Raw genomic sequence first — 56,011 nt, forward strand, 5'->3', positions numbered from 1 at the left:
TCGGAGGAGATATCATTCCGCGTTTAATTGATGAAATCCCTATCATTGCGCTTCTTGCGACTCAGGCGGAAGGAACCACCGTTATTAAGGATGCGGCTGAGCTGAAAGTAAAAGAAACAAACCGCATTGACACCGTGGTTTCTGAGCTTCGTAAGCTAGGTGCTGAGATTGAACCGACAGCAGATGGAATGAAGGTTTATGGCAAGCAAACACTGAAAGGCGGCGCAACAGTGTTCAGTCATGGGGATCATCGGATCGGAATGATGCTTGGTATCGCTTCCTGTATAACGGAGGAGCCAATTAAAATAGAGCAGACAGAGGCTATTCACGTTTCTTATCCGACCTTCTTCGAGCATTTAAATAAGCTATCAAACAAATCCTGAAGTTTTTGCTTCAGGATTTTTTGTGCAGATTGCCCGTGAGAATCATAATCTAAGACAAGAAAACATAGCTTGTCTTATAGAGGGAAAAGAAAAACGAAAAGGGGGGATGCGCTTGGCAGGTCAAAGAGCTGCTTTACTGTACAGAGGGCGATCTTCCTTTTTTTCATTTTCTATCTCAAGAACTTTTGGTAAACTAATAAGACTCAATAATTCCCTGCCGTACAGCAAGCATCTTATTTGCCGGGGGCTTTCGTCTGAATTATGATAAGATTAACCCGAACAAATAAAGCTTTTTTTGTATGGTTGATGTTGTATAGGAAAAGAAAGGACCGGTCCGATTTGAATACATTGATTCAAGAAGCCATAAAATTAGTTGAAGCAGGTGAAACAGAAAAAGGCCTCAACACTCTCTCGAAAGCTGAAAAACAGCTCCATGACGAAGACAAAGCCATTGCAGCCCAGCTTTATTACGAGTGGGGCAATGTAGAAAAAGCGATTTCGCTGATCAGTGATTTACATGATTTATATCCAAATGAAACAGAACTGACGAATTTTTACGCTGAACTTTTAATAGATATTGACGAAGAAGAAAAAGCCCTCGCTGTGCTTGAAACTATTCCGGAAACAGATCCATCCTATCCGGAAAGTTTGCTGCTTATGGCAGATCTTTATCAGATGCAGGGGTTATTCGAAGTCAGTGAACAAAAGCTTTTACAAGCAAAGTCCATTCTGGACAATGAACCCATTATTGATTTTGCACTGGGGGAGCTTTACTTTACACAGGGAGCTTATGCAAAAGCGGTTCAATATTTTAAAGCAACGGCTAAGGAGCAGAGTGAGATCGGAGGGGTTAATGTCCATCAAAGGCTGGCCGAATCGTTAAGTGCCTCAGGTGAATTTGAGGATGCCATTCCGTGGTACGAGAAAGCTGTTGATGAGAATCCTGATCCTAATACGATTTTTGGCTATGGGTTTACAGCCTTACAGGCGGGGCTTGTTAAAACAGCCATTAAGCAGCTGTCTGATTTAAAAGAACTTGATCCATCTTATTCTTCACTTTATATGCCGCTTTCGAAAAGCTATGAAGCTGAAGGGATGTATGAAGAGGCATTAAAAACGGCAAAAGAGGGTATCAGATATGATGAATATAACAAAGAGCTTTTCCTCTATGCTGCAAAAATGGCCTTGAAAATCGGGAAGTCGGAAGATGGGAAAAAGCTGCTTCAGGAGGCGCTTGCACTTGATCCGGGCTTCGTCGAGGCACTTCATACACTTCTTGCCGTGTATCATAAAGAAGAGGATTATGAACAGATCATTGATCTTATTCAAGAGGTGCGCGGCTATGGGGAAGAAGACCCGAAATACAATTGGTATCTTGCGAGCGCATATACCGAATTAGAGCAATACGGGAAAGCAAAACAATCCTTTGAGGCTGCCTTTCTTCACTACCGGGAGGACAGAGATTTCTTATATGAATACGCAAGCTTCCTATTAGAAGAAGGCCTGCAAAAAGAAGCGTTGCCGCTTTTGAAAAAGGTTCTTGAAATTGACGGGGCCAATGAAGAGCTGGAAGAAACGATTTTGCGAATCGAGGATGAATTTTCTAGATAAGCAGGAATGTTTACCATTCATGTGGAACATATAAGTATATAGATTATACGAACGATAGAGGAGGGAATTACATGCAGACCCCTGTTTCTGTCAATGAGAAAAAGGATTTTATCCGTTGGTTTTTAAACCATTATCAGTTAAAGCGCCGAGAGTGCGTTTGGATCCTGAACTACTTAATGAGCCATGATTCTCTCATGGAAAAGGTTCATTTTGTAGAGCAGGCAGAATTTTGCCCGAGAGGCATTATAATGTCAACACATTGTGTTGAAGAAGTTCCGTTTCGGTTCTATAAAGAGAATGTCATGACAACCGACGCGGAAAAATCTTTTCATGATATTAGATTAAATAAACAGCAGGATTTGTTTATCCAGCTTAATTTCCGTTCAGCTTACAGCTCACCTGAGTATGCTGCAGTACTGGAATCCAACCCTCATATTCCGAAGGATCTATATGAGAACAAAAAAGATCAGGGGTTGGCTGAACAAATTTTGGAGCACGCTATTTCCACATTCCAAAGAGAAAAGTTATTAAAAGATATTGACGATGCGTTAGATCGTCATGATAAAGAAGCATTTGAACAATTATCGCGCCAATTGAATCAGCTCACATAATTTGACCAGCCTTGCAGCGTATTGCAAGGCTTGTTGTCGTAAGGGGGAGAACGATGAGGTGGAGAATTACTGATGCCAAGGACTATTTACAAGCTAAGGATTACATTGATACCGCTGTCATCCCATTAATTAACATAAAGGTAGGCGGCCATTTCAAAATGGCGGCGGAGAAAGGCGAATTCACGCAGCTTCTGTCAGAAGAACTGGAAAGGCAGTTAAAGGGACGGGTATATTTACTGCCCCCTTATACATATGTTGATAGAAACGAAATAACCGTTCAAGGACTTAAGGATTTACGGGAAGAGCTTATATCAGAATTTCAGCATGTTGTGCTGCTCACGTCTGACGAAAATTGGAAAAGTGAGGATGCGTTAGGCAAAATCATTGTTACACCGTCTGTTCCGTTAGAGCATTTAAATGACTCTTTAAAAAGAAAAATATTGGATGAACGCACTGCTGAAATTTTGAACGTTTTGTTACAGTTGTGGAGCACTCCATAAAAACACTTACATTTCCTCATAAACAATATTTTGGCTATATTGACCTTGCTGAGAGATTCATATATTATGAGGGTGTCTAGAGTTATTGCAATATTTTCTATATTAGTCAGTTTGCAGGGGTGACCTAGAGGGGGGAGAAGTTATGGGCGGAAAACATGATATATCCAGACGTCAATTTTTGAATTATACGCTCACAGGCGTAGGGGGCTTTATGGCGGCTAGTATGCTCATGCCTATGGTTCGCTTTGCACTCGACCCGGTATTAAAATCGACAGGGAAGCAGGACATGGTTCAGGTTGTCAGCGTAGATGAGCTGACAAAAGAGCCGCAGCGCTTTGATTTCAAAATTAATCAAGTCGATGCCTGGTATGAGTCAGAAGAGTCAAGATCAGCCTGGGTCTTCAAAAGCGGGGATGAAATTGTAGCACTTTCGCCAATTTGTAAGCATTTAGGGTGTACGGTGAACTGGAATAGTGATCCTAAAAATCCGAATAAATTCTTTTGTCCATGCCATTACGGACTCTATGAAAAAGACGGCACCAATGTCCCGGGCACGCCACCGCTTGCGCCTCTTGATCATTATGAGCAAGAAGTAAAAGACGGCTTCCTGTATCTTGGAAAAGCAAAGCCTAAGGGGGAAGGGTGACATGCTGAACAAAATTTATGACTGGGTAGATGAGCGGCTTGATATTACACCGATGTGGAGGGATATTGCCGATCACGAAGTACCGGAACATGTGAATCCCGCCCATCATTTCTCTGCGTTTGTGTATTGCTTTGGGGGACTGACGTTTTTTGTAACCGTTATCCAAGTGTTATCTGGAATGTTTTTAACGATGTACTATGTGCCTGATATCAAAAATGCCTGGGAATCAGTATATTATTTGCAAAATGAAGTGGCATTCGGCCAGATTGTCAGGGGAATGCACCACTGGGGTGCGAGCCTGGTCATTGTGATGATGTTTTTACATACGCTGAGGGTCTTTTTCCAGGGGGCGTATAAAAAGCCGCGCGAGCTGAACTGGATTGTAGGTGTGCTGATCTTTTTTGTCATGCTTGGGCTTGGCTTTACAGGCTACTTGCTTCCATGGGACATGAAGGCTCTGTTTGCAACAAAAGTCGGGCTGCAGATCGCTGAAGCCACGCCTTTGATCGGGACGCAAGTCAAAACACTCCTTGCGGGGCACCCGGATATTGTAGGCGCCCAAACGCTGACTAGGTTTTTTGCGATCCATGTATTCTTTCTTCCTGCCGCATTGTTCGGGCTGATGGCTGCACATTTTATTATGATCCGGAAGCAGGGGATTTCAGGACCGCTTTAAACTCTTGATCTGCGAATAAAAGGGAGGGGATGACATGCACCGGGGCAAAGGGATGAAATTTGTAGGCGACTCAAGGATACCGGCTGAAAAAAAGCCGAATATACCGAAGGATTATTCGGAGTATCCTGGTAAAACAGAGGCTTTCTGGCCGAATTTCTTGTTGAAGGAATGGATGGTTGGGGCTGTCTTTCTGATCGGTTTTCTTGTTTTGACGATTGTGCATCAGCCGCCTTTGGAGCGGATGGCGGACCCGACTGATACAGGTTATATTCCGCTGCCGGATTGGTATTTTCTTTTCTTATACCAGTTGTTGAAGTATGAATACGCCGCTGGAAGTTTTACAGTGGTCGGTGCCATGATTATGCCGGGACTCGCTTTTGGCGCCCTGCTTTTGGCGCCGTTCCTTGACAGAGGAACAGAAAGAAGGCCGTGGAAGCGTCCTGTTGCTGTCGGTATGATGCTTCTTGCCATTTCCGCTGCTGTATTTTTAACATGGCAGTCAGTTGCTACTCACGACTGGGCCAAGGCAGAAGAACAGGGGAAAATCACAAAAGAAGCCGACATTGACACCAATGCAGAAGGATATAAGGTTTTTAAGGAGCAGGGCTGTATTTCTTGCCATGGGGATAACCTCCAAGGGGGAGCGGCCGGGCCTTCATTGGTTGACAGTGGACTGAAGCCGGACGAAATCAAAAAAATAGCTGTTGAAGGGAAAGGCAAAATGCCGGCGGGCGTGTTCAAAGGGAATGATAAGCAGCTTGAAGAACTTGCAAAATTTATTTCTGAAACAACCGCAAAATAACGTGTTGTGAATTGTGAAATGGAAGGATATACTTTTATTATCAAAAGCTGACTCGGCGTCAGCTTTTTTATATGGACACATTATTTTTACAGACTGAGAGTTGATTTGATGTGAAATGGTTTCAATATGTATTAGGACTGCGGCCGATGCTTATTCTTGTCTTAGCCATCAATTTTCTGGGAACAGTTTACGGATACTATTGGTACTTGCCGCAGCTTCTGGAGACACCGGCCCGTTTCCTGATTTTTGTGCCGGACAGTCCGACAGCAACGTTTTTCTTTCTGTTTGTGCTGCTCGCCTTTATCATGAAACGGAATGCTCCGCTCTTTGAGGCCCTTGCGCTAGTCACCCTCGTAAAGTATGGCCTATGGGCGGTCGCTATGAATTTTCTTGTGCTGGCTGTAGAAGGTGACTTGCCGTGGGAGGGCTATATGCTGATTGCCTCGCATTTTGCCATGGCAGTCCAAGGCGTGTTGTACAGTCCGTATTTTCGTTTTTCTTTTTGGCATCTTGCAATTGCTGCAGTCTGGACGCTGCACAACGATGTCATTGATTACTTGTTTGACATGATGCCGCAATACTCTATGCTTTCTGATTATATGACTGATATAGGGTACGGAACATTTTGGCTGAGCATTTTTTCAATTGGGATTGCTTACTTTCTTGTGGTCTCGAAAAAGCAAACAAAGCTTGAGCTGATGTAAAGACAATGTTGGTCTATCCTTGTCCCTTTCTTCATATTCTGTAAGGAGAGAGAGTGGGAGGGACCTGCATGAAACGAAAGCTGACGATCTGTTTGTTGATTGCTCTTATTTTTTATAATGGAAATGCCAAGGCTGCAGAGCGGGGAAGTCTCGAAGAATTGAACGATTTATCCGATACGGTCTTTCAAATGACCCGCCAGTCAAAATATGAAGAGGCGCTGCAAGTCCTTGCTTATTTTGAAAAAACATTAAAATCCGCTGAGAAAAAAAAGCAAGACACCATGCTAACTGGAGCCCAAATCCGCCAAATCACACTGGGCTATAATGATATGGTACGGAGTTTAAAGCAGGCTGATACATCAGATACACAAAAACTCAGAGCAGCCGCGCAGTTCAGAATGCTGATGGACGCAGTTGACAATCGGTCTGATCCGCTTTGGGGCTCACTGGAAAAACCGATTATGGAAGCCTTTGCTGAACTGAAGCAGGATGTCCAAAAGAATGAAAGTACGAGTTTTCATGAAAAATGGAATGAATTTATCAGTCTATATGATTTGATTTACCCCAGTCTCACAATCGATGTATCAGAGGATCAGCTTGAAACAGTCGGAAAACATATAGATGTCATTGAGCAAGAGGAATTTCAGCAAATGACCGAGAGCACGAAGCTTGAACGGCTTTCTCTTCTTCAGCATGATCTGAAAAATGTTTTTGACAGGGTGGAGGAGGATGATGCCGACCCGTCCTTACTCTGGGTGATCATCACAACCGGCAGTATCATCATTGCAGCTCTGACCTATGTCGGCTACAGAAAGTACAAAGCGGAGAAAAACAAGCTGAAAAAACGGGACTACCCTAAGTAAGTTTGAGGGGCGGCGGCAGCCGCCTTTTTTCTATCAAATGTCAGCGCGGAAGCGGATTTTTATTTTCATCAAGCGTAAATCCTTCTCCGAGCACATCGTGGACATCGCTTACCGCCACAAAGGCATGAGGATCAACGGAGTTAATCACACTTTTCAGCATCACCAATTCGTTTTTCGGCACAACACAATAAAGCACATCTATATCTTCTTTTGTATAGGAACCCTGTCCTTTCAAAATGGTGACGCCCCGTTCCATTTCTTCAAGAACCTTTTTCTGAATCAGATCGTTTTTCGAAGAGATAATCGTAGCGCCTTTAGCAGCGTATCCGCCTTCCTGAATAAAATCAATTAATCTTGCAGCTACAAATACAGCCACAAGGGTATACATCGCTTCTTTATAGGAGAGATAAGTAAGCAAAGACAAAATGATGACGCAGGCATCGAAAGAAAACATCGTTCTGCCCATCGGAATCCCAAAATATTTATTGACCAAACGGGCGATGATATCAACTCCGCCTGTCGTACCGCCGAACTTAAAAATAATTCCTAGTCCGGCTCCGATAAACACGCCGGCAAATAAAGCAGCGAGCGCTAAGTCGTGCTGAAGAGGCATATGTATTTCATATCGCTGAAAGATGCTGAGGAACAAAGACAAGGCTACAGTGCCGACAAGGGTGTAAACAAACATTGTTCTGCCAAGCAGACGCCAGCCGATAAAAAAGATCGGAATGTTCAACACCAGGTTCGAGATAGAGGGGCTGATGTGGAAAAGGGCATAAAGCAAAAGTGTAATACCTGTAAAACCGCCCTCAGCCAGATTGTTCTGCATATTGAAATGAACCAAGCCAAAAGAAAAAATTGCCGCTCCGATTAAAATGAAAAATATGTTTTTTAATCTAATTTCTCCAAGCATCACACAAAACCCCTTTTCCTTCCATTAGATAGCGTTTATATTATAGTGGATGAAAAAGAAAACAGCAAACGTGCTTAAACATTTGTCAAACGTATCTGAATTAGCTAACATGTAAGAGGATGATAGGAGGTTTCGTTTAGTGAGTGATAAAACAATGAAAGACATACAGGCTGAAGTAGACCGTTACATCGGCCAATTGAAAGAAGGATATTTCAGCCCGCTTGCCATGATGGCGAGGCTGACCGAAGAACTGGGCGAGCTTGCCAGAGAAGTGAATCACCGCTATGGAGAAAAACCAAAAAAAGCGACTGAAGATGATAAAAGCATGGAAGAGGAAATGGGCGATGTGCTGTTTGTATTGGTTTGCTTAGCCAACTCTCTTGATATCTCTTTAGAGGAAGCCCACGACCGAGTCATGCATAAATTTAATACTAGAGATAAAGATCGCTGGACCAGAAAAGAAGAAGGAAAGTAGAGGAGATCGAGATGTCAAACGAAACAATTAAAGTAGTCATTGCAGGACCGCGTGGAAGAATGGGGCAGGAAGCTGTTAAATTGACGGAACGAACACCTCATTTTAACCTTGTCGGGGCCATAGACCATACATACGACCAGCAAAAATTATCTGATGTGATGTCTGTTGAGTCAGATGCCCTCATTTACACAGATATCCGTGCATGTTTTACCGAAACACAGCCGGATGTATTAATTGATTTAACAACGCCTGAAATCGGGAAAGTACATACAAAAATTGCATTAGAGCACGGAGTTCGCCCGGTTGTCGGAACAACCGGTTTCTCAGAAGCTGATTTAAAAGAGCTCACATCTTTAACAGAAGAGAAGGGAATCGGAGCCATCATTGCTCCAAACTTTGCGCTTGGTGCAGTGCTGATGATGAAATTTTCGAAAATGGCTGCCAACTACTTTGAGGATGTTGAGATTATTGAGCTTCACCATGACCAGAAGCTTGACGCACCAAGCGGAACGGCGCTTAAAACAGCGGAAATGATTTCAGAAGTTCGTAAAGAAAAACAGCAAGGGCATCCGGATGAAAAAGAAATTCTCCCAGGAGCAAGAGGAGCGGAGCAAAACGGTATCCGCCTGCACAGCGTCCGTCTTCCGGGATTGATCGCACATCAGGAAGTCATGTTCGGCATGGATGGGCAAACGCTTCAGATCCGCCACGATTCCTATAATCGCGCTTCTTTCATGTCAGGTGTTAAACTTTCAGTCGAACAAGTCATGAAGATTGATCAGCTTGTGTACGGATTAGAAAATATCATTGATTAGACAGGGGGATAAATGATGAAAATTGCTTTAATCGCGCATGACAAGAAAAAACAGGATATGGTTCAATTTACGACTGCCTATCGTGATATTTTGAGGCATCATGATCTATACGCAACCGGCACAACAGGGCTGAAAATTCAAGAGGCGACAGGTCTTCAAATTGAACGTTTTCAATCCGGCCCTTTAGGGGGAGATCAGCAAATCGGCGCACTGATCGCGGCCAATGCACTTGATCTTGTCATCTTTCTGCGCGACCCGCTGACCGCGCAGCCGCATGAACCGGATGTCTCGGCATTAATCCGGTTATGTGATGTGTATTCCATTCCGCTCGCTACAAATATGGGTACTGCGGAGATTCTTGTCCGCACACTTGATGAAGGTGTTTTCGAATTCCGCGACCTTCTTCGGGGAGAAGAGCCGAATGTATAATGCTGACGTTCTTGCGTTTGGCGCTCACAGTGATGATGTCGAGATCGGAATGGGCGGCACAATCGCGAAGTTTGTCAAACAGGAAAAAAAAGTAATGATATGCGATTTGACTGAAGCGGAACTCTCTTCAAACGGAACGGTCAGTTTACGTAAAGAAGAAGCTGCTGAAGCAGCTCGTATATTAGGTGCAGAAAAAAGAATTCAGCTGGCGCTTCCGGACCGCGGCCTGATGATGAGTGATCAGGCAATTCGGGTGATTGTCAGTGTCATCAGAACGTACCGGCCAAAAGCAGTCTTTATGCCGTATAAAAAGGATCGCCATCCGGATCACGGCAATGCAGCTGCACTGGTGGAAGAGGCAATCTTTTCCGCAGGAATCCACAAATATAAAGACGAAAAAAGCCTTCCCGCGCATAAAGTAAGCAAGGTTTACTACTATATGATAAATGGTTTTCATCAGCCTGATTTTGTCATTGATATCTCGGATACAATAGAGGCCAAAAAACAGAGCCTCAATGCCTACAAAAGCCAGTTTATACCGTCAAAGGATTCAGTTTCAACTCCTCTGACGAATGGCTATATCGAAATCGTTGAAGCGAGAGAAAAGCTTTACGGTAAAGAAGCGGGTGTGAAGTATGCCGAGGGTTTCTTTTCCAAACGGATGCTGATGCTCGATCATGATGTGCTTGGGGGCGAACAATGAAAAAACTAAAAATAGGGATCACATGCTATCCGAGCGTCGGAGGCTCAGGTATCATTGCGACAGAACTGGGGAAGCAGCTTGCTGAAAAGGGACATGAAATCCATTTTATCACGTCAAGCATTCCGTTTAGACTAAATACATATCACCCCAATATTCACTTTCATGAAGTTGAGGTTAATCAATATGCTGTTTTTAAGTATCCTCCGTATGATTTGACATTGGCAAGCAAAATCGCTGAGGTGGCAGAACGGGAGAATTTAGACATTATCCATGCTCACTACGCTCTCCCGCATGCCGTTTGCGCCTATCTTGCAAAGCAGATGCTGAAACGCAATATCGGCATTGTAACAACTTTGCACGGCACGGATATCACGGTGTTAGGCTATGACCCGTCTCTCAAAGACCTTATCCGTTTTGCCATTGAGGCATCAGACAGGGTGACCGCTGTCTCCTCAGCGCTTGCAGCTGAAACGTATGATTTAATTAAACCGGAGAAAAAAATCGAAACGATTTATAACTTTATAGATGAGCGCGTGTATCTGAAGAAAAACACTGCCGCGATTAAAGAGAAACATGGTATTTTACCAGACGAAAAAGTCGTCATCCATGTGTCCAACTTTAGAAAAGTCAAACGCGTGCAGGACGTCATCCGTGTGTTCCGCAATATCGCCGGCAAAACGAAAGCGAAGCTGCTTTTAGTTGGAGACGGTCCAGAGAAATCGACAGCCTGTGAGCTAGTCAGAAAATATGGATTGGAAAACCAAGTTTTAATGCTTGGAAATCAAGATCGTGTTGAGGAACTTTATTCCATTAGCGATTTGAAGCTGCTGCTGTCTGAAAAAGAAAGCTTCGGCCTTGTCCTGCTTGAGGCGATGGCTTGCGGGGTGCCTTGTATCGGAACAAACATTGGCGGTATCCCGGAGGTTATTAAGAACAATGTGAGCGGGTTTTTGGTGGATGTCGGCGATGTTGCAGCCGCAACAGCCCGCGCGATGAGTATTTTAGAAGATGAACAGCTAAGCAAGCGTTTTACAAAGGCGGCAATGGAGATGCTCAAAAATGAATTTTCTTCACAAAAAATTGTCAGCCAGTATGAACAGATTTATGCCGATTTAGCAGAACCGGAGTGATAACATGGAACAAGTTTTTATCAAAGCACTTCCCGTGCTCCGCACCTTAATCGAAGCGGGCCACCAGGCTTATTTTGTCGGAGGCGCAGTTCGTGACAGCTATATGAAACGAACGGTCGGAGATGTCGATATCGCAACTGATGCAGCACCAGAACAAGTAGAACAGCTGTTTCAGCGGACGGTTGATGTAGGCAAAGAGCACGGGACGATTATTGTGCTCTGGGAAGATGAAACCTACGAAGTCACTACATTCCGGACTGAATCAGAGTATGAAGATTATAGAAGGCCGTCAGACGTGCAATTTATCACATCATTAGAAGAGGATTTAAAACGCAGAGATTTGACGATTAATGCGATGGCCATGACAACGGATGGGAAGGTGCTTGATTACTTTGGCGGCAAGAAAGATATTGATCAGAAACTAATTCGAACCGTCGGAAAGCCTGAGGACAGATTTCAAGAGGATGCGCTTCGTATGCTGAGAGCTGTACGCTTTATGAGCCAGCTTGGCTTTACGCTTTCACTAGAAACAGAAGAAGCCATCACGAAAGAAAAATCACTCCTATCCCATGTTTCAGTTGAACGAAAGACAATAGAGTTTGAGAAACTGCTGCAGGGAAGAGCGTCCCGCCAGGCGCTTCAAACGCTTATTCAAACGGGACTGTACGAGGAACTGCCTGGTTTTTATCATAAACGAGAGAACCTGCTTGCAGCGAGTGAGTTTCCGTTTCACTCTTTAACATCCCGTGAAGAGCTTTGGGCTGCGCTTTTAATTGATCTTGAAGTAGATTTGAAAGATGCGCCGCTTTTCCTGAAAGCATGGAAGCTCCCGGGAAAAGTGATGAAGGAAGCCGTTCACATTGCCCATACGTTTGGCCAGAGACTTGACGCTATGTCAATGTACAAAGCAGGGGGGAAATCACTTCTTTCAGCGGCAAAAATATCGCAGCTTCGGCAAAACGAAAAACTGGATGAAGAAAAACTGAAAGACATTCAATACGCTTATCAAAGCCTGCCGATCAAAAGCCTTAAGGATCTTGATATCACGGGTAAGGATTTGCTTGCGCTTCGAAACCGGCCTGCCGGGAAATGGGTGTCGGAAGAATTACAGCGGATCGAGCAGGCTGTTGTGACAGGAAAGCTCTCCAATCAAAAGAAACACATAGAGGAGTGGCTGAAGACATGCGGTCAACATTAAGAAAAGACCTTATTGAATTATTTTCTCAGGCCGGAAATGAATTTATTTCCGGCCAAAAAATCAGCGATGCCCTCGGCTGTTCCCGAACTGCTGTGTGGAAGCATATTGAAGAGCTTCGGAAAGAGGGCTATGAAGTAGAAGCCGTTAGAAGAAAAGGATATCGGCTCATCAAAAAGCCCGGGAAACTCAGTGAAAGTGAAATTCGCTTCGGTTTGAAAACGGAAGTGATGGGCCAGCATCTAATTTATCAAGACGTTATATCAAGCACGCAAAAAAAGGCGCATGAGCTTGCGAATAATAACGCACCGGAAGGAACTCTCGTGGTGGCTGACAAACAAACAGCCGGCAGAGGCCGAATGTCTAGGGTATGGCATTCTCAAGAGGGAAACGGCATTTGGATGAGCCTCATTTTGCGGCCTGACATTCCGCTCCAAAAAACACCGCAGCTCACATTACTGGCTGCAGTAGCTGTTGTGCAGGGAATAGAAGAGGCAGCAGGCATCCAAACGGATATTAAATGGCCTAATGATATTTTGATTAACGGAAAAAAAACAGTCGGCATCTTAACAGAAATGCAGGCCGAGGAAGATCGCGTACGTTCAGTCATTATCGGGATCGGAATTAACGTGAACCAGCAGTCTGATGATTTTCCAGATGAACTGAAGGACATCGCGACAAGCCTCAGCCAAGCTGCCGGAGAAAAAATTGACCGGGCCGGCGTCATCCAGCATATTTTACTTTGCTTTGAAAAACGGTACCGGGATTATATGACACACGGTTTTACACCAATTAAGCTTTTATGGGAAAGCTATGCGTTGGGAATCGGCACTCATATGAGAGCCAGAACGTTAAACGGAACCTTTTACGGGAAGGCGTTAGGTATAGATGATGAAGGCGTTCTTCTTTTAGAAACGCAGGAAGGCATTAAAAAAATCTATTCTGCCGATATTGAATTGGGTTAATGTATTGGTACAAGCCCGTTGATTTTGGTATACTTCCATTGGGCAGTATCGCCTGCGAACTGCACCTATTATAAAAATAGATAGACATTGCAGCAGTCTGCCTTGATCCAAAAAAGGACTGGGACAGAGGGATGAAACTCGCCGAACTTTAGAAAGTGAAGAATCCTTCTCGTTAAACGGAAGGTTTTTTGGCTTGTATAAGAAAACGGCAGCTCATCTCCTCTAAACATGAGGAGGAGAAAACATGAAAACAAAACTCGATTTTCTAAAAATGAAGGAGACTGAAGAACCGATCGTGATGCTGACCGCTTATGATTATCCGTCAGCTAAGCTTGCTGAACAAGCGGGAGTGGACATGATTTTAGTCGGTGATTCACTCGGAATGGTCGTCCTCGGCCTTGATTCAACTGTCGGTGTGACAGTTGCGGACATGATCCATCATACAAAAGCTGTTAAAAGGGGCGCGCCGAATACTTTTATTGTGACAGATATGCCGTTTATGTCTTATCACCTGTCCAAGGAAGATACACTGAAAAATGCTACGGCTATCGTTCAGGAAAGCGGAGCTGACGCCCTTAAGCTTGAGGGCGGAGAAGGTGTGTTTGAATCTATTCGCGCATTGACGCTCGGAGGCATTCCGGTAGTCAGTCACTTAGGCCTGACACCGCAGTCAGTCGGTGTATTGGGTGGATATAAAGTACAAGGAAAAGACGAACAAAGCGCCAAAAAATTAATAGAAGACAGTATAAAATGCGAAGAAGCAGGAGCTATGATGCTTGTCCTGGAATGTGTGCCTGCAGAACTCACAGCCAAAATTGCCGAGATGCTAAGCATACCGGTCATCGGAATCGGGGCTGGTGTGAAAGCAGACGGGCAAGTTCTCGTTTATCATGATATTATCGGCCACGGTGTTGAGAGAACACCTAAATTTGTAAAGCAATATACGCAAATTGACGAAACAATCGAAACAGCAATCAGCGGATATGTTCAGGATGTAAGACATCGTGCTTTCCCTGAACAAAAGCATTCCTTTCAAATGAATCAGACAGTGCTGGACGGCTTGTACGGAGGAAAATAAGATGAGACAGATTACAGATATTTCACAGCTGAAAGAAGCCATAAGACAATATCAGTCAGAGGGGAAGTCAATCGGATTTGTTCCGACGATGGGCTTTCTGCATGAGGGGCATTTAACCTTGGCAGACAAAGCAAGACAAGAAAATGACGCAGTCGTTATGAGTATTTTTGTGAATCCCGCGCAATTCGGTCCTAATGAAGACTTTGAAGCATATCCGCGCGATATTGATCGGGATGCGGCTCTTGCACAAAACGCCGGAGTCGATATTCTTTTTACGCCTGATGCTCATGATATGTATCCCGGTGAAAAGAATGTCGCGATTCACGTCGAAAAACGTACAGGCGTTTTATGCGGACGCTCAAGAGAAGGACATTTTGACGGTGTTGCAATTGTACTGACGAAGCTGTTCAATCTTGTGCAGCCGACCCGCGCCTATTTCGGTTTAAAGGATGCACAGCAGGTAGCAGTTGTTGACGGCTTAATCAGCGATTTCTTCATGGATATTGAATTGGTTGCAGTCGATACGGTCAGAGAGAAAGACGGCTTAGCCAAAAGCTCCCGCAACGTATATTTAACAGCTGACGAAAGAAAAGAAGCGCCTAAACTGTATCGGGCACTTCAAACAAGTGCAGAGCTGATCAGAGCCGGCGAAAGAGACCCTGAAGCGGTGATAAAAGCTGCGAAAGAAATCATTGAAACGACAAGCGGCACCATTGACTATGTGGAGCTTTATTCCTATCCGGAACTCGAGTCTGTGAACAAAATTGAAGGGAAAATCATTTTGGCTGTTGCAGTTGCTTTTTCAAAAGCGCGTTTAATAGATAATATCATTATTGATATTCGAGAAATGGAGAGAATATAATATGTATCGCACGATGATGAGCGGCAAGCTTCACAGGGCAACCGTTACGGAAGCAAACCTGAATTATGTGGGAAGCATTACAATTGATGAAGATCTCATTGATGCTGTGGGAATGCTTCCTAATGAAAAAGTGCAAATTGTGAATAATAATAATGGAGCACGTCTGGAAACGTATATTATTCCTGGTAAACGAGGAAGCGGCGTCATCTGCTTAAACGGTGCAGCCGCACGCCTTGTGCAGGAAGGAGATAAGGTCATTATTATTTCCTACAAAATGATGTCTGATCAAGAAGCGGCAAGTCACGAGCCGAAAGTGGCTGTTCTGAATGATCAAAACAAAATTGAACAAATGCTGGGGAACGAACCAGCTCGTACAATTTTGTAGGAGAAAAGCCCCCTTTATCGGGGGTTTTCTTTTAAGATTTTGAGAGTAAAACGGTTTTGCCGCTCCATTACCGTACAAAACGTGTTACACTTTTGTCGTATGCAAGAATTGAGGTGTCCATTTTAATGAATAAGCAACGGTTCGTTGTTATAGATGTTGAAACAACAGGGAATTCGCCAAAGAAAGGCGATAAGATCATACAAATCGCAGCGGTTGTAATTGAAAATGGACAAATTACTGAGCGGTTTTCAAAATACATTAATCCAAATAAATCCATACCTGCTTTTATTGAGCAGCTTACTGGAATCTCTAATCAAATGGTAGAGCATGAACAGCCGTTTGAGGCTGTCGCTGAAGAAGTGTTCCATTTGCTTGACGGCGCTTATTTTGTCGCCCACAATATCCATTTTGATCTTGGATTTGTCAAGTATGAGTTACATAAGGCGGGCTTTCAGCTTCCGGATTGTGAAGTGCTGGATACTGTCGAGCTCTCCCGTATTGTTTTTCCGGGATTTGAGGGATATAAGCTGACCGAATTAAGCGAGGAGCTTCAGCTGCGGCATGATCAGCCGCATCGGGCTGACAGCGACGCTGAAGTGACAGGGCTTATTTTTTTGGAAATCCTTGAAAAGCTGCGGCAGCTTCCTTATCCGACATTAAAGCAGTTAAGTAGGCTTTCGCAGCATTTCATCAGTGATCTGACACATTTGTTGGATATGTTCATTTATGAAAACAGACATACCGAAATACCGGGCTATGTGCGCTTTTCCTCTTTTTCTGTCAGAGAACCCCAATCAATCGATGAACGTGTCAATGAAGACGGGAACTTCTCATTTGAGATCGAAAATTGGGAGGCGGGAAATGAAAAAGCGCTGTCAGAGTTAATGCCAGGGTATGAAAAAAGAGAAGGCCAAATGATGATGATGAAAGAAGTAGCTGAAGCGTTTGCCAATCGTGAGCATGCGTTGATTGAAGCTCCTCCTGGAATCGGAAAAACGATTGGCTACCTCGTACCGGCTGCGCTTTTTGCCAAGAAATCAAAAAAGCCGGTCATTATCAGTACGTATTCAACGCTTTTACAGCAGCAGATTCTGACAAAGGATTTGCCGATTGTCCAAGATCTGTTTCCATTTCCGGTAACAGCGGCGATTTTAAAAGGGCAATCGCATTATTTATGCCTGTATAAATTCGAGCAGGTGCTTCACGAAGACGATGATAATTATGATGCCGTACTGACAAAGGCACAGCTCCTCGTTTGGCTGACAGAGACTGACACAGGAGATGTAGCTGAACTGAATTTGCCTTCAGGCGGAAAATTGCTGTGGGACAGATTGGCTTATGACGATGACTCATATAAAAAAAGTCGCAATGAGAATGTGACCGGCTTTTATGAGCGGGCCAAACAGATTGCTATGGGTTCCGATTTGGTGATCACCAACCATTCTCTTTTGCTGACCGATGAAGGCAGCCAGAAAAAAAGGCTCCCTGAAAGCGGCACATTTATTATCGATGAAGCACATCATTTTGAACGTGCGGCAAGCGAACATTTAGGAAAAAGAGCCACGTACATAGAATTGCATACTAAATTGAGCAGAATCGGCACTCTGAAAGAACAGGGACTTCTAAAAAAGATGAGACAGCTATTCCAGCGAAACAGCCTGCCGGTTGATTCCTTCTTCGAATTAGAAGAGTGGATTCAGCACATTCAAGCAGAAAGTGATGCTTTCTTCAGCTCGGTACATTCTTTTGTCAAACGAAGAAAACCTAAAGAGGACTTAAACCGTCTAGTTTTTAAGGTGAACAAAGAAAGCCAAGATAAAAGCTGGCCGATTTTAACTGATGGAGCGGAGAGGCTTTGTTCCATGCTGACACATTTGCAGCAGCTTTTTGAGGCACAGTCGGCCCTGATGGAAAAACACCTGACGAGTATGAAGAGCAAAACCGTCTTTTTAGCCGATGAATATCAAAGAAGCATGAAAGGCTTGCAGCATTACTGTCAGACGTTGCAGAAGCTGTTCTTTGAGTCTGAAGATGATGAAGCGGTTTGGGTTGAAATAGACGCAAAGGGAGCGAAAAATGCGGTGGCCATTTACGCACAGCCGCTTGAACCTGGTGAACTTCTGGCTGATCAGTTTTTCGCGCGCAAAAACAGTGTGGTGCTAACATCTGCAACCCTTACAGTCGAAGATTCTTTTCAATTTATGATTGAGCGATTGGGGCTGGGTGACTTTTTCCCGCGGACAATGAGAATTGAGTCGCCTTTTTCTTACGATGAGCGCATGCGGGTGATGATACCAAAAGAAATGAAATCAATCCAAGATACGGGGCAAGCTGAATTTATACAGGATACTGCCCGTTATATCGAACTGATGGCAAAGGAAAAACAGCCTAAAATCCTTGTGCTGTTAACATCCCATGATATGCTGAAAAAGGTTCATCAGGAACTCAAGCACGTGATGAGCGCTTCTGGCATTCAGCTCTTGGCGCAAGGAATTACAGGCGGAAGTCCTGGCAAACTGATGAAGACTTTTAAAACATCCAATCAGGCGATCCTGCTTGGCACGAATCACTTTTGGGAAGGCGTTGATTTTCCTGGTGATGAGCTGACAACAGTAATGATCGTGAGGCTTCCATTCCGGTCCCCTGATCATCCGCTTCATGCTGCGAAATGTGAGCTTGCCCGCAAAAAAGGGCGGAATCCGTTTCAAACAGTATCACTTCCCGAGGCTGTGCTGACCTTCAGACAAGGAATCGGCCGCTTGCTGCGGACGGCGGGAGACAAAGGGACGATTGTCATATTGGACAGACGGATAAAAACGGCTGGTTACGGCCGACTGTTTCTTGATGCCCTGCCGACAACCTCTGTATCTGAAATGACTGACAGCGAGCTTGAGGCTTACGTTACAGGGAAAAATGAATAAAAGCCGCATAAAGCGGCTTTCCGGTGTGGGAGTAGGATGGTGTTTTATTTAAAAGCGGTTTTGCCGCTCTGTGATACTAGTATGCCGTGTCCTGAAATGGAGTATGACTAACAATATTTGTTCAAACTGGAGGATGAAAAAATGGAAAGCAAAATCGAAATTCTTTCAACAATTAATGTAGAGCATTCTGATGACCTGTATAAAATTGTAGACACACTGAATCGGACACTGAAAAGAGACAATCTGATGTTCGGCCTTGCGCTGGATGAAGAAAACAAAAACCAAGCCGTTTTTACCATTTATCGTACGTAGGTGAGAAGATGAGAAAAAAAGCATTAATATTTACCGCCATTTTTGGTATTATTTTTTTAGCAGTACTTCTTGTCTCGGCAAGCATTTATAAATCAGCCATGGCACAAAAGGAAGAGGGGCACGAAGCAGCAGCTGCTGAAGCTAAAAAAGAAACCGATCTCGCCAACGTTGATCAAGTCGAAACATTTGTCGGAAAAGAAAAATATTATGTCGTAAAGGGAACGGACAAAAAAGGCACTACATTATATGTCTGGGTTCCTACGGATAAAAAAGCAAAAATTCTCTCAAAAGAAGCAAAAAAGGGGATCTCGGAAGACAAAGCGGCAAAAATCATACAGGATGAAGGGCTGGTTTCAAAGCAAAAAGAGGTTCACCTGGCAAGAGAAGGAAATGTCCTGCTTTGGGAAGTAACGTACTTAGACAAAGAAGGTCAATACAGTTTAAGTTATGTGGACTTTACAACTGGAAAGATTCTCAAAAATATCACGCCTTAAGACGAATTAGGGGGAGTTCAAGTTGAAACTGGCAAAAAGAGTATCCGCATTAACACCATCTACCACACTGGCAATCACAGCGAAAGCGAAAGAACTGAAAGCGGCAGGCCATGATGTCATCGGCTTAGGAGCAGGCGAACCTGACTTCAATACACCTCAGCACATTATTGATGCCGCTGTACGTTCAATGAACGAAGGTCATACGAAATACACGCCTTCAGGTGGTCTGGCTGAACTGAAAAACAGCATTGCAGAGAAATTTAAACGTGACCAGAATATTGAATACAAACCATCTCAAATTATTGTCTGCACTGGTGCCAAACATGCTCTGTACACCCTTTTCCAAGTGATTTTGGATGAAGGAGAAGAAGTCATTATTCCAACGCCTTACTGGGTAAGCTATCCGGAGCAGGTGAAACTCGCTGGCGGAAAGCCTGTTTATGTAGAAGGGCTTGAGGAAAATCATTTCAAGATTACTCCTGAGCAGCTGAAAAATGCGATCACGGATAAAACAAAAGCGATCGTCATTAATTCTCCAAGCAACCCAACTGGTGTTATGTATACGGAAGAAGAACTGTCAGCGCTTGGTGAAGTTTGCCTTGAACATGACATCCTGATTGTGTCTGATGAAATTTATGAAAAACTTACATATGGCGGAAAGAAACACGTTTCCATTGCACAGCTGTCTGACAGTCTGAAAGAGCAAACGGTTATTATTAACGGCGTGTCGAAGTCACACAGCATGACGGGCTGGAGAATTGGTTATGCCGCAGGGTCTGAGGACATTATTAAAGCGATGACGAACCTTGCAAGCCACAGTACGTCAAATCCAACATCAATCGCACAGTACGGAGCAATTGCTGCCTATAACGGGCCTTCTGAGCCATTGGAAGAAATGAGAGAAGCATTTGAACATAGATTAAACACAATCTATGCAAAGCTCGTAGAAATCCCTGGGTTCAGCTGTGTGAAGCCGGAAGGTGCTTTTTACTTGTTTCCGAATGCAAAAGAAGCAGCTCAATCCTGCGGTTTCAAAGATGTAGATGAATTTGTTAAAGCGCTTCTTGAGGAGGAAAAAGTTGCGATTGTTCCTGGGTCAGGATTCGGCTCTCCTGATAATGTCCGTCTGTCTTACGCAACATCGTTAGATCTTCTTGAAAAAGCGGTTGAAAGAATCAAGCGTTTTGTAGAAAAACATAGCTAACAGATTAAAAAGCGGCTGACAGAAAAGCCGCTTTTTATCTGCATTGACCCGGTTAGTTAAGTGCGGGTATAATAAAGTGATGATAATAGAGTTCGGGCCAATGGGCTTCCGAATGTCTTTCTTGTTTTGGAGGGAAATATGTTGAAAACAACAATCAACCAAGTGTACAAGCACGTAGGTGAGGAAGTAACGATCGGAGCTTGGGTCGCTAATAAGCGCTCAAGCGGGAAAATCGCGTTTTTACAGCTGCGGGACGGTACCGGATTTATTCAAGGTGTCGTAGTAAAAGCGGAGGTGGAAGAAAGCATTTTCCAAACAGCTAAATCTGTGACGCAGGAAACGTCACTCTATATAAAAGGGATAGTCAAAGAGGACGAGCGTTCTCCTCTTGGGTATGAATTAGCTGTGACAGGTATTGAAGTGATTCACGAAGCGACTGACTATCCAATTACGCCAAAAGAACACGGCACAGAATTCTTGATGGATCACAGACATTTATGGCTGCGTTCAAAACGCCAGCATGCGATCATGAAAATCCGTAATGAAATCATTCGCGCGACTTACGAATTCTTTAATAACGAAGGCTTCGTAAAAGTGGATCCGCCGATTCTGACTGGAAGCGCACCTGAAGGAACAACAGAGCTCTTCGCGACAAAATACTTTGATGAAGATGCTTACTTGTCTCAAAGCGGTCAGCTTTACATGGAAGCTGCGGCAATGGCTTTAGGAAAAGTTTTCTCCTTTGGGCCGACATTCAGAGCGGAAAAGTCTAAAACAAAGCGCCACTTGATCGAATTCTGGATGATCGAACCTGAAATGGCGTTTGTAGAATTTGAAGAAAACCTTCAGGTACAGGAAAATTACGTTTCTTTCATCGTGCAATCAGTTCTTAAGAATTGCAAGATTGAATTAAACACATTAGGAAGAGACACGTCAAAACTTGAACAAATCAAAGCTCCGTTCCCAAGAATCACGTATGACGAAGCGATTGATTTTCTGAAAGAAAAAGGCTTTGATGATATCGAGTGGGGAGATGACTTCGGAGCACCTCATGAAACAGCAATTGCCGAACACTATGACAAACCGGTGTTCATCACTCGCTACCCGACGTCCTTAAAACCGTTCTACATGCAGCCTGCTTCTGACCGTGATGATGTCGTGCTTTGTGCTGACCTGATTGCGCCGGAAGGCTATGGAGAAATTATCGGCGGATCTGAACGGATTCACGATATGGAACTTTTGGAAGCGCGTCTTAAAGAACATGGACTGGATTCTGACGCATATAAATGGTATGCTGAACTTAGAAAATATGGATCAGTCCCTCATTCCGGCTTTGGCCTTGGACTAGAGCGGACAGTAGCTTGGATCAGCGGAGCGCCTCACGTTCGTGAAACCATTCCGTTCCCAAGACTGTTAAACCGTCTGTATCCGTAATACATTCAAATGAAACAAGAAAAAGAGTCTCCTGCAAGGGAGACTTTTTACAGTAAAGGGGAAATCATGATCCTTTACAGTAAGAGGTGTGACGATGAAAAAACATCAATTTATTGACATGCAGGAGCAGGGAACATCAACAATCCCCAATCTTCTGCTCACGCATTATAAACAGCTCGGGCTTAATGAAACAGAACTTATCCTGCTGTTAAAAATCAAAATGCATTTAGAAAAAGGCTCTTATTTTCCTACACCGAATCAGCTGCAGGAAGGTATGTCAATTTCTGTTGAGGAATGCACAAACAGATTGCGGATGTTCATTCAAAAAGGTTTTCTGTTTATAGAAGAATGCGAAGACCAAAACGGCATCAAATTTGAGAAATATTCTCTTCAGCCTTTATGGGGTAAGCTGTACGAGTATATGCAGCTTGCACAGAATCAAACTCAGGAAAGAAAAGCAGAAGGGGAACAAAAAAGCCTTTATACCATTTTTGAGGAAGAGTTTGCAAGGCCGTTATCACCTTTGGAGTGTGAAACACTGGCTATTTGGCAGGATCAAGACCAGCATGACGCACAGCTGATCAAACACGCATTAAAAGAGGCTGTACTATCAGGAAAACTCAGTTTCCGCTACATTGACCGGATTTTGTTTGAATGGAAGAAAAACGGACTGAAAACTGTGGAACAGGCAAAAGTCCACAGCCAAAAATTCCGGCGGGTGCAAACAAAGCAGACTGAACCGCAAAAAGAGTATAAAAGGCAGGTTCCTTTTTACAATTGGCTTGAACAATAAAGTGAAAAGGTGACAATCGTGTTAAATCTAAAACAAATTGAATTCTGTTTAGACAAGATAGGCGACATGTTTCCCCACGCGGAGTGTGAACTGGTTCATTCCAATCCTTTTGAATTAGTGGTGGCAGTTGCTTTATCGGCGCAATGTACAGATGCACTAGTAAACAGAGTGACCAAAACATTATTTCAAAAATATAAGCGGCCTGAAGACTATTTGGCTGTTTCGCTGGAAGAGCTTCAGCAGGATATTAAATCAATCGGTTTGTACCGTAATAAAGCGAAAAATATCCAAAAACTGAGTAAAATGATTATTGAAGATTACGGCGGAGAAGTGCCGAGAGACCGTGATGAGCTTGTCAAACTGCCAGGTGTCGGAAGAAAGACTGCCAACGTCGTGGTATCCGTTGCCTTTGGCGTGCCAGCCATTGCTGTAGATACCCATGTGGAGAGAGTCAGCAAACGTTTGGGATTCTGCCGATGGAAGGACTCGGTGCTGGAAGTGGAAAAGACGCTGATGCGCAAGGTTCCAAAAGAAGACTGGTCCGTTACGCATCACCGGCTTATTTTCTTCGGCAGATACCACTGTAAGGCCCAGTCGCCGCGCTGTGCAGAATGCCCGTTGCTTTCTTTGTGCAGAGAAGGGCAGAAGAGAGATAAAAAAGGGCTGGTGAAACGATGACGCAAGCGAAAGAAGTGTTGGCTTCCTATGAGCAATACTTACGCAGTCTTGGCCAGATGAGCTTCTCAGATATGAAAGAAGCCTTGTGGATGAATCCAGTGTATTTTGATTTCTGCACGGAATCTCAAGGCGTTTTGCCATGGGAGGACAGCGGCAACTATGTTCCGCTTTTATTTAATGTGTGGGAAGACATTAAAGAATCACTTCTTCCAGTCTTTCAAACACGAAAATCGAGATGTGACCAAAACGACATGCTGAAGGGCATTGTGTGTTTGTTGGCTTCGCTTCACTGGACAGCAGGTGAGCGGGTGAAATCACTCGATTGGCTAGAACTAACAAAGAAATCATTTCCCGCAAAGCCCATCAATTGGGCTGAACGAGTAGAATTTATTCTTCTAAAGCCGACCCAATATCATTGCTTTATTCAGCTTGATGAGCTGTTTACTGAAATGAAAAAGCATTTTTATAAATACCATGCGATGAATCGATAAAACCTTCCCAAAATAGGGGAGGTTTTATCATGAAGAAAAGCCATCACCTTTTGGGTGATGGCTTTTTGTTTAATTTGTTTTTTCAGTTGATGATGAGTTCGTTTGTACTTTGTCAGATGTGTCTGTTTTATTTTTATTTGTATCAGAGCCTGATGAATCATTCTTATCTGAGTTCGAATTACCATCCGACGTATCCTGGTTGTTGCTGTTATTGTTGCTGTTATCGTTAGGTTTGTCTTGGTTACCGTTGTCGGGCGGATTGGTGTTCGTGTTATCTTGTTTATTGTCTTGGTCGTTTGTTGAATCATCTGTCTGATCTTGATCTGTCTGACTGTCATCTGTTTGAGAATCATCAGTTTGTGTGTCATCCTGAGTCTTCTCATCATCTTGATTTTCATCATCCGTTTGTTGCTGGTCTTCTTTATCTTTTTCGTCTTCAGCTTTCGGCACTTCATAGGATGTGGAAGCTGTGCTTTTGCCATCATCACTGACGGCTGTTACTTCGAATTTGTATACAGACCCTGGCTGCACGCCAGAAATGACTGCCTCTTTTGCGGAGCTGTTTTGAATTTCTGAGTAGCTGCCGCCATCAACAGATTGCTTAACAGCAAAAGTCGCATCTCCGTCGTACTTCCAGCTTAATGTCAAAGATTGATTGTCTTTATCATATTTCACGCTTAAACCAGATAGTTTTTCTGTTTCTTCTTTTTCTTCTTTCTCATAAGTTTTAGAAACAGTAGAAGGAGCTGTGCCTTTTACAAAGTACTCTGTGAGCTTTTTATCGCTTGGCGTATTTGGCCCTGCCAGTTTTGCCGGGTTAGAGCCTTTTTCTACAGTGGCTTCCACTACGCTGTCAGGCTTCTCAAATGATCCGCTTCCGTCATCGACTTCTGCAATGAGTTGGGCGAAGATGCGCTTTGCAACTCTTTGCTCTTCAGTTGAAAGAGATTTCTTTCCAGCTTCGTTTTCTCCCATACCCGTCCAGACGGCTGCTGTATATTGCGGTGTATAGCCGACAAACCAAGAATCTCGGGCACCGTCGCTTGCGATATTGTACCTTTGGATTTCACTTTCTTCAAAGTTGGTCGTCCCTGTTTTTCCTGCTACTTCCACACCGGGTACTTGTGCAAGCTGTCCAGTACCTGTCTTAACAGCTGTTTTCAGCATATCTGTAATCATAAACGCAGTATAATCGCTCATTGCTGACTTTGATTTTGGTGTTAGGTCAAGCTTCGTGCCATCGTTAAATTCAATAGACTTTACAAAATGCGGTTCATTATATGTTCCGTTATTTCCGAACGCGCTGTATGCTCCTGCCATTGTCAGTGAAGAGACACCGACATTCCCTTTTCCGAATCCTCCAATAGAGTAGGATTCATATACAGTATCTTTATCTAATCCCAGCCCAAGTCCATTGGCAAAGTCTACCGCCGCATCTTTTCCGGCAGCTTGGAATGCTTTTAAAGCCGGGATATTACGAGATTGTGCCAGTGCTTCACGCATAGACATGAGTCCTTTATAGGAGCGGTCAAAGTCTCGGATAGGTGTTCCATCTGAATACGTGTAAGCTGAGTCATCAATTTGCTCGTAAGTGGACCATTTTTTATTTTCAATAACTGGACCGTAGTCGAGAATAGGTTTAATGGTAGAACCAGGCTGTCGCTGAGCTTGAGTCGCGTAATTATAACCTCCAACCGTAGAATTTCTTCCGGCACCAATCGCGCTTACTTCTCCAGTTTTTGTATCGAGAAGTGTAACGCCGCCCTGCATGCCTTCAGTAAATCCAACAGTGTCTCCGTCCATTAATTCATCTAGTTTGTCTTGTGCTTTTGTATCTAATGTCGTATAAATCTTTAATCCGTCAGTACCTGGATTGACATCAGATTTTTCTTCAATTTCTTTCATGACTTCTTCAACAAACGCGCTGTACTTGTTTGAATTGTTTTTTTCATATTCTTTTTGTGAAACAACGCCTTCATCTTTCATCGCCACTTTTTTGGCTTTATTATATTCAGAATCAGAAATGAATCCTTGCTTTTTCATGAGACTGAGTACGATGTTCCGTCTTTTTTCCGCTTTATCCGGGTTTTTAACGGGATTGTACGCTGTCGGGCTTTGCGGCATACCCGCAAGAGTCGCAGCTTGTTCCACAGTCAATTTGCTTAAATCTGTGACGCCGAAAAATTCTTCCGCCGCTTTTCCGATTCCGTATGCTCTAGGAGAAAAATAAATCCGGTTTAAATACATTTCTAAAATTTCATCTTTAGAGTAATTGCGCTCCAGCTGAAGTGAAAGCCATACTTCCTGCACCTTCCGTTTCAGCGTCTTCTGATGTGAAAGAAGGGAGTTCTTGACGACCTGCTGTGTGATCGTACTGCCGCCTTCAGCTCCGAAGCCGTCTGTAAAGTTGGCAACTAAGGCGCCGCCGATACGGACAGGATCAATCCCGTGGTGCTCATAAAATCGGGCGTCCTCTGTCGCAATAAAGGCTTCTTTTACAACATCGGGAATTTCATCTATCGAGACGTAGGTCCGCTTTTCGGAGCCATATTCAGCGATTTCTTTACCATTTTTATCGTAAATTGTCGATGAATAAGGCGTCTTCAATTTGTTTTCGTCTAGTGATGGCGCATCTGAAACCATGACGGCAAATGTTACGGCACCGCCGACTACGCCTAAAACAAACAGAATGAGTAAAGTGAAAAGAGTCTTTTTAAACAATCCGCCTTTTTTTCGTTTCTTGCCTTTTTTCGGTGAAGGACTCGATTTGCTGTTCGCTTTTCGTCGAGCTTCACGGCTGTTAAATTGATCTGACATAACATCTCAACCTTTCGTTAATCAACCTTTCGCACTAGATGATGATGGCGAAAAATAAAGCTGTTCAATAATACTAATATAATCAATTCTAGGTGCGTATCCAAGAGAAATCGGATACGCTGCTTCCTCTAACTCATCTTTTCGAATTGATTTTCTGCCGTTTTTTTCTTTTCTGTCCCAGAAATAAAACAGCTTATCGGCTTCCAAAAAATAAACTTGGTCGAAAGCGGATATAATAACAAAACAAATACCGTCTTGAGCCTTTACCTGCTTCATATGCTCGATTTGATGGTCATGGAAATTCTGCAGGGGGAAAGAGGTCTTGTTTTTCGTTTCTTTCGCCTCAAAATCAATATACCGCCCTTTGTAAATCCCGTTATAATCTGTTGTCGACGATTGTTTAAAGTAAGCTTCTTTAATCACTGCGGCGCTTCTTTTTGGATAATGGACATTTACAATTTGAACAGGTGTCGGCTTTTTGTGTATGACGGCAATTTGGTTTGTCAGATAATACTTATTCGTTTCGTTTAAGTCATCTTCGAGGGTCATTCCGCGATTACTGTAAGACGGGGCCCTTTTCTGACTGTTTTGGGATGAAACCGAATGTTTCGGCTGGAACGTTTTTCCGTTAGGATACCGAATCACTTTCTCATCCTCCTTATTAAACTATTCATGACGGAAGTGAATGAACGTGCAAGAACAACAGACCAACAGAAAGCTTCTGAGCCGGATTGAGCGGCAGACAAAAGCAAAAAACGCAGATAACATCTCAAGAACGAACGCGTATAAAGCGTTTTATGACCGTCATCCGGAAATCAAATGGTCGCTTTTGGCATCTTTCGTTTCCCGCAATGCCGGCTGGTCAATGACTGACTTAAAAGGCAGTCTGTTTCAGCTTGGACTCCGTGAGAGACAGCAAAAGTGGTTCTTCTTAGCCTATGAAAGAGCGAACTGGCTTATTTTTTCGGATGCCTATCCGCAGCTTCTTTTGTACCACTGGTCAAAAAAAATCGGGAAACCGTTGTTTCATCACCTGCATGTGTTTGGCGTCTCGCAATTTATGACGGAAGAGTGGGCCCGTTTTTGGCATGAGCGAAACACGGAGCGGCTGATGTATGCCCTCATTATAAATGAACAAAACACTATCCAAACACCTATTATACAAAATCCTTCGTTTAAAAAGAACGTTTTTGACACGATTCCTTTTTATTTAAGTGATTGGTTTCATTTTAACACGGTTATTTTTCCTTCTTCAGACGGGTTTCTTTATGGCATTTCAGTGAAGCGCTTTTCAAAAACAGAGGAAAGAGTAAGGCTGGGAAAGCAGCTGTCTCAATTGCTGTTCAGTCCAGAATTGTTCCCCTCTTTTTATCGCTTTTTGCACACAGTGCCGCACACAGGCTCCCGTTTTGATATGGAAAAAATGATCGGGATCACAAAAAGAACATCTCCTATGTTAAGGACATGCTATCCTGTGTTAATCCACTCATTAGACGGAGAGAAAACAGATTGGTTTCATGGAAAGATTAAGAAAACGTTCTTTAGGCGTGAGGAATTGCCGAAGCAGATTGAATTGACAGACTGGTATTTACATAAAAAACGCCAGCTTCATGCGCTTTTTGCGGTGGAGCATTGGCTGAAAAAATAAAGAAGCAAGGAATTTCCTTGCTTCTTACGTAGAAGGGCGGTTCGGGCCGCCTAGTTTTTTATCTAAAGAATCGATTGCTTTTGATTCAGTCTTTTTTTGCTGGCCGGCTTTTTTCGGTCTTGTTTTCATACGGCACCTCCTCACAAGTATCGTTTGCATTAAGGGAGAGGATCATACAATTTTTGCGGGTGTTTTTGTCGAAAACTTCAGCTTTTCGTGGAATACCTGTTTGTTTGGCGATTTGCTTCTAGTTTTGTCATGAGGAAGGAAAGAGCCTGAAGAGCAAAGAATTTTAACCGGGAGAGACAAGGAAAGGGAGGTACACGAATGTCCGGTTATGTAAGCAAAACAGATATTCTCCGTATGCTTTCTGATATAGAAGATGAATTAACACGAGCTGAGCAAAGCCTGAATCTTTCTTTACATGCATTTGAGGCTGAGATGCGGGAAACGGAAAACGATCGCCTGAGTGTGCTTGAAGAAGAACTCATGGACCTTCATATTTGTATAAATGAACTGTATCAATCGCCTCAACACAGGTATGCGTTTGAAAAGGTATACCGCATCGGCTGAATTTGCGAGTGAAATTTGGTACGATATGCATTGAGGTGAAGGGTATTGCAATCACAAACGTTGCTGGAAATGACCGAACAAATGATTGAAGCTGCTGAAAAAGGTGCTGATCGATATCTAGAAGGAAAAGACAGTGATCATTCTTATGATTTTTTTGAGACGATAAAGCCTGCAGTTGAGGAGAATGATGATCTGGCGGCTCGCTGGGCGCAAGGAGCGCTTGAATTGATAAAAGCCCGCCGTCCGAAATATGTGCATAAAGAGCAAATCGAGACCGTAAAGGATAATTTCCTGGAATTGGTCCTTCAATCATATGTTCATCATATTCATAAAAAACGATTCAAGGACATCACTGAGTCAGTCCTTTATACATTGCACGCAGTAAAGGATGAAATTGCAAGAGAAGACAGCCGGTAAAGGCTGTCTTCTTTTAAGTTTGTTATAGGGGGCCGGACATTAATTCAACTCATATGCCGGGCTTTCTGCTCCATTTGCTTCGAGAACCTTCATACTGTTACGAAACTCAGTTGTGCTGAGATGTCCTTGAATATAGAGGAACTTGGCAAAGTCCATCAGTTTATTCATACAGTCTGTTTCATATTTCTTCATTTCTGCAAAACGTTTGCTTAAGTATGATACGTTCATTATGGTGCATCCCCTCTCATCTGTATTGAAAATATGGTACCATAATGATTCGACTTTTTTCTGTTTTTAAAAAATTTAAACTTTCGACACAATTAGACAAATGCGAATCAGGACCTGTGACACAAACAATAGATTTTATTCATACATATATAGAAGAGAAACATGTTGAGTTTAGGGGGAATCGCAATGAACAGGAGTTCTCAAAGCTATCCTCGGCAAATGGGCTATTATTATCCGCAGCAAATGCAAGGATATTATCAGCAGGCTTCACCAGGCCAATACTTGCCGCAGCAGCATTATGGGCAGCAGGATTATTACCAGCCGTACGTTCCAATCCAGTCAATGCCTATGCAGCCGCCTGTATTTTCTAACCCTTATCCAATTCCAAGGCCTAATCAGCAGCAGCCCACACAATTTCAAAGTATTATGTCGCAGTTCAAAAAAGCCAACGGGCAGTTTGATTTTAATAAAATGATGGATACGACAGGTCAAGTGATGAGTGCAATGAATCAGGTCGGATCTTTAATAAAAGGATTTACCAGCTTTTTTAAATGATAGAAGCATGAATGACTCGTTCATTCATGCTTATTTTTTGGAAAGAAAAGTGTCATTGTCTGCTCGTTCCAAGAGGTTTCCATATCTTCTTGGTGCACTTCATAAGGCAGCTGAACTGTTCTCGTCATGCTTGTAAAAGTGGCCTCATTGTACTGTTTCTGTTTCTCTTGAAGTGTTACATGCAGGTACCTCGATTTAATATCAACGACGATCTCGCCATCTCGAAACGTTGCCGGAATTGTAATATCGACATACAGCCCGGTATCTCTTTCTCTGACATGTATGGTCGTCTGTATATCCTTTAAACTCGAGTTAATCAGGTTTTGAAATCCGTTTAATAGATTGCCGAATGCTGAGGATTGAAAAAGATGGTCCATTGCCTCCGTGATGATATCTTCTTTCTTTTGCAGTTCTTTCTTCTTGTCATCATGGAATTCCAAATCTGCCACCGCCTTTTTTAACCAGATTATGCGTCTATGCCAGATGTTGTTATAAATTGAAGCAAAATTGAAAGTGTGGTTAAATAGTGGTGAATGAAGGGATAACGGTTGGAAGCGAATGAGAAGGGAGAAAACACATTGCTGAAAAAATTATTCGGAATGGGCAAAACTCAGGAAAAAACGACAGAAGAGGTTATTTATTCGCCGGCAGACGGTACGGTAATGGACCTGACAGATGTGCCGGACCCTGTTTTTTCACAGAAAATGATGGGGGAAGGAATAGCGGTGGAACCTTCAAACGGTGAAATCGTTTCACCTGCTGAAGGTGAAGTGATTCAGATTTTCCACACCAAACACGCCGTTGGTATTCGAACTCGCTCGGGAATTGAACTGTTAATTCATGTCGGGCTGGAAACGGTCAATATGAACGGAGAAGGGTTTACTGCCCACATTAAAGAAGGGGACAAAGTGAAGGTCGGTGACCCGCTGATTACGTGTGATTTAGAATTAATAAAAGAAAAAGCGAGCAGCACAGTCATCCCGATCGTTATTATGAATGGTGAGGCTGTAGGGTCAATTGTGCCGGCAGGCGAAAAGGCTGCCCACAAAGGCGAAACAAAGCTTCTCACAATAAAAGCGAAATAAGCAGGGCGTATGCCTTGCTTTTTTTGTTCGATTGTATAAAATTTGCACCTAGCCATGCAAACAAATATTCGGTAAACTGTACTTGACAAAGAGGTGTAAAGAATGAAAAAGAAATCACTGACTGAGCTCATTTCTGAATTAAAGGGAAATGAAAACGTTGTGAATTGGCATGAAATTGAGCCTCGTGAAGCAAGAACTAGGCCGATGCCTGAAAGTATAGACGAAAGAATAAAAGCGGCCCTTTCGAAAAGGGGCATTGATGAACTATATACCCACCAATTTTCCGCTTTTCAATATGTGCAAAAAGGAGAAAGCATCGTTACGGTAACGCCAACTGCATCAGGAAAAACGTTATGCTATAACCTCCCAGTCCTGCAGTCCATCGCCCAAGACGAAACAAACCGGGCGCTGTATTTATTTCCGACTAAAGCGCTGGCACAAGATCAAAAGAGCGAGCTAAATGAAATCATTGATGAAATGGGCATTGATATAAAAAGCTTTACATATGACGGGGATACGTCCCCGGCAATCAGACAAAAGGTGAGAAAAGCCGGTCATATAGTCATTACAAACCCCGATATGCTGCATTCTGCCATTCTTCCGCATCATACGAAATGGGTCAGTTTGTTTGAAAACCTTAAGTATATCGTCATCGATGAGCTTCATACGTATCGCGGTGTTTTTGGGAGCCATGTGGCGAATGTGATCCGGCGGCTAAAGCGGATCTGCCGGTTTTATGGAAGTGATCCGGTTTTTATTTGTACTTCCGCAACGATTGCCAACCCGAAGGAATTGGGGGAGCAGCTGACCGGACAACCGATGCGGCTGGTCGATGATAACGGTGCCCCGAGCGGACGGAAGCACTTCGTGTTTTATAATCCGCCAATTGTGAACAAACCGCTTAATATTCGAAAGAGCGCAACAGCAGAAGTGAACGAACTGGCGAAAGAGTTTCTGAAAAACAAAGTGCAGACCATTGTTTTTGCCAGAAGCAGAGTCAGGGTGGAAATTATTTTAAGCCATATTCAGGAGCTTGTAAAAAAAGAGATTGGGACAAAGTCAATCAGAGGCTATCGGGGAGGCTATCTTCCGAAAGAGAGAAGAGATATCGAAAGAGGCCTGAGAGAAGGCGAAATTTTAGGAGTGGTCAGTACGAATGCCTTAGAGCTTGGTGTTGATATCGGCCAGCTGCAAGTGTGTGTGATGACGGGTTATCCTGGAAGTGTGGCAAGCGCATGGCAGCAGGCGGGCCGGGCCGGCAGAAGACACGGTGAGTCTTTGATTATCATGGTCGCCAATTCAACGCCGATTGACCAATATATTGTACGCCATCCTGAATACTTCTTTAACCGTTCGCCGGAATCTGCAAGAATCAATCCGGAGAATTTGATTATTTTAGTTGACCACTTAAAATGTGCGGCTTATGAGCTTCCTTTCAGAGCTGATGAAGAGTTTGGGCCGATGGATGTACGTGATATTCTAGAGTACCTTCAGGAAGAGGCCGTTCTTCACCGGAACGGCGAACGGTATCATTGGGCAAATGAATCATTCCCTGCATCAAATATCAGTTTGCGTTCCGCCTCACAGGAAAATGTCGTTATTGTTGATCAGTCAGATATTGCAAATGTAAGGATTATCGGTGAAATGGATCGTTTTAGCGCGATGACGCTTTTGCATGATGAGGCGATTTATTTGCATGAGGGCGTTCAATATCAAGTAGAGAAGCTCGATTGGGACCATAAAAAGGCTTATGTCAGAAAAGTTGATGTCGAATATTACACGGATGCCAATCTGGCAGTTCAGCTAAAAGTATTAGAAATTGATAAAACGAAAGAAAAAAGCCGTACATCATTGCACTATGGTGACGTCACTGTCAATGCCCTGCCGACCATTTTTAAAAAAATTAAAATGACCACTTTTGAAAATATCGGGTCTGGTCCTATTCATTTGCCGGAAGAAGAACTTCATACAAGTGCAGCTTGGCTCGAAATTAAAACAACAGACGAAGACATCGGGGAAAAGACGCTGGAACAGCTGCTTCTTGGCATCTCAAATGTGCTGCAGCATATTGTCCCTGTGTATATCATGTGTGACCGAAGCGATGTGCATGTCGTTTCTCAAATCAAAGCAGCCCATATCGGATTGCCGACTATATTTTTATATGATCATTATCCGGGCGGTATCGGTTTGGCGGAGGAAGTCTTCAAACGGTTTGCAGATATTAATGAAGCTGCGAAACAGCTGATTAAACAATGTCCCTGCCATGACGGCTGTCCGTCTTGTATAGGTACCGAAATAGAAGGGATAAAAGCAAAGGAAAGAATTTTGCAGCTGTTGGATCAAATGTCGTAAGGAGGGAGGTTAGATATGTCATTAAAAGGGAAACTCCAGCGAATGAAAAAGCATATGGTGCTCGACGAAGGAGAACATAAAATAGAAGCAGGCAAACAAGAAAACAATTTCGCTGACATCCATACTGAAATCCCGTTTTTAAAAGAATGGGAGGCTTTTGGCATGAAGCCTTTTTTCTTCGAAGATGAATATTGCCTCATCAGAGAAGTCGAATATCCGCTTTCTCACCGCCATGGGCTATACAGTTTTTCTGAGCTTGATGAAGTGATTACACTCTGGAATCAAAGCAGCCTGTCGCATACGTTGTCAGCAAAAGGGTATAACAAAAACAATCTCTTTTTCTTTGATACAGAAACAACTGGTCTTGGAGGCGGAACCGGAAATACCATTTTTTTGCTTGGGCATGCGAGAGTATATGAAGACCGAGTGACAGTCAAACAGCATCTTTTGCCCAAACCGGGGAATGAAGTCGCCTTGTATCAAAGCTTTTTAAGCGAGGTTGACATTACATCACTTGTAACCTACAACGGAAAAGCCTTTGATTGGCCGCAGGTGAAAACAAGGCACACATTGATCCGTGACAGACTTCCGAAGCTCCCGGAGTTTGGCCATTTTGACCTTCTGCATGGGGCAAGACGCTTGTGGAAACACAAAATGGACCGCGTATCACTTGGCACGGTTGAAAAAGAGGAGCTCGGTATTCGCAGACAAGAAGACACACCGGGCTACTTGGCGCCAATGCTTTACTTTCATTTTGTCAAGGCGCAAGAGCCTGATCTTCTAAAAGGTGTCCTGCATCATAATGAAATGGATGTGCTATCACTCATTTCACTGTACATTCATATGTCTAAAAAAATTCTTTCAGCATCTTATGAGCCAAAAGAGTACATTGAGCACAGTGAAGCTTATGCCATGGCGAAATGGTTTATGGCCCATAAAGAAACGGATCAAGCGGTCAAACAGCTGGAAAGGCTTAAAGAAAAGTCGTTTGAGGATCAGGACAGAGCCCAGCTGGATTTATCGCTTCTGTACAAAAAACAAAACCGGCTGGAAGAAGCAGTGCCGCTTTGGGAAAAGCTGTCCTGCTCCAAAAATCAGAAGTGCAAATACGCTGCTGCGATAGAGCTCGCGAAATATTACGAGCATAAGAAAAAAGAGTTCGGGAAAGCATTGTATATAGCAGAACAATTACTTAGCGATGCGGCATTCTTATCAGAAAAAGAATCAGAAAAACTGCAAGTAAGAATTGCCCGGCTGAAGAGGAAATATTCCTCTTAAATATTCCCCGGGAAAGCGCAAAAGGCGACTTGTTTCGCCATGAATTTTTTTTGCTGAATTCACATTGATTTTGTTGTAGAATAGCGCCGAATCCTGTAAAATGACGTTAGTTATTTTTAAAGGGAGAGTTGGTATGTATAAGGGTGTTTTTTACTTGTTCTTTGTTGTGGTATTTTTGATTGCTTTTGTGTTTTCAAATTTTAAAGACAGTTTAATTGTACACTTTTAAAATAGGTCTTTGTATTAGAACATGTACCCCTTATTTTTCATAGCTTAGTAATGTAATAAAGTTTATGGAAAGGGGATTTAATCATGCATCACTGCAGACCGCACATGATGGCGCCGATTGTCCATCCTACTCATTGCTGTGAACACCATACGTTTTCAAATACTATCGTGCCGCACATTCACCCACAGCACACAACAAACGTAAATCACCAGCATTTTCAGCACGTTCACTACTTTCCACACACTTTCTCAAATGTTGATCCGGCAACGCATCAGCATTTTCAAGCAGGAAGACCTTGCTGCGACTAGTATGGAAACGTGCAGCTTGATGGTGTAAACAAACAGCACATCAAAATGGGGCCCAATGGGAGCCCCATTTTTTAAAGCAGGTGAAGTAATGAAAGTATTGGCAGTAACAGGATACAAGCCGTTTGAACTCGGGATTTTTAAACAGGATGATAAGGCACTGTATTACATAAAAAAAGCGATCAAAAACCGGCTGATCGGATTTTTAGATGAGGGCTTAGAATGGATTTTAATATCGGGCCAGCTTGGAGCGGAACTGTGGGCGGCTGAAGCTGCATATGATCTGCAGGAGGAATACCCTGATTTAAAGGTAGCTGTGATTACCCCTTTTTACGATCAGGAAAAGAACTGGAAAGATCCTAATAAAGAGCTTTATGAAGCTGTTCTGGCACAGGCTGACTATGAAGAAAGCCTGACTCACAGGCCGTATGAAAGCCCGCTTCAGTTTAAACAAAAAAATCAGTTCTTCATAGAAAAATCAGACGCGCTGATGCTTTTATATGATCCTGAGATGGAAGGATCTCCAAAGTACATGCTTGAGACGGCTGAAAAGAGACGCGAACAGGATGGCTACCCCATTTACTTTATCACAATGGATGACTTAAGAGTGACAGTAGAGGAAGACAGCTACTCATAGCAATAAGAGAAATTTGACAACCGTACAGATTTCTGAAAAAATATATGTAATGATTCACGATACGAGGTGAAAAAGATGCTTGCTGATAAAGTTAAGCTTTCTGCGAAAGAAATTTTGGAAAAAGAATTTAAAACAGGCGTTAGAGGCTACAAGCAAGAAGACGTTGACAAATTTTTAGATATGATTATTAAGGATTATGAAACCTTCCATCAAGAAATTGAAGAACTGCAGCAGGAAAATCTGCAGCTGAAAAAACAGCTTGAAGAAGCCAGCAAAAAACAGCCTGTGCAATCTAACACAACGAACTTTGATATTTTAAAACGGCTGTCCAACTTAGAAAAACACGTTTTTGGCAGCAAGCTTTATGATTGATCGCGCTTGAAAAAAATGGTGCTTGTAAATTGCAAACAGTTGTTATATAATAATTCTTGTTCTTAACGTTCGGGTAATCGCTGCAGATCTTGAATCTGTAGAGGAAAGTCCATGCTCGCACGGTGCTGAGATGCCCGTAGTGTTCGTGCCTAGCGAAGTCATAAGCTAGGGCAGCCTTGATAGGCTGACGGCAGGAAAAAAGCCTACGTCCTTTGGATATGGCTGAGTATCCTTGAAAGTGCCACAGTGACGAAGTCTCACTAGAAATGGTGAGAGTGGAACGCGGTAAACCCCTCGAGCGAGAAACCCAAATTTTGGTAGGGGAACCTTCTTAACGGAATTCAACGGAGAGAAGGACAGAATGCTTTCTGTAGATAGATGATTGCCGCCTGAGTACGAGGTGATGAGCCGTTTGCAGTACGACGGAACAAAACATGGCTTACAGAACGTTAGACCACTTACATTTAAAATGATGAAAACAAGCTCTCCCGTATAAGGAGAGCTTTTATCTTGAAAAGAAAAGTTTTAAAAGACAGGGTGATACGATGAAGAAGTATACACTAATTGCAACGGCGCCGATGGGCATTGAAGCTGTTGTCGCAAAGGAAGTACGAGATTTAGGATACGAATGCAAGGTTGATAACGGAAAAGTTATTTTTGAAGGCGATGCGCTTGCTATTTGCCGTGCAAACCTTTGGCTTAGAACAGCCGACCGTATAAAGGTCCAGGTTGCTTCTTTTAAAGCGAAGACATTTGATGAACTGTTTGAAAAAACGAAAGCGATTAACTGGCGCTCATTTATACCTGAAAACGGGAAATTCCCTGTCATCGGGAAATCGGTAAAATCAACACTTGCAAGCGTTCCCGACTGTCAGCGGATTGTCAAAAAAGCGATAGTCGAAAAGCTCAAGCTGCAGTCCGGCAAAGCCAATGACTGGATTGAAGAAACAGGTGCCGAGTATAAGGTGGAAATTTCTTTATTGAAAGATCAAGCGGTTATTACACTGGATTCTTCTGGGACAGGCCTCCACAAACGAGGATACCGTGTCGACCAAGGCGGTGCGCCGATTAAAGAAACACTTGCTGCCGCTTTAGTGCAATTAACCAATTGGACCCCGGACCGTCCATTTGTCGATCCTTTCTGCGGTTCCGGAACGATCGCGATTGAAGCCGCGTTAATCGGCCAAAATATCGCCCCGGGCTTTAACCGCGATTTTGTCTCAGAGGACTGGGGATGGATTGGTAAAGAGCTGTGGGACAAAGCACGCCTTGAAGTCGAAGAAAAGGCGAACTATGACCAGCCGCTTACGATATTTGCAAGCGACATCGACCACCGCATGGTTCAAATCGCAAAAGAAAATGCAGAGGAAGCAGGCTTGGGAGATTTAATCGAATTTAAGCAGATGCAGGTCAAAGACTTCACGACACCTTTGGATTTTGGCGTGATTGTCGGCAATCCGCCATACGGAGAGCGTCTTGGTGAGAAAAAAGCCGTTGAGCAGATGTACAAAGAAATGGGACAGGCGTTCGAACCTCTTGATACCTGGTCTGTGTATATGCTGACTTCGAATGAGAATTTTGAGGAAGCATACGGCAGAAAAGCGACGAAGAAACGAAAGCTCTTTAACGGATTTATTAAAACGGATTATTATCAATACTGGTCAAGAGTAAGACCGCAGCGCAAGAAAACAGAAAACGCATAAAAAGAAGACGCTCTGCATGCGTCTTCTTTCATCTTTCAGCCATATTCTATCGTTACCAACGGTGCGCTTTCGCATTGCTTCTCAATATAATGTTGGTTTGGGACATTTCAGTGTGACCGTTTACTTGAGACTTAGAACGTTTAGGCCGCGTCCAATTATGATGAAACAGTTCAGAATGCTGATCTAATCGATTTCTATAACTCATGTCAACATCACTCCCTGATAGAATATTGTTGATAAGACGGATAATCCGGTTACGGAATATCGAATGTAGTTTGTGCAAGTTTCGGCGATAACATGCGGAAAGCATGTATATAAAATGAAAAGTTCGCATACAATGATGATTATTTCCATCAGAGGTGATCTCATGCTGAACAGCGAACATATTAATCTTATTCAAAGGGCGCTTGACGCAACAGCCAACGAGCTGAAGGAGCTCGGGGCTGATTTGTCTCCGTCTGTGATGTCGCATGCGCAAAATGATTTAGAAAAAGCGGTGGAACATATTTTTTCAACAGACCATCCTTTTTTATCGTCGCATGTGATCAATCGGAAGTAAGTAGCAAAAAACTTGGCTTTGCCAAGTTTTTTTATTGTATTCATCAGTAGGAAATGATATTATTGGTGGTCTGAATGTTGAATAGTTGGGGGTTGGAACTAGGTGACAACATCACGTTTGCCTTTTTCTTTAACGAAAACAAAGAATTTTTATGAAGAATTGAACAATTGGATTGGTGACGTGTTTTACGATATCCTTCCCGAAAAAGGGTTTGATCTTCGGGATGAGCAAGTATTTATGGCTTTTCAGCTGGAGCGGGCGTTTAAAGAGAAAAAAGTCATGTTTGCCGAAGCTGGAGTGGGAACGGGGAAAACGCTGGTTTATCTTCTTTTCGCGATCAGCTATGCTAGATATGTCGGCAAACCTGCCATTATCGCTTGTGCTGATGAAACATTAATCGAACAGCTAGTAAAAAAAGAGGGCGATATTTCAAAGCTGGCTGAGCATCTCGATCTGAAAATTGATACAAGGCTGTCGAAGTCACATGAGCAATATTTATGCTTAAAGAAGCTTGAAAAAACGATGCAGCGATCTGATGATGATAAATGGCTGGATCTTTATGAGTCGTTACCGTCATTTGTCCATGAATCACAGGCGATGCAGCGCTTTTATCCGTATGGCGACCGTAAGCAGTACGCTAATCTATCGAATGAAGAATGGTCTGAAGTAAGCTACGACTCGTTTCAGGATTGTCTGACTTGTGATATGAGACACAGATGCGGTTTGACGCTTTCCAGAGATTATTACCGTAAGTCAACCGACTTAATCATTTGTTCCCATGATTTTTATATGGAGCATGTATGGACGGAAGAATCGCGCAAACGAGAGGGCCAGCTGCCGCTCTTGCCTGATCACAGTGCAGTTGTATTTGATGAAGGGCATCTGTTAGAGTTTGCTGCACAAAAAGCATTAACCTACAGAGTGAAGCAGTCTACTCTTGAATTGTTTTTGGAACGTTTGCTTCAAAATGACATCAGAGAAGAGTTTGCTGAACTGATTGAAGATGCGCTTGCTGCAAACGATGAATTTTTCTATGTTCTCTCTGAAGAATCAAAAGAAGTAGCTGGTTCACACCGTTTAGAAATAAAAAATGACCAGCGTGTCAAAAAGGCGGCGGACGAGCTTTGCCGTTTGCTTGATAAAATCGGTGAGGCTCTCGTGTTCGAGTCTGAGATGTACACGATTGATCAATACGAGCTGTCAGTTGTGGAAGAATATGTTGAACAAATGGCGTATTCATTATCTCTATATCAAAAGGATGCGATCAGCTGGCTGGAGAAAAAGGAAGCAGAATCAACCTTTGTTGTAATGCCGAGAACGGTAGCGGAAGTGCTGGGCGAAAAAGTGTTTTCTAAGAAAATTCCTTATATCTTTTCTTCTGCTACGCTGTCAGAAGGCGGTTCGTTTGATTATATTGCTGACAGTCTGGGGATTCACGATTATTTGTCGTTAACCGTTGATTCTCCTTATGATTATGACGAGCAAATGACCGTTAATCTATATGCAAAAACAGAGATGACGGCTGAACAAAAAACGGCTGAAACAATTAAAACAATCAAGCGTTATAAAGGCAGAACGCTAGTGCTTTTCCCTTCTTTTGAGGAATTAAACGAATTTAAGAAGCTGTCGGCGGCTTGGGAGCTGCCGTATCCGATTTTCTTTGAAGGTGATGAAGAAATCAGCAGCTTAGTGGAGAAGTTCCAAGAGGAAGAGGAAACAGTACTTTGTTCGGTTCACTTATGGGAAGGACTCGATATTCCTGGTGACGCATTGAAGAATGTTACCATTTGGTCATTGCCATTCCCGCCTCATGATCCTGTATTTACAGCGAAACGCAACGGGGCGAAAAAAGATCCGTTTGAAGAAGTTGATCTGCCATATATGTTATTACGCGTACGGCAGGGCATCGGGCGTCTGATTCGTTCGAATCAAGACAGTGGCTCGATTCACATTTACGCTGGCGGAGAAAATGAACGCATCATGAACGAGGTCAAAAAGGTCTTGCCTGTTGAACCGCATATGATGTAATAGAAAAAAGCTGACGATCGTGTTCGTCAGCTTTTTTGATTTGTCAGCGGGATAGCCAGCCGCCGTCAACTGCTAATATATGCCCATTTACATAATCTGAAGCACGTGATGCCAAAAAGACTGCAGTCCCGCCGATATCATCCGCTTTGCCCCAGCGGCCGGCAGGGATTCTCTTTAAAATGTCCTCATTCCGCTTTTCATCATCCCGAATAGGCTGTGTATTCGCTGTAGAAATATAGCCAGGGGCGATGGCGTTAACCTGAACACCGGACGCTGCCCACTCATTTGCAAATGATTTTGTCAAACCGGCAACCGCGTGTTTGCTCGCTGTATAAGCGGGAACGAGGATACCGCCTTGAAAAGACAGGAGAGAGGCGATATTAATAATCTTTCCATAACCTCTTTTCAGCATGTGGCTGCCTGCCAGCTGTGTCAGAATAAACAAGCTGTTTAGATTGACATTCAGTACGTGATGCCAGTTCTCTTCTGCAAAATGTTCCGCTTTTTCCCGGTGAATAATGCCGGCATTATTGACAAGGATGTCGATCTGCCGGTTTTCAAACAGCTCAGCTGCAGAATCCTTTATTGCTTCTGGCTTGCTCATATCCAATGTAAAAGATGTAAACGTTCGGCCTTCCTGTTCTACAAGCTGCTGTGTTTCAGACAGACTGCTTTTATGTGATGTGCCGATAATATCAGCGCCAGCTCCGGCCAGCGCTTTGGCAATTCCTTGACCGATTCCCGTTCCCGGCCCTGTTACCAGTGCTGTTTTTCCTTCTAATGAAAAGGCGTCATGTAGATAACTCATTCTATTTCAGCCCATCCATCGGAACGACATCCATGTCCGTGAATGTGTAGTTTTCTCCAGCCATCGCCCACACAAAGCTGTAGTTTGATGTTCCTGCACCAGAGTGAATAGACCAGGCAGGAGAAAGGACAGCCTGCTCATTTCCGACAACTAGATGGCGTGTTTCGTCCGGCTGGCCCATGAAGTGAAACACCTTCGAATCCTTCTCAAGATCAAGGTAAAGATAAGCCTCCATCCGGCGGTCATGGACATGTGCAGGCATGGTGTTCCAGTTGTTGTTTGGATCTAGCATCGTAATTCCCATCATAAGCTGACAGCTTTTAATGCCATCTTGATGAATGACTTTGTACAGGCTTCTGACATTAGACGCTGCATCATCGCCTAGGCGGTCCGGTGTCAGTTCAGAAAGTGCGGCTTTTTGCGTCGGATAGCTTTGATGCGCACAAGCGGAGACGAAGTAAAATTTAGCTTGTTCTCCGTTCAGACTTGTAAATGCTACATCTTGATTGCCCATTCCGATATAGAGAAAATCCTTTGTCTGGAGCACATATTCATCATCACCGACCCTGACAGCGCCAGGCTGGCCGACATTAATAATCCCGATTTCACGCCGTTCCAGAAAAAAGTCTGTTTTAAGGAAATCTCCGGCGTCAAGCTTCAGTTCACTTTGCCCTGGAGCCGCACCGCCGATGACAACCCGGTCTTCATGCGAGTAATACATCGTCAGTTTGTTTTCCGTAAATAAAGTATCCATTAAGAAATGACTGCGAAGCTCCTCTGTTGTAAAGCGCTTTACTTGTTCAGGGTGTACAGAATAACGATTTTCCATTATATTTCCCCCTTGGTTAGGATTTCGGCCTCACTTGAATGAAAATATTTTGGTAACGGTTTCAAAGAAAATTTTAGGATAAATAGCGAAAAGAGTCAACGGAAAAATTGTGAATAAGCACATTATTAAAAAAACTCTTTCCTATTTTAAAAAATATGGTATTCTTTTGTTGTAACGGTTTTGAAATCGGTTTCAAATATATGAGATACAGGAGCACTTGAATGAAAAAGAAAACAACAGGCCATACGACCATCAAAGACGTAGCTGAATATGCAGGAGTTTCGAAATCGACAGTTTCCCGCTATATCAACGGAAAAATTGATGCGATTTCTCCTGAAAAAGTGAAAAACATTAAAAAGGCAATTGCAGAATTGAATTATCGGCCAAGTAAAATGGCGCAAGGTTTGAAAATAAAAAAAAGCAAATTAATCGGTTTTGTTGTAGCTGACATTACAAATCCTTTTTCGGTTGCGGCTTTCAGGGGAGTCGAAGAGGTTTGTGATCAATTTGGCTACAGCATTATGGTGTGCAACACAGATAACAGTCCTGAAAAAGAGCGGGAAATGCTCTTAAAGCTTGAAGCCCATTCGGTTGAAGGGCTCATTTTAAACGCAACCGGAGAAAACAAGGATGTACTGCACGCCTTTTCTGAACAGCAAATTCCAACGATATTAATTGACCGGAAACTCCCGGATCTGAAACTGGATACGGTAACGACTGACAATAGAAGGATTACAAAAGAGATTCTTCAGAAGATTTACAGTAAAGGGTACACTGATGTCGCGCTGTTTACCGAACCAATTTCATCAATCAGCCCTCGTGCAGAAAGAGCAGCTGTGTACCAGGAAATGGCTTCGGCCCAAAATACGAACGGGCTTGTCAGAATGTATGAAATTGACGTGAAAAACAAGGAGCAGCTTAAGGCGGCGCTTCGTTCTTTTCACAAGGAGATGCCGGGGCAAAAAAAAGCGATTCTGGCTTTGAACGGCTTAATTATGCTGAAAATCATCAGCTGTATGGAAGAGCTTGGTCTGCGCATCCCTCAAGATATAGGGATTGCTGGGTTCGATGATACGGAATGGTATAAACTGATCGGTCCGGGCATTACAACGATCGCCCAGCCGTCACATGATATGGGCAGGACGGCGATGGAACGTGTATTAAAAAGGATTGAAGGTGACAAGGGAGCGCCTCAAACCATTGAATTAGAGGCAGAAGTCATCATGAGACAGTCACTTTAATCCTAGGTGCCCTCAACTAAGAGGAGGTTGGGAAGAAATGAAGCTTGATGCGGTGACATTCGGGGAATCGATGGCCATGTTTTACGCAAATGAGTATGGAGGCCTTCATGAAGTATCCACTTTTTCTAAAGGGCTGGCCGGAGCAGAAAGCAATGTCGCTTGCGGCCTGGCCAGACTCGGATTTCAGATGGGATGGATGAGCAAGGTTGGAAATGATCAGCTTGGAACATTTATTTTACAGGAGCTTAAAAAAGAGGGAGTGGATGTGTCCCGTGTGATCCGCTCGCAGGACGGAAATCCAACCGGTCTGCTGCTGAAGTCAAAAGTGAAAGAAGGAGATCCGCAAGTTACCTATTACAGAAAAAACTCAGCTGCAAGCACATTAACTTCTGCTGAATATCCGAGAGATTATTTTCAATCCGCTGGCCATTTGCATGTCACAGGCATTCCGCCTGCTTTGTCAGCCGATATGAAAGACTTCACGTATCATGTAATGAACGACATGAGAAACGCCGGGAGGACGATTTCACTCGATCCCAATTTGAGGCCATCGCTTTGGCCTGATCAAGCAACAATGGTACACACAATCAATGATTTGGCTGGGCTTGCAGATTGGTTTTTCCCCGGGATCGCAGAGGGAGAGCTATTGACCGGAGAAAAAACACCTGAAGGCATTGCCAACTATTATCTGAAAAAAGGTGTAAGCTTTGTCGCTATTAAACTCGGAAAAGAAGGTGCTTACTTTAAAACGAGAACAAGTGAAGGATTTGCAGAAGGTTTCCGGGTCGATCGGGTGGTTGATACAGTCGGTGCCGGAGACGGATTTGCAGTCGGGGTGATCAGCGGAATCCTTGACGGATTGTCGTACAAGGATGCGGTGCAACGGGGAAATGCGATTGGCGCTTTGCAAGTTCAGGCACCGGGGGATATGGACGGCCTGCCAACCAGGGAGAAATTAGCTGCGTTTTTATCTGCTCAAAGAACGGTTTACCAAAAGAAAGGGGATTATTAATATGGAGTCTAAAAACGTTGAAAACCGTCTGAAAGAAGCAAGGCTGATTGCAGTCATTCGCTCAAAGGATACACAGGAGGCCTGTCAGCAGATTGAGAGTTTACTAGACAAAGGGATTCGTGCGGTTGAAGTGACTTATACGACGCCTGGGGCATCAGATATTATCAAATCCTTCAGTAATAGAGAAGATATCTTGATCGGCGCGGGCACGGTCATCACTGCGCAGCAAGCGGGAGAAGCTGCTGAGGCTGGCGCGCAGTTTATTGTCAGTCCGGGTTTTTCACCTGACCTAGCTGAACATCTTTCTTTTTTAAAAACACATTATATCCCCGGCGTATTGACTCCGAGCGAAATTATGGAAGCGCTGACATGCGGTTTTACTACATTGAAGCTATTCCCAAGCGGTGTGTTTGGCATCCCGTTTATGAAAAATTTAGCGGGTCCTTTCCCGCAGGTGACCTTTATTCCGACAGGCGGGATACATCCGTCTGAAGTGCCGGATTGGCTCAAAGCCGGAGCTGGTGCCGTTGGTGTCGGAAGCCAGCTGGGCAGCTGTTCAAAAGAGGATTTGCAGGCTGTTTTCCAAGTGTAAGGGATCATGTTTTTTCATAACCGGAGGATGGGAGAATCCACATATGAAAATCAAAGCGACAATTGAACGGGTACCTGGCGGAATGATGATTATTCCGCTGTTTCTGGGAGCGGCGCTCAATACGTTTGCACCTGGAACAGCGGAGTTCTTTGGAGGTTTTACGGGTGCTTTGATTACCGGAACGCTGCCGATACTGGGTGTTTTTATCTTTTGCGTAGGAGCGACGATTGATTTTCGTTCTTCAGGCTACATTGCAAGGAAAGGAATCACATTATTATTGGGGAAGGTCGGATTTGCGGCGCTGCTCGGCGTGATCGCAGCGCAATTTATACCTGATGAAGGCATACAATCCGGCTTTTTTGCAGGTCTTTCTGTTTTAGCCATTGTCGCGGTAATGAATGAAACGAACGGCGGCCTGTATTTGGCGCTCATGAACCATATGGGAAGAAAAGAGGATGCGGGCGCTTTCGCATTTATCAGTACAGAATCAGGTCCTTTTATGACCATGGTGACGTTTGGTGTGACAGGACTTGCCGCATTCCCATGGGAAACGCTGGCAGCGACCGTCATCCCATTTTTACTCGGCTGTATACTTGGAAATCTTGATCATGATCTCAGAGACTTATTCAGCAAGGTTGTGCCGGCGATCATCCCGTTTTTTGCCTTTTCGCTCGGCAACACCTTGAATTTTGGAATGCTGATCCAATCAGGGCTGCTTGGGATTTTTATCGGTGTTTCTGTCGTCATCTTATCGGGCAGCTCCTTGTTTTTGCTTGATCGTTTTGTCGCGCGGGGAGACGGTGTGGCGGGTGTGGCGGCTTCTTCTACGGCGGGGGCGGCTGTAGCTGTGCCATACGCATTAGCAGAAGCGAATGCTTCGTTTGCACCAATTGCTGAATCGGCAACTGCAATCATAGCGACAAGCGTTATTGTTACCTCGCTATTAACCCCGCTTGCAACAGTGTGGGTGGATAAAAAAATCAATGATAAAAAGCGGAAAACACCGCCGCCAAAAAATCAAATGACAATCAACTGAACCCACAGAAGGCTGCCGTCCAAAATACCGGCAGCCTCTTATACAAACAATTTGACTTTCATACCCCCTTCCATTAGCCTGTAATGGAACGGCTAGAATAGGGAGGGAATGGATATGGAGATACATACATATGAAAAGGAATTTTTTGATCTTTTAAAAAGAATCTCACATTACAGTGAAGCAGTTGCTTTAATGCACTGGGACTCCAGAACAGGTGCGCCAAAAAACGGCTCAGAGGACCGTGCGGAAAGCATCGGCCAGCTTTCAACAGATATATTCAACATCCAGACGTCGGATCGGATGAAGGAGCTAATCGATGCTCTGTATGATCGATTTGATGACTTGTCTGAAGATACGAAAAAGGCAGTGGAGCTGGCGAAAAAAGAGTATGAAGAGAATAAAAAAATTCCTGAAGCTGAATACAAGGAATACGTAATTCTGTGTTCCAAGGCAGAAACTGCGTGGGAAGAAGCGAAAGGAAAATCTGATTTCAGCTTGTTTTCCCCTTATTTAGAACAGCTGATTGAATTCAATAAACGTTTTATTACGTATTGGGGTTATCAAGAACATCCTTATGATGCATTGCTTGATTTGTTTGAGCCGGGTGTTACGGTAAAGGTGCTTGATCAGCTGTTTTCCGAGCTCAAGGAAGCGATTATTCCTCTTGTTAAACAGGTGACAGCTTCAGAAAATAAACCAGATACAAGCTTTATCACAAAAGCGTTCCCGAAAGAAAAGCAAAAAGAGCTTAGTCTGTATTTTTTACAGGAGCTTGGCTACGATTTTGATGGCGGACGGCTTGATGAAACTGTTCATCCATTTGCGACCACGATGAACCGCGGAGACGTTCGGGTCACGACGAGATACGATGAAAAAGATTTTCGTACGGCGATCTTTGGCACCATTCATGAGTGCGGTCACGCGGTATACGAGCAAAATATTGACGAGGCACTGAGCGGGACGAACTTATCAGACGGTGCATCAATGGGAATCCATGAATCTCAATCATTATTTTACGAGAATTTTATCGGCCGCAACAAGCATTTTTGGACACCGTACTATAAGAAGATTCAAGAAGCATCACCTGAACAGTTCAAGGACATCTCTCTGGATGATTTTGTCCGGGCAATCAATGAATCAAAACCCTCATTTATCAGGGTTGAAGCGGATGAATTAACGTATCCTCTTCATATTATCATCCGATATGAAATTGAAAAAGCGATTTTCAGCAATGAAGTGTCAGTGGAAGAACTGCCATCGCTTTGGAATCAAAAATACCAAGATTATTTAGGGATTACACCGCAGACGGACGCAGAGGGAATTTTACAGGACGTCCATTGGGCAGGAGGAGATTTCGGCTACTTCCCATCCTATGCGCTCGGTTACATGTATGCAGCTCAGCTGAAACAAAAAATGCTTGAGGATCTTCCTGAATTTGACACTCTCTTGGAAAGAGGGGAATTTCATCCGATAAAGCAGTGGCTGACGGAAAAGGTGCACATTCACGGAAAACGGAAAAAGCCGTTAGACATTATTCAAGATGCAACAGGAGAAGAGCTGAATGTACGCTATTTGATCGACTATTTGTCAAGCAAATATTCAAATCTCTATCTGTCGTAATCAAAAGCCTGGCGGCCCGTCCGTCAGGCTCTTTTAGATTGGAATCCCTTGAAAGACGAATGATGTTTCGGAAAATGAAAATAAAGTTCGGAAATTTTCATTTTCCGTCTATGCAAGAGATGAGAATCTTGATATAATTTATTACAATATCATAGGAACACTCATATAATCGCGTGGATATGGCACGCAAGTTTCTACCGGGCACCGTAAATGTCCGACTATGAGTGAGCAATGAGACCGCATCTGTACGGTTTTTTGTTATATCAGCATTGCTTGCTCTTTTTTTGAGCGGGCAATGCTTTTTTTATTCTCATAACGGAGGTAAGACAGGATGGAAGCACTGAAACGGAAAATAGAGGAAGAAGGCGTCGTATTATCTGATCAGGTATTGAAAGTGGATTCTTTTTTGAATCACCAAATTGATCCATTGCTGATGCAGAAAGTCGGCGACGAATTTGCGGCCAGATTTGCAAAAGACGGTATTACTAAAATTGTGACAATCGAATCATCTGGAATCGCTCCCGCTGTGATGACAGGCTTGAAGCTGGGGGTGCCTGTTGTCTTTGCGAGAAAACATAAATCATTAACTCTCACCGACAACTTGCTGACAGCGTCTGTTTATTCCTTTACAAAGCAAACAGAAAGCCAAATCGCAGTCTCAGGAACCCACCTGTCGGATCAGGATCATGTACTGATTATCGATGATTTTTTGGCAAATGGACAAGCAGCACACGGACTCGTGTCGATTGTGAAGCAGGCGGGTGCGTCTATTGCGGGACTTGGCATTGTCATTGAAAAGTCTTTTCAGCCGGGAAGAGATGAACTTGTGAAGCTGGGCTATCGGGTGGAATCTTTGGCAAGAATTCAATCCCTGGAAGAAGGAAAAGTGTCCTTCGTACAGGAGGTTCATTCATGAAAAACGGATTTGGCAAAACGCTGTCTTTAGGGATACAGCATGTGCTCGCTATGTATGCCGGTGCCATTGTCGTTCCTTTGATTGTCGGAAAAGCAATGGGCCTTACTGTCGAACAGCTGACCTACTTGGTATCAATTGATATTTTTATGTGCGGTGTGGCAACACTTCTGCAAGTGTGGAGCAACCGATTTTTCGGGATTGGGCTTCCGGTTGTGCTTGGCTGTACATTTACAGCTGTATCGCCGATGATTGCAATTGGATCTGAATACGGGGTTTCAGCGGTTTACGGAAGTATTATCGCTTCAGGCATTCTTGTCATTCTGATTTCATTTTTCTTTGGAAAGCTCGTATCGTTTTTTCCGCCGGTCGTGACAGGCTCAGTTGTTACGATTATCGGTATTACACTGATGCCGGTTGCAATGAATAACATGGCCGGCGGAGAAGGAAGTGCAGATTTCGGAGATCTCTCCAATCTTGCTCTCGCCTTTATCGTTTTGAGTATCATTGTGCTTCTATACCGTTTTACAAAAGGCTTTATTAAATCCATCTCGATATTGATCGGTATTTTGATTGGGACTTTCATCGCTTATTTTATGGGAAAAGTCCAATTTGATAACGTTTCGGACGCGGCAGTTGTTCAAATGATTCAGCCGTTTTACTTCGGAGCGCCGTCTTTTCATACAGCGCCTATTATTACGATGTCCATCGTTGCGATTGTCAGCCTTGTAGAATCAACGGGTGTTTACTTTGCCTTAGGTGACCTGACGAACCGCCGTCTGACAGAGAAGGATTTGTCTAAAGGCTATCGCGCTGAAGGGCTGGCTGTGCTGCTGGGCGGTATTTTTAACGCTTTTCCTTACACGGCATTTTCTCAAAATGTCGGACTTGTGCAGCTCACAGGAATAAAGAAAAATGCCGTCATTGTTGTCACGGGTGTGATCTTAATGGCATTTGGACTATTTCCGAAGATCGCTGCTTTCACGACCATTATTCCATCTGCTGTTTTGGGCGGGGCAATGGTGGCGATGTTTGGAATGGTGATCGCTTACGGAATCAAAATGCTAAGCCGCATTGATTTTGCAAAACAGGAAAATCTGCTGATCGTTGCCTGCTCAGTGGGTCTAGGTCTCGGTGTGACAGTTGTGCCGGATATTTTTAAGCAGCTTCCAAGCGCCTTAACGCTACTTACGACAAACGGAATTGTTGCCGGCAGCTTTACTGCAGTAGTCTTGAATATTGTATATAACGTATTCTCTAAAGCCAAAAAAACAGAACAAAAAGCTGACATCACTGAGCGAAAAACAGCAGTCTAACTCCGCCGCGGCGGAGTTTTTTGCATATAAAAAAGATCGTTGCGGCACAATGTATCAAAGAGGTGATCGCATGGCATTTATTTTATCCATCGGAACAAGTCTTCCTGCGTACGATGTAAACCAAGAGAAAGCGGCTGAGTTCGCCCGCAATATGTTTCAGTACTCCTTTAAGGATATTGACCGGCTGTTAACCTCCTTTAAAAACGGGCAAATCCACTCGAGACAATTTGTTAAGCCGATTGAATGGTATAAAGAGGATCACAGCTTTGAAGAAAAAAATCAAATATATATAGAAGAAACGCTTAAGCATAGCAGAGAGGCTGTTCGGGAGTGCCTCTCTCATCCTGAATTTCTTCAAGAAGCCATTCCTTATGAGAAAGTGGATGCTGTTTTTTTCGTCTCCAGCACGGGCCTTTCCACACCGAGCATCGAGGCGCGGCTCATGAATGAACTTCCGTTTTCTCCATATACAAAGCGGATTCCGCTTTGGGGGCTCGGCTGTGCAGGAGGAACAAGCGGACTTGCGCGCGCAGCCGAATACTGCAAAGCGTATCCTGAAGCTTTCGTGCTCGTCATTGCTGCTGAGCTGTGCAGCCTGACTTTCCAACCGGAAGATAAAACGAAAAGCAATCTGATCGGCACCTCGCTTTTTGGCGACGGCATTGCTGCAGCATTATTATGCGGAGAGAAGGCGGACCGCAGGATGTCAAAACAGAAGCTTGTGCCGAAAATAACGGATTCCCAATCTGTTTTGATGAAACAATCAGAAGATGTCATGGGCTGGGATTTTACTGATCAAGGATTCAAAGTCATTTTCTCAAGAGATATTCCGACTTTGGTGGAAAAATGGCTCAAAACAAATGTACAGGTTTTTTTGGACAAACATCAGCTGTCATTCAGTGATATCAGTGTTTTTTTAGCGCATCCAGGCGGAAAAAAAGTGATCGATGCCTACATCAAAAGTCTTGAGCTGTCACCAGAAAAGCTTTCATCTGCACAAAGCATATTGCAAAAGCACGGAAATATGTCTTCAGCCACAATATTGTATGTGATCAAAGAACATCTGCTGGACGGACATAAAAAGGAAGCAGAACGGGGACTGATTGGCGCATTAGGGCCGGGATTTTCATCAGAGCTGCTGTTATTCAGCTGGGGAAAGGGGGCTTGATTCATGTTTTGGTTTTTGATCGTCATTCTCATTACTCAAAGAGTGGCTGAAATGGCAGTAGCCAGACAAAACGAACAAAAAGTAAAGAAACAAGGGGCGATTGAATTCGGCGAGAGCCACTATCCGTATATCATCATCATGCATATCCTTTTTTTCTTGTCTTTAATTGCGGAAGTGCTGCTGATGAACAAACAGCCGTCAAGCTGGTGGATTGGTATCGCTGCTGCTATTTTATGCGTGCAAGCAGTACGGTATTGGGCACTTTGTTCCTTAGGAGCATATTGGAATACGAAAATTCTTGTCGTTCCAGGGGCAGAGCTTGTAAAAAAAGGCCCTTATAAATGGATAAAGCATCCAAACTATACCGTTGTTATATTAGAAATCTTATTGATTCCGCTGCTGTATCAAGCCTACGTCACCATGTGTCTGTTTTCCATTGTCAATGCCGTGTTGTTAACTGTCAGGATACGTACAGAAGACAAGGCATTAGAGGAATACAGTATAAAATAGAGATTGAAAATCATTCTCACCCATGTTAAAATGAATTTGAAAAAGATTCTCAATCAGGATGGTGAAGCAAATGACAATGCTATTTTTGCTTGGGGCGGTTTGTACATATAGTATACTAATTGGTTTTGTATTAAAAGGAATTTCAAATAAATCTGTTTAATCAATCTGGAACTTGTCAAAGTTGCAGATTTTCTTTTATAAAGGCTGCCATATGGCGGCTTTTTTCTATTATCTTAAAGAAATTTGGATCATTCTTGTGTAAAATGAAAGAGAATGTATTCAGATCTTTCGAAAAAGATTCACAATTGAAACGGCACAAAGGGGTTCAGATTTATGACAGAACATAACAGAGAAGAGCTTTTACACAAAACAGGGGAACTTTATAAGCGGTTGATCGAGAATCAAGATGAACAAAGAGCTGCTAAACTGGCTGCAGTCATGAAAAAAGCGGCAGATGAAGAGGTTTATATCGCGTTTACCGGGCATTATTCAGCGGGAAAATCATCACTGCTGAACTGCCTGTTAATGGAGAATATATTGCCGACAAGCCCGATCCCAACAAGTGCTAACCTTGTTGTGATCAGAAACGGGGAAAAGCATGTTCGGCTCCATACAACAGACGGAGCATGCGCTGAGCTGGAGGGGGCTTATCAGAAAGACAAGGTGCAGCAATATTGTAAAGATGGAGAGCAAATTGAAAGCATTGAAATTTTTGACCGGTATACTGAGATCGATTCAGGGGTTGCGTATATTGATACCCCTGGGATTGATTCAACAGATGATGCCCATTTTCTATCGGCGGCGTCTATCCTCCATCAGGCGGATGCGCTGTTTTACGTCGTTCACTATAATCATGTGCACTCAGAGGAAAATGTAAAGTTCCTCAGATCGATAAAAGAAAGCATTCCGAATGTGTATTTTATCGTCAATCAAATTGACCGCCACGATGAGACGGAGACACACTTTAAAGACTATAAAGCACAGGTAGAGGAGATGCTTTGCAATGAAGGCATTTCAAAGGGAGCTCTCTATTTTACGTCAGTGACAGAGCCGAACCACCCGTTTAATCAGCTTGAGATCTTGAGAGAAGAATTAAAAAGAATAGAACAGCAATCAAAAAGCAATATGCAGGCTTTAACAAAACAAAAAGTCCGCAATCTGCTGAAGGAACATACGGAAATGCTTTTGAAAGACGAAACAGATGGTCCAAGCTTCGCTGAACAGCTTGACACACAAACTGAACGGGTCCAATCGCTGCGTGATCAATTGGATGAGGCGGCGAAACAAGCGACAAAGGCAGAAAACAGGATGCAGGAAGAAATCAATCGCATTTTAAAAAACGCCAACCTGACGCCCTTTGAAATGCGTGAGCTGGCATCTGCATTCCTAGAATCGCGAGAGCCTTCTTTTAAAACCGGTTTTTTCTTTTCTAAAGCAAAAACTGCACAGGAAAGAGATAGAAGAAAGAATGCTTTTTTCTCTGATGTGAAAAAACGAACAGAGGCCGAAGCAGATTGGCACATAATAGACACGTTCCATAAACTCGCCAAGGCTTTTGATATTCATACAGCTGAAAGTGAAAAGCTGATTCAGGCCTATCACACTCCGCTTGAAATTGACATCATTGAGCACGCAGTCAAGCATGGTGCAGCTTTTTCCTCAGAATATGTATTGCAATATACAAAAGACTTGGCAGAGCTCATCCGCAAAGAGGCGAAAAGGAAAGCGGCAGATATCATAAAGGTGCTTACCGAGATGGTGAAAGCGTGTGTTTCCAAAGACTTGCAAACGATCAATGGCCGGCTCATACAGGAAACAGAAAAACTCGCCCTTCTCCAAGAACAGGCCCGTTTAGAGAATAATGCCCGCGAGAAAGCTGATCGCATATGGGCTGTTTGGGAAGAGGAGTCCGCATGCCCAATGCACATAGACACCGACTGGTTTAAAATGAAGAAAAAAACAGTAGCGGCTCCGGAACAGAAACGAAGCCAAGGCCAGCAGACGCAGCAGATGATGCAGAAACCAGAAAACAAAATGGAGCAAGAACTGCCGCTTCAAGACCAGATCGAACGCTTTCACACTTTGTCTGACCTTTTAGGTGAATACAGCATGTTGTCAAAGCAAACTTCAGCCTTTCGGGAAAGGATTAAAAGGCTAGAGGAACGGAAATTTACACTTGCTCTTTTTGGAGGCTTCAGCTCGGGGAAATCATCATTTGCCAATGCGCTTGTCGGTGAAAGGGTGCTGCCGTCCTCGCCAACGCCAACCACAGCCACAATTAACAAAATCACAAAACCAACCAATGGCAACATCAACAAAACAGCGGATGTGGTATTTAAGACGGAGGAAGACATAACGGCTGACATTATGCAGCTCACCGGAATACAAAAAGAACCAGCAGGCCGTTCTTTCACAGAGAAGTGGAAAAAGGCAGTCAAAAAAAGCCGGCTGCAGGAAGAACACATCAAATTGATCAGCAACTTTCTGTTTGCATACGAAAAGTATAAGCAATATATACAGGAACAAAAGAAGTTAACGATTCCGCTGTCTGAATTAAAACCGTATGTGGCAGAAGAGTCAACAGCCTGCGCTGTGAAAGAGGTAACAGTCTATTATGCATGTCAACTTACTGAAAAAGGGATTACAATCGTTGATACGCCTGGTGCGAGCAGTATGAATAAACGGCATACAGAGCTGGCATACCAATATATTAAAGATGCCGACGCGTTTTTTTATATGACCTATTACCAGCATTCCTTTTCGAAAGGTGACCGTTCATTTTTGCGAAAGCTCGGGCTTGTAAAAGAATCACTCAGCATGGATAAAATGTTTTTCGTCATTAATGCAGCGGACCTTGCGAAAGATAAGACAGAGCTCGAAACAGTGAGCGATTATGTCAGCGCAGAGCTTGTAAAAGAAGGGATCCATGATCCGCAGATCTTTACCGTATCTAGTAAGGAGGAACTGCTGAGAAAACCGGAATCATTTTATAACCAGTTCACGAAAGTAAGAAAACACTTAGACCGGTTTATAAATGTGGATGTAAAAAAAGCGTCAGCTGCACAGCTCAGTTCGGAAGCAGACAAACTATGCGAAACGGTTTTCCAGCTTCACCAATCCCAGCATCAGTCTAAGGAAGAAAAGGAAGCGGAGAAACAGCGCATTATGCTGTCATTTGAGCGGACAGCAGCTGAGATCGAGAAGCGGCGGAACTCAGAAATCATCATTGAGAAAGTAAAAAAAGACACAAAAGAACAGCTTTATCACATTACACAGCGATTATCCTTCTTTGCAAATGATTTATTAAAATCGGCATTTCATCCCGGCCTTCAGAACGGGGAATGGAAAAAGAACGTCGGCAATGCGATGACAACCGCCTTACATGAATATCAGTTTGAATATGTTCAGGAAATCAAAACGCTTGATGTTCGCATGAGCGGTTTCATCGAGCGACATATTGCCGAAGAGTGGCTGGAAAGCTTTCAAAAAACATTAAATGAGGATGGTTATTTTTCCATTTATGCAGGTGAGCAGCCTTCGAACGGCATACAGCTTAAGGAAGTTGAACCTGAATTAGATGAACGTGCCTTTGAGCAGGAACAAAAAGAGATCAAATCACCGAAGCAGTTTTTTGAACAGAAAGGAAAAACGGCCTTCATCGAAGCTGTACGGATGAAACTCACGAAAATCACAGAGGCTTGGGTAAAAAATGAAGAAGAAAGCCTTATCTCTCATTACACAGATCATCTCAGGCGTTTACAGGAGGATATGGCTGAAAAAGCAATAGAACAAATAAAGGATCAAAAAGATACGTATATAGGAGGATATGGGGAAGGGGATCATGCGAAAGAGGTTGAAAAGGCATATCAAGCATGTATCTCCTGGCAAAGATCAGACAATACAATAAAAACGTAAAATTCAGTTGGCTTGTATTTCAAGTCGTGATAGACTAAATAGAAAAAAGCGAGATGAACGATTCATGTCAGAGGTACATAAAGCAATTTCAGCACATTCATCAAAACAGCACGAGCATATCAAAGCATTTATGCGTCTTGAAAACATGCGTGAAATGGCCATTGAAGAAGCGGTTTCAAAATGCAAAAACGA

General features: G+C 43.4%; 62 protein-coding genes, 1 other RNA gene and 1 riboswitch (2 of these 64 cut by a window edge). Of the genes, 54 read left to right on the forward strand and 9 right to left on the reverse strand.

Translation table 11 applies throughout. The annotated features are described in order from the left end of the window. From aroA to ypjB, 9 genes are all read left to right on the forward strand, one after another. Positions 1–383, forward strand: partial view of a 3-phosphoshikimate 1-carboxyvinyltransferase gene (aroA, locus tag AC4CV5_RS14455; RefSeq protein ID WP_490923076.1) — the end only. It extends 904 nt beyond the left edge of the window; the window shows 383 of its 1,287 coding nt (coding positions 905–1,287); its start codon lies off the left edge, out of view; it ends in the stop codon at positions 381–383. A gap of 339 nt (positions 384–722) precedes the next feature. After that, a complete protein-coding gene (locus AC4CV5_RS14460; RefSeq protein WP_222143065.1) occupies positions 723–1,994 on the forward strand; it encodes a tetratricopeptide repeat protein in 1,272 nt (423 codons plus the stop codon). Between the two features lie 71 nt (positions 1,995–2,065). Beyond that, positions 2,066–2,605 carry a ReoY family proteolytic degradation factor gene (locus AC4CV5_RS14465; protein WP_087986937.1) on the forward strand — a complete coding sequence of 180 codons (540 nt, stop codon included), beginning with the start codon at positions 2,066–2,068 and terminating at the stop codon, positions 2,603–2,605. A gap of 53 nt (positions 2,606–2,658) precedes the next feature. Then, positions 2,659–3,105: a YpiF family protein gene (locus tag AC4CV5_RS14470; RefSeq protein ID WP_222143064.1), complete on the forward strand. Its 447-nt coding sequence runs from the start codon at positions 2,659–2,661 to the stop codon at positions 3,103–3,105. 142 nt (positions 3,106–3,247) lie between these two features. Next, the gene (locus tag AC4CV5_RS14475; protein ID WP_222143063.1) at positions 3,248–3,751 is read left to right on the forward strand and encodes a Rieske (2Fe-2S) protein; all 504 of its coding nucleotides are present in this window, start codon (positions 3,248–3,250) and stop codon (positions 3,749–3,751) included. Between the two features lies 1 nt (position 3,752). After that, positions 3,753–4,427: a menaquinol-cytochrome c reductase cytochrome b subunit gene (gene qcrB, locus AC4CV5_RS14480; protein ID WP_003225560.1), complete on the forward strand. Its 675-nt coding sequence runs from the start codon at positions 3,753–3,755 to the stop codon at positions 4,425–4,427. Between the two features lie 34 nt (positions 4,428–4,461). Further along, on the forward strand, positions 4,462–5,229 hold the full coding sequence (locus AC4CV5_RS14485) for a menaquinol-cytochrome c reductase cytochrome b/c subunit (RefSeq protein ID WP_003225562.1): 768 nt from the start codon (positions 4,462–4,464) through the stop codon (positions 5,227–5,229). A 110-nt stretch (positions 5,230–5,339) separates the two neighbouring features. Beyond that, complete coding sequence (gene lhaT, locus AC4CV5_RS14490) at positions 5,340–5,933, forward strand: lipoprotein heptaprenylglyceryl N-acetyltransferase LhaT (protein ID WP_490923080.1); 594 nt, start codon at positions 5,340–5,342, stop codon at positions 5,931–5,933. Positions 5,934–6,001: 68 nt separating this feature from the next. After that, entirely contained in the window at positions 6,002–6,796 is a 795-nt protein-coding gene (gene ypjB, locus AC4CV5_RS14495) for a sporulation protein YpjB (protein ID WP_166851386.1), read from the forward strand. A 40-nt stretch (positions 6,797–6,836) separates the two neighbouring features. Here the strand turns inward: ypjB and AC4CV5_RS14500 are convergent, their stop codons facing one another. Further along, positions 6,837–7,709: a YitT family protein gene (locus AC4CV5_RS14500; protein WP_490923081.1), complete on the reverse strand. Its 873-nt coding sequence runs from the start codon at positions 7,707–7,709 to the stop codon at positions 6,837–6,839. Positions 7,710–7,848: 139 nt separating this feature from the next. Here AC4CV5_RS14500 and AC4CV5_RS14505 point away from each other — a divergent pair, with 139 nt between their 5' ends. The 18 genes from AC4CV5_RS14505 (at position 7,849) to AC4CV5_RS14590 (ending at position 24,073) form a co-directional block, all read left to right on the forward strand. Then, positions 7,849–8,184: a nucleotide pyrophosphohydrolase gene (locus AC4CV5_RS14505; RefSeq protein ID WP_490923082.1), complete on the forward strand. Its 336-nt coding sequence runs from the start codon at positions 7,849–7,851 to the stop codon at positions 8,182–8,184. Between the two features lie 11 nt (positions 8,185–8,195). Next, entirely contained in the window at positions 8,196–8,999 is an 804-nt protein-coding gene (gene dapB, locus AC4CV5_RS14510) for a 4-hydroxy-tetrahydrodipicolinate reductase (protein ID WP_166851392.1), read from the forward strand. 15 nt (positions 9,000–9,014) lie between these two features. Beyond that, positions 9,015–9,428 carry a methylglyoxal synthase gene (gene mgsA / locus AC4CV5_RS14515; RefSeq protein WP_003225572.1) on the forward strand — a complete coding sequence of 138 codons (414 nt, stop codon included), beginning with the start codon at positions 9,015–9,017 and terminating at the stop codon, positions 9,426–9,428. Further along, positions 9,421–10,131 (forward strand): bacillithiol biosynthesis deacetylase BshB1, encoded by a 711-nt coding sequence (bshB1, locus tag AC4CV5_RS14520; RefSeq protein ID WP_373923211.1) that lies wholly within the window; start codon positions 9,421–9,423, stop codon positions 10,129–10,131. The genes mgsA and bshB1 overlap by 8 nt, the downstream gene beginning before the upstream one ends. Next, positions 10,128–11,261 (forward strand): N-acetyl-alpha-D-glucosaminyl L-malate synthase BshA, encoded by a 1,134-nt coding sequence (bshA, locus tag AC4CV5_RS14525; protein WP_222143058.1) that lies wholly within the window; start codon positions 10,128–10,130, stop codon positions 11,259–11,261. The genes bshB1 and bshA overlap by 4 nt, the downstream gene beginning before the upstream one ends. Before the next feature lie 4 nt (positions 11,262–11,265). Beyond that, positions 11,266–12,459, forward strand: coding sequence for a CCA tRNA nucleotidyltransferase (locus AC4CV5_RS14530; RefSeq protein ID WP_166851401.1), 1,194 nt, complete (start codon positions 11,266–11,268; stop codon positions 12,457–12,459). Further along, entirely contained in the window at positions 12,444–13,421 is a 978-nt protein-coding gene (locus AC4CV5_RS14535) for a biotin--[acetyl-CoA-carboxylase] ligase (protein ID WP_166851404.1), read from the forward strand. Before AC4CV5_RS14530 ends, AC4CV5_RS14535 begins: the two co-directional genes overlap by 16 nt. Before the next feature lie 244 nt (positions 13,422–13,665). Further along, the gene (gene panB / locus AC4CV5_RS14540) at positions 13,666–14,499 is read left to right on the forward strand and encodes a 3-methyl-2-oxobutanoate hydroxymethyltransferase (protein WP_166851407.1); all 834 of its coding nucleotides are present in this window, start codon (positions 13,666–13,668) and stop codon (positions 14,497–14,499) included. Between the two features lies 1 nt (position 14,500). Next, positions 14,501–15,361 (forward strand): pantoate--beta-alanine ligase, encoded by an 861-nt coding sequence (gene panC / locus AC4CV5_RS14545; RefSeq protein ID WP_166851410.1) that lies wholly within the window; start codon positions 14,501–14,503, stop codon positions 15,359–15,361. Between the two features lies 1 nt (position 15,362). Continuing rightward, the gene (panD, locus tag AC4CV5_RS14550; RefSeq protein WP_003225586.1) at positions 15,363–15,746 is read left to right on the forward strand and encodes an aspartate 1-decarboxylase; all 384 of its coding nucleotides are present in this window, start codon (positions 15,363–15,365) and stop codon (positions 15,744–15,746) included. A 125-nt stretch (positions 15,747–15,871) separates the two neighbouring features. Beyond that, entirely contained in the window at positions 15,872–18,667 is a 2,796-nt protein-coding gene (gene dinG, locus AC4CV5_RS14555; RefSeq protein WP_490923085.1) for an ATP-dependent DNA helicase DinG, read from the forward strand. A 141-nt stretch (positions 18,668–18,808) separates the two neighbouring features. Further along, entirely contained in the window at positions 18,809–18,979 is a 171-nt protein-coding gene (locus AC4CV5_RS14560; protein WP_003225588.1) for a YpmA family protein, read from the forward strand. A gap of 8 nt (positions 18,980–18,987) precedes the next feature. Next, positions 18,988–19,473, forward strand: a complete 486-nt coding sequence (gene tseB, locus AC4CV5_RS14565) for a cell wall elongation/penicillin-binding protein regulator TseB (protein WP_490923086.1) — start codon at positions 18,988–18,990, stop codon at positions 19,471–19,473. Between the two features lie 22 nt (positions 19,474–19,495). Beyond that, entirely contained in the window at positions 19,496–20,677 is a 1,182-nt protein-coding gene (gene aspB, locus AC4CV5_RS14570; protein WP_326221724.1) for an aspartate transaminase AspB, read from the forward strand. Between the two features lie 141 nt (positions 20,678–20,818). Beyond that, entirely contained in the window at positions 20,819–22,111 is a 1,293-nt protein-coding gene (gene asnS / locus AC4CV5_RS14575; RefSeq protein WP_166854643.1) for an asparagine--tRNA ligase, read from the forward strand. A 94-nt stretch (positions 22,112–22,205) separates the two neighbouring features. Continuing rightward, entirely contained in the window at positions 22,206–22,904 is a 699-nt protein-coding gene (dnaD, locus tag AC4CV5_RS14580) for a DNA replication protein DnaD (RefSeq protein ID WP_166851441.1), read from the forward strand. Between the two features lie 18 nt (positions 22,905–22,922). Next, the gene (nth, locus tag AC4CV5_RS14585; protein ID WP_166851444.1) at positions 22,923–23,582 is read left to right on the forward strand and encodes an endonuclease III; all 660 of its coding nucleotides are present in this window, start codon (positions 22,923–22,925) and stop codon (positions 23,580–23,582) included. Next, the gene (locus tag AC4CV5_RS14590; RefSeq protein WP_326221727.1) at positions 23,579–24,073 is read left to right on the forward strand and encodes a YpoC family protein; all 495 of its coding nucleotides are present in this window, start codon (positions 23,579–23,581) and stop codon (positions 24,071–24,073) included. The genes nth and AC4CV5_RS14590 overlap by 4 nt, the downstream gene beginning before the upstream one ends. 69 nt (positions 24,074–24,142) lie before the next feature. Here the strand turns inward: AC4CV5_RS14590 and AC4CV5_RS14595 are convergent, their stop codons facing one another. Together AC4CV5_RS14595 and recU are read right to left on the reverse strand one after the other, a co-directional pair. Beyond that, a complete protein-coding gene (locus AC4CV5_RS14595; RefSeq protein WP_490923089.1) occupies positions 24,143–26,890 on the reverse strand; it encodes a transglycosylase domain-containing protein in 2,748 nt (915 codons plus the stop codon). Positions 26,891–26,911: 21 nt separating this feature from the next. Then, positions 26,912–27,535, reverse strand: coding sequence for a Holliday junction resolvase RecU (gene recU / locus AC4CV5_RS14600; RefSeq protein ID WP_248601958.1), 624 nt, complete (start codon positions 27,533–27,535; stop codon positions 26,912–26,914). Between the two features lie 40 nt (positions 27,536–27,575). Here recU and AC4CV5_RS14605 point away from each other — a divergent pair, with 40 nt between their 5' ends. Continuing rightward, positions 27,576–28,538 (forward strand): DUF2515 domain-containing protein, encoded by a 963-nt coding sequence (locus AC4CV5_RS14605; RefSeq protein ID WP_222143048.1) that lies wholly within the window; start codon positions 27,576–27,578, stop codon positions 28,536–28,538. A 24-nt stretch (positions 28,539–28,562) separates the two neighbouring features. Here the strand turns inward: AC4CV5_RS14605 and sspM are convergent, their stop codons facing one another. Next, positions 28,563–28,667 carry an acid-soluble spore protein SspM gene (sspM, locus tag AC4CV5_RS14610; RefSeq protein ID WP_003225606.1) on the reverse strand — a complete coding sequence of 35 codons (105 nt, stop codon included), beginning with the start codon at positions 28,665–28,667 and terminating at the stop codon, positions 28,563–28,565. Positions 28,668–28,865: 198 nt separating this feature from the next. On the opposite strand from sspM, the gene AC4CV5_RS14615 reads away from it, so the two are divergent. Together AC4CV5_RS14615 and AC4CV5_RS14620 are read left to right on the forward strand one after the other, a co-directional pair. Next, on the forward strand, positions 28,866–29,111 hold the full coding sequence (locus tag AC4CV5_RS14615) for a DUF5446 family protein (protein ID WP_222143047.1): 246 nt from the start codon (positions 28,866–28,868) through the stop codon (positions 29,109–29,111). A 45-nt stretch (positions 29,112–29,156) separates the two neighbouring features. Next, a complete protein-coding gene (locus AC4CV5_RS14620; protein ID WP_248601956.1) occupies positions 29,157–29,528 on the forward strand; it encodes a YppE family protein in 372 nt (123 codons plus the stop codon). Between the two features lie 39 nt (positions 29,529–29,567). Here AC4CV5_RS14620 and AC4CV5_RS14625 read toward each other — a convergent pair whose 3' ends face one another. After that, positions 29,568–29,756: a YppF family protein gene (locus AC4CV5_RS14625; RefSeq protein ID WP_003225611.1), complete on the reverse strand. Its 189-nt coding sequence runs from the start codon at positions 29,754–29,756 to the stop codon at positions 29,568–29,570. Positions 29,757–29,942: 186 nt separating this feature from the next. Between AC4CV5_RS14625 and AC4CV5_RS14630 the strand changes: the two genes are divergently transcribed. Next, positions 29,943–30,311, forward strand: a complete 369-nt coding sequence (locus AC4CV5_RS14630) for a YppG family protein (RefSeq protein WP_326221733.1) — start codon at positions 29,943–29,945, stop codon at positions 30,309–30,311. A 20-nt stretch (positions 30,312–30,331) separates the two neighbouring features. Here the strand turns inward: AC4CV5_RS14630 and AC4CV5_RS14635 are convergent, their stop codons facing one another. Beyond that, the gene (locus AC4CV5_RS14635) at positions 30,332–30,751 is read right to left on the reverse strand and encodes an Hsp20/alpha crystallin family protein (protein ID WP_166851470.1); all 420 of its coding nucleotides are present in this window, start codon (positions 30,749–30,751) and stop codon (positions 30,332–30,334) included. A 138-nt stretch (positions 30,752–30,889) separates the two neighbouring features. Here AC4CV5_RS14635 and AC4CV5_RS14640 point away from each other — a divergent pair, with 138 nt between their 5' ends. The 9 genes from AC4CV5_RS14640 to AC4CV5_RS14680 all read left to right on the forward strand — a co-directional run bounded on the left by AC4CV5_RS14640 (position 30,890) and on the right by AC4CV5_RS14680 (position 38,272). Continuing rightward, the gene (locus AC4CV5_RS14640) at positions 30,890–31,396 is read left to right on the forward strand and encodes a PTS sugar transporter subunit IIA (RefSeq protein ID WP_166851473.1); all 507 of its coding nucleotides are present in this window, start codon (positions 30,890–30,892) and stop codon (positions 31,394–31,396) included. Between the two features lie 102 nt (positions 31,397–31,498). Then, a complete protein-coding gene (mrfA, locus tag AC4CV5_RS14645; RefSeq protein ID WP_490923091.1) occupies positions 31,499–33,748 on the forward strand; it encodes an ATP-dependent helicase MrfA in 2,250 nt (749 codons plus the stop codon). Positions 33,749–33,763: 15 nt separating this feature from the next. Further along, positions 33,764–35,026 (forward strand): ribonuclease H-like domain-containing protein, encoded by a 1,263-nt coding sequence (locus AC4CV5_RS14650; RefSeq protein ID WP_490923092.1) that lies wholly within the window; start codon positions 33,764–33,766, stop codon positions 35,024–35,026. 100 nt (positions 35,027–35,126) lie between these two features. Further along, the gene (locus AC4CV5_RS14655) at positions 35,127–35,255 is read left to right on the forward strand and encodes a hypothetical protein (RefSeq protein ID WP_119996594.1); all 129 of its coding nucleotides are present in this window, start codon (positions 35,127–35,129) and stop codon (positions 35,253–35,255) included. 83 nt (positions 35,256–35,338) lie between these two features. Then, positions 35,339–35,563: a spore coat protein CotD gene (gene cotD, locus AC4CV5_RS14660; RefSeq protein WP_080010318.1), complete on the forward strand. Its 225-nt coding sequence runs from the start codon at positions 35,339–35,341 to the stop codon at positions 35,561–35,563. A gap of 88 nt (positions 35,564–35,651) precedes the next feature. Further along, positions 35,652–36,197 (forward strand): SLOG family protein, encoded by a 546-nt coding sequence (locus tag AC4CV5_RS14665; protein WP_166851483.1) that lies wholly within the window; start codon positions 35,652–35,654, stop codon positions 36,195–36,197. Positions 36,198–36,272: 75 nt separating this feature from the next. After that, positions 36,273–36,569 carry a cell division regulator GpsB gene (gene gpsB / locus AC4CV5_RS14670; protein WP_003225629.1) on the forward strand — a complete coding sequence of 99 codons (297 nt, stop codon included), beginning with the start codon at positions 36,273–36,275 and terminating at the stop codon, positions 36,567–36,569. 65 nt (positions 36,570–36,634) lie between these two features. Next, positions 36,635–37,016: RNase P RNA component class B (gene rnpB / locus AC4CV5_RS14675), an RNA gene on the forward strand. Between the two features lie 98 nt (positions 37,017–37,114). Next, positions 37,115–38,272, forward strand: coding sequence for a THUMP domain-containing class I SAM-dependent RNA methyltransferase (locus AC4CV5_RS14680; RefSeq protein WP_490923093.1), 1,158 nt, complete (start codon positions 37,115–37,117; stop codon positions 38,270–38,272). 52 nt (positions 38,273–38,324) lie between these two features. On the opposite strand, the gene AC4CV5_RS14685 is transcribed toward AC4CV5_RS14680, so the two are convergent. Further along, positions 38,325–38,477: a YpzG family protein gene (locus AC4CV5_RS14685; RefSeq protein WP_010327933.1), complete on the reverse strand. Its 153-nt coding sequence runs from the start codon at positions 38,475–38,477 to the stop codon at positions 38,325–38,327. 162 nt (positions 38,478–38,639) lie between these two features. Between AC4CV5_RS14685 and AC4CV5_RS14690 the strand changes: the two genes are divergently transcribed. Further along, positions 38,640–38,831: a hypothetical protein gene (locus AC4CV5_RS14690; RefSeq protein WP_166854644.1), complete on the forward strand. Its 192-nt coding sequence runs from the start codon at positions 38,640–38,642 to the stop codon at positions 38,829–38,831. A 102-nt stretch (positions 38,832–38,933) separates the two neighbouring features. Next, complete coding sequence (locus AC4CV5_RS14695) at positions 38,934–40,859, forward strand: ATP-dependent DNA helicase (RefSeq protein WP_166851489.1); 1,926 nt, start codon at positions 38,934–38,936, stop codon at positions 40,857–40,859. Positions 40,860–40,902: 43 nt separating this feature from the next. On the opposite strand, the gene kduD is transcribed toward AC4CV5_RS14695, so the two are convergent. Next, on the reverse strand, positions 40,903–41,667 hold the full coding sequence (gene kduD, locus AC4CV5_RS14700; protein ID WP_222143041.1) for a 2-dehydro-3-deoxy-D-gluconate 5-dehydrogenase KduD: 765 nt from the start codon (positions 41,665–41,667) through the stop codon (positions 40,903–40,905). A 1-nt stretch (position 41,668) separates the two neighbouring features. Beyond that, positions 41,669–42,496 (reverse strand): 5-dehydro-4-deoxy-D-glucuronate isomerase, encoded by an 828-nt coding sequence (kduI, locus tag AC4CV5_RS14705; protein WP_166851495.1) that lies wholly within the window; start codon positions 42,494–42,496, stop codon positions 41,669–41,671. 221 nt (positions 42,497–42,717) lie between these two features. Here kduI and kdgR point away from each other — a divergent pair, with 221 nt between their 5' ends. The 12 genes from kdgR to AC4CV5_RS14765 all read left to right on the forward strand — a co-directional run. Continuing rightward, entirely contained in the window at positions 42,718–43,737 is a 1,020-nt protein-coding gene (kdgR, locus tag AC4CV5_RS14710) for a pectin utilization transcriptional regulator KdgR (RefSeq protein WP_166851498.1), read from the forward strand. 37 nt (positions 43,738–43,774) lie between these two features. After that, positions 43,775–44,749, forward strand: a complete 975-nt coding sequence (gene kdgK, locus AC4CV5_RS14715) for a 2-dehydro-3-deoxygluconokinase (RefSeq protein WP_326221741.1) — start codon at positions 43,775–43,777, stop codon at positions 44,747–44,749. Between the two features lies 1 nt (position 44,750). Further along, positions 44,751–45,341, forward strand: coding sequence for a bifunctional 4-hydroxy-2-oxoglutarate aldolase/2-dehydro-3-deoxy-phosphogluconate aldolase (eda, locus tag AC4CV5_RS14720; protein ID WP_326221742.1), 591 nt, complete (start codon positions 44,751–44,753; stop codon positions 45,339–45,341). A 43-nt stretch (positions 45,342–45,384) separates the two neighbouring features. After that, positions 45,385–46,377, forward strand: coding sequence for a 2-keto-3-deoxygluconate transporter (gene kdgT / locus AC4CV5_RS14725; protein WP_166851506.1), 993 nt, complete (start codon positions 45,385–45,387; stop codon positions 46,375–46,377). Positions 46,378–46,491: 114 nt separating this feature from the next. After that, positions 46,492–47,997, forward strand: coding sequence for a carboxypeptidase (gene ypwA / locus AC4CV5_RS14730; RefSeq protein WP_490923094.1), 1,506 nt, complete (start codon positions 46,492–46,494; stop codon positions 47,995–47,997). Positions 47,998–48,138: 141 nt separating this feature from the next. Beyond that, a riboswitch (purine riboswitch) is annotated at positions 48,139–48,238 on the forward strand. A gap of 90 nt (positions 48,239–48,328) precedes the next feature. After that, positions 48,329–48,913 (forward strand): xanthine phosphoribosyltransferase, encoded by a 585-nt coding sequence (gene xpt, locus AC4CV5_RS14735; protein WP_166851512.1) that lies wholly within the window; start codon positions 48,329–48,331, stop codon positions 48,911–48,913. Beyond that, positions 48,910–50,226: a xanthine permease PbuX gene (gene pbuX / locus AC4CV5_RS14740; RefSeq protein ID WP_166851515.1), complete on the forward strand. Its 1,317-nt coding sequence runs from the start codon at positions 48,910–48,912 to the stop codon at positions 50,224–50,226. Before xpt ends, pbuX begins: the two co-directional genes overlap by 4 nt. A 70-nt stretch (positions 50,227–50,296) precedes the next feature. Next, entirely contained in the window at positions 50,297–51,394 is a 1,098-nt protein-coding gene (locus tag AC4CV5_RS14745) for a type III polyketide synthase (RefSeq protein WP_490923095.1), read from the forward strand. 3 nt (positions 51,395–51,397) lie between these two features. Next, positions 51,398–51,904, forward strand: coding sequence for an alkylpyrone methyltransferase (gene bpsB / locus AC4CV5_RS14750; RefSeq protein ID WP_166851519.1), 507 nt, complete (start codon positions 51,398–51,400; stop codon positions 51,902–51,904). A 70-nt stretch (positions 51,905–51,974) separates the two neighbouring features. Next, the gene (fbpC, locus tag AC4CV5_RS14755) at positions 51,975–52,064 is read left to right on the forward strand and encodes a Fur-regulated basic protein FbpC (RefSeq protein WP_109491777.1); all 90 of its coding nucleotides are present in this window, start codon (positions 51,975–51,977) and stop codon (positions 52,062–52,064) included. Between the two features lie 173 nt (positions 52,065–52,237). After that, a complete protein-coding gene (gene dynA / locus AC4CV5_RS14760; RefSeq protein WP_490923097.1) occupies positions 52,238–55,819 on the forward strand; it encodes a dynamin GTPase in 3,582 nt (1,193 codons plus the stop codon). Positions 55,820–55,883: 64 nt separating this feature from the next. Next, positions 55,884–56,011 carry the beginning of a YpbS family protein gene (locus tag AC4CV5_RS14765; RefSeq protein WP_166851525.1) on the forward strand. 130 nt of this gene lie beyond the right edge of the window, so the window shows 128 of its 258 coding nt (coding positions 1–128); the start codon lies at positions 55,884–55,886; its stop codon lies beyond the right edge, outside the window.

It is taken from the genome of Bacillus sp. NS1 (assembly GCF_058248265.1).

Excerpts from the sequence above, each read along its gene's own strand:
- AC4CV5_RS14465 (WP_087986937.1), top strand. The coding sequence starts at position 2,066 with ATGCAGACCCCTGTTTCTGTCAATGAGAAAAAGGATTTTATCCGTTGG.
- AC4CV5_RS14470 (WP_222143064.1), top strand. The coding sequence starts at position 2,659 with ATGAGGTGGAGAATTACTGATGCCAAGGACTATTTACAAGCTAAGGAT.
- AC4CV5_RS14475 (WP_222143063.1), top strand. The coding sequence starts at position 3,248 with ATGGGCGGAAAACATGATATATCCAGACGTCAATTTTTGAATTATACG.
- qcrB (WP_003225560.1), top strand. The coding sequence starts at position 3,753 with ATGCTGAACAAAATTTATGACTGGGTAGATGAGCGGCTTGATATTACA.
- AC4CV5_RS14485 (WP_003225562.1), top strand. The coding sequence starts at position 4,462 with ATGCACCGGGGCAAAGGGATGAAATTTGTAGGCGACTCAAGGATACCG.
- ypjB (WP_166851386.1), top strand. The coding sequence starts at position 6,002 with ATGAAACGAAAGCTGACGATCTGTTTGTTGATTGCTCTTATTTTTTAT.
- AC4CV5_RS14500 (WP_490923081.1), bottom strand. The coding sequence starts at position 7,709 with ATGCTTGGAGAAATTAGATTAAAAAACATATTTTTCATTTTAATCGGA.
- dapB (WP_166851392.1), top strand. The coding sequence starts at position 8,196 with ATGTCAAACGAAACAATTAAAGTAGTCATTGCAGGACCGCGTGGAAGA.
- mgsA (WP_003225572.1), top strand. The coding sequence starts at position 9,015 with ATGAAAATTGCTTTAATCGCGCATGACAAGAAAAAACAGGATATGGTT.
- bshB1 (WP_373923211.1), top strand. The coding sequence starts at position 9,421 with ATGTATAATGCTGACGTTCTTGCGTTTGGCGCTCACAGTGATGATGTC.
- bshA (WP_222143058.1), top strand. The coding sequence starts at position 10,128 with ATGAAAAAACTAAAAATAGGGATCACATGCTATCCGAGCGTCGGAGGC.
- AC4CV5_RS14530 (WP_166851401.1), top strand. The coding sequence starts at position 11,266 with ATGGAACAAGTTTTTATCAAAGCACTTCCCGTGCTCCGCACCTTAATC.
- AC4CV5_RS14535 (WP_166851404.1), top strand. The coding sequence starts at position 12,444 with ATGCGGTCAACATTAAGAAAAGACCTTATTGAATTATTTTCTCAGGCC.
- panB (WP_166851407.1), top strand. The coding sequence starts at position 13,666 with ATGAAAACAAAACTCGATTTTCTAAAAATGAAGGAGACTGAAGAACCG.
- panC (WP_166851410.1), top strand. The coding sequence starts at position 14,501 with ATGAGACAGATTACAGATATTTCACAGCTGAAAGAAGCCATAAGACAA.
- panD (WP_003225586.1), top strand. The coding sequence starts at position 15,363 with ATGTATCGCACGATGATGAGCGGCAAGCTTCACAGGGCAACCGTTACG.
- dinG (WP_490923085.1), top strand. The coding sequence starts at position 15,872 with ATGAATAAGCAACGGTTCGTTGTTATAGATGTTGAAACAACAGGGAAT.
- AC4CV5_RS14560 (WP_003225588.1), top strand. The coding sequence starts at position 18,809 with ATGGAAAGCAAAATCGAAATTCTTTCAACAATTAATGTAGAGCATTCT.
- tseB (WP_490923086.1), top strand. The coding sequence starts at position 18,988 with ATGAGAAAAAAAGCATTAATATTTACCGCCATTTTTGGTATTATTTTT.
- dnaD (WP_166851441.1), top strand. The coding sequence starts at position 22,206 with ATGAAAAAACATCAATTTATTGACATGCAGGAGCAGGGAACATCAACA.
- AC4CV5_RS14590 (WP_326221727.1), top strand. The coding sequence starts at position 23,579 with ATGACGCAAGCGAAAGAAGTGTTGGCTTCCTATGAGCAATACTTACGC.
- AC4CV5_RS14595 (WP_490923089.1), bottom strand. The coding sequence starts at position 26,890 with ATGTCAGATCAATTTAACAGCCGTGAAGCTCGACGAAAAGCGAACAGC.
- AC4CV5_RS14605 (WP_222143048.1), top strand. The coding sequence starts at position 27,576 with ATGAACGTGCAAGAACAACAGACCAACAGAAAGCTTCTGAGCCGGATT.
- sspM (WP_003225606.1), bottom strand. The coding sequence starts at position 28,667 with ATGAAAACAAGACCGAAAAAAGCCGGCCAGCAAAAAAAGACTGAATCA.
- AC4CV5_RS14615 (WP_222143047.1), top strand. The coding sequence starts at position 28,866 with ATGTCCGGTTATGTAAGCAAAACAGATATTCTCCGTATGCTTTCTGAT.
- AC4CV5_RS14625 (WP_003225611.1), bottom strand. The coding sequence starts at position 29,756 with ATGAACGTATCATACTTAAGCAAACGTTTTGCAGAAATGAAGAAATAT.
- AC4CV5_RS14630 (WP_326221733.1), top strand. The coding sequence starts at position 29,943 with ATGAACAGGAGTTCTCAAAGCTATCCTCGGCAAATGGGCTATTATTAT.
- mrfA (WP_490923091.1), top strand. The coding sequence starts at position 31,499 with ATGAAAAAGAAATCACTGACTGAGCTCATTTCTGAATTAAAGGGAAAT.
- AC4CV5_RS14650 (WP_490923092.1), top strand. The coding sequence starts at position 33,764 with ATGTCATTAAAAGGGAAACTCCAGCGAATGAAAAAGCATATGGTGCTC.
- AC4CV5_RS14655 (WP_119996594.1), top strand. The coding sequence starts at position 35,127 with ATGACGTTAGTTATTTTTAAAGGGAGAGTTGGTATGTATAAGGGTGTT.
- cotD (WP_080010318.1), top strand. The coding sequence starts at position 35,339 with ATGCATCACTGCAGACCGCACATGATGGCGCCGATTGTCCATCCTACT.
- AC4CV5_RS14665 (WP_166851483.1), top strand. The coding sequence starts at position 35,652 with ATGAAAGTATTGGCAGTAACAGGATACAAGCCGTTTGAACTCGGGATT.
- gpsB (WP_003225629.1), top strand. The coding sequence starts at position 36,273 with ATGCTTGCTGATAAAGTTAAGCTTTCTGCGAAAGAAATTTTGGAAAAA.
- AC4CV5_RS14680 (WP_490923093.1), top strand. The coding sequence starts at position 37,115 with ATGAAGAAGTATACACTAATTGCAACGGCGCCGATGGGCATTGAAGCT.
- AC4CV5_RS14685 (WP_010327933.1), bottom strand. The coding sequence starts at position 38,477 with ATGAGTTATAGAAATCGATTAGATCAGCATTCTGAACTGTTTCATCAT.
- AC4CV5_RS14690 (WP_166854644.1), top strand. The coding sequence starts at position 38,640 with ATGCTGAACAGCGAACATATTAATCTTATTCAAAGGGCGCTTGACGCA.
- kduD (WP_222143041.1), bottom strand. The coding sequence starts at position 41,667 with ATGAGTTATCTACATGACGCCTTTTCATTAGAAGGAAAAACAGCACTG.
- kduI (WP_166851495.1), bottom strand. The coding sequence starts at position 42,496 with ATGGAAAATCGTTATTCTGTACACCCTGAACAAGTAAAGCGCTTTACA.
- kdgR (WP_166851498.1), top strand. The coding sequence starts at position 42,718 with ATGAAAAAGAAAACAACAGGCCATACGACCATCAAAGACGTAGCTGAA.
- kdgK (WP_326221741.1), top strand. The coding sequence starts at position 43,775 with ATGAAGCTTGATGCGGTGACATTCGGGGAATCGATGGCCATGTTTTAC.
- eda (WP_326221742.1), top strand. The coding sequence starts at position 44,751 with ATGGAGTCTAAAAACGTTGAAAACCGTCTGAAAGAAGCAAGGCTGATT.
- kdgT (WP_166851506.1), top strand. The coding sequence starts at position 45,385 with ATGAAAATCAAAGCGACAATTGAACGGGTACCTGGCGGAATGATGATT.
- ypwA (WP_490923094.1), top strand. The coding sequence starts at position 46,492 with ATGGAGATACATACATATGAAAAGGAATTTTTTGATCTTTTAAAAAGA.
- xpt (WP_166851512.1), top strand. The coding sequence starts at position 48,329 with ATGGAAGCACTGAAACGGAAAATAGAGGAAGAAGGCGTCGTATTATCT.
- pbuX (WP_166851515.1), top strand. The coding sequence starts at position 48,910 with ATGAAAAACGGATTTGGCAAAACGCTGTCTTTAGGGATACAGCATGTG.
- AC4CV5_RS14745 (WP_490923095.1), top strand. The coding sequence starts at position 50,297 with ATGGCATTTATTTTATCCATCGGAACAAGTCTTCCTGCGTACGATGTA.
- bpsB (WP_166851519.1), top strand. The coding sequence starts at position 51,398 with ATGTTTTGGTTTTTGATCGTCATTCTCATTACTCAAAGAGTGGCTGAA.
- fbpC (WP_109491777.1), top strand. The coding sequence starts at position 51,975 with ATGACAATGCTATTTTTGCTTGGGGCGGTTTGTACATATAGTATACTA.
- dynA (WP_490923097.1), top strand. The coding sequence starts at position 52,238 with ATGACAGAACATAACAGAGAAGAGCTTTTACACAAAACAGGGGAACTT.